At 36.1% G+C, this 57,671-nt stretch carries 62 protein-coding genes and 2 pseudogenes (1 of these 64 running past the window's edge); 48 read left to right on the forward strand and 16 right to left on the reverse strand.

The genetic code is table 11. The annotated features are described in order from the left end of the window. Positions 1–94: 94 nt before the first annotated feature. Positions 95–1,270 carry a tyrosine-type recombinase/integrase gene (locus BAMA_RS12730; RefSeq protein ID WP_034639891.1) on the reverse strand — a complete coding sequence of 392 codons (1,176 nt, stop codon included), beginning with the start codon at positions 1,268–1,270 and terminating at the stop codon, positions 95–97. Positions 1,271–1,361: 91 nt separating this feature from the next. Next, positions 1,362–1,919: a helix-turn-helix domain-containing protein gene (locus BAMA_RS23510; RefSeq protein WP_051758944.1), complete on the reverse strand. Its 558-nt coding sequence runs from the start codon at positions 1,917–1,919 to the stop codon at positions 1,362–1,364. A gap of 183 nt (positions 1,920–2,102) precedes the next feature. Here BAMA_RS23510 and BAMA_RS12740 point away from each other — a divergent pair, with 183 nt between their 5' ends. The 18 genes from BAMA_RS12740 to BAMA_RS12810 all read left to right on the forward strand — a co-directional run bounded on the left by BAMA_RS12740 (position 2,103) and on the right by BAMA_RS12810 (position 13,988). Continuing rightward, entirely contained in the window at positions 2,103–2,309 is a 207-nt protein-coding gene (locus BAMA_RS12740; RefSeq protein WP_034639593.1) for a helix-turn-helix transcriptional regulator, read from the forward strand. Between the two features lie 39 nt (positions 2,310–2,348). Continuing rightward, entirely contained in the window at positions 2,349–2,621 is a 273-nt protein-coding gene (locus tag BAMA_RS12745) for a hypothetical protein (protein ID WP_034639596.1), read from the forward strand. Between the two features lie 159 nt (positions 2,622–2,780). Beyond that, positions 2,781–2,930, forward strand: a complete 150-nt coding sequence (locus BAMA_RS24905) for a hypothetical protein (protein ID WP_200874682.1) — start codon at positions 2,781–2,783, stop codon at positions 2,928–2,930. A 17-nt stretch (positions 2,931–2,947) separates the two neighbouring features. After that, entirely contained in the window at positions 2,948–3,253 is a 306-nt protein-coding gene (locus BAMA_RS12750) for a hypothetical protein (RefSeq protein WP_034639598.1), read from the forward strand. Between the two features lie 100 nt (positions 3,254–3,353). Next, the gene (locus tag BAMA_RS12755; protein WP_034639599.1) at positions 3,354–5,906 is read left to right on the forward strand and encodes a phage NrS-1 polymerase family protein; all 2,553 of its coding nucleotides are present in this window, start codon (positions 3,354–3,356) and stop codon (positions 5,904–5,906) included. Between the two features lie 314 nt (positions 5,907–6,220). Further along, on the forward strand, positions 6,221–6,448 hold the full coding sequence (locus tag BAMA_RS12760; protein WP_034639601.1) for a hypothetical protein: 228 nt from the start codon (positions 6,221–6,223) through the stop codon (positions 6,446–6,448). A 21-nt stretch (positions 6,449–6,469) separates the two neighbouring features. Then, the gene (locus BAMA_RS12765) at positions 6,470–6,856 is read left to right on the forward strand and encodes a hypothetical protein (protein ID WP_034639603.1); all 387 of its coding nucleotides are present in this window, start codon (positions 6,470–6,472) and stop codon (positions 6,854–6,856) included. A 6-nt stretch (positions 6,857–6,862) separates the two neighbouring features. Beyond that, a complete protein-coding gene (locus BAMA_RS12770) occupies positions 6,863–7,156 on the forward strand; it encodes a hypothetical protein (RefSeq protein WP_034639605.1) in 294 nt (97 codons plus the stop codon). Between the two features lie 277 nt (positions 7,157–7,433). Next, entirely contained in the window at positions 7,434–7,565 is a 132-nt protein-coding gene (locus BAMA_RS25405) for a hypothetical protein (RefSeq protein ID WP_265182728.1), read from the forward strand. A gap of 39 nt (positions 7,566–7,604) precedes the next feature. Continuing rightward, positions 7,605–8,231, forward strand: coding sequence for a hypothetical protein (locus BAMA_RS12775; RefSeq protein WP_034639606.1), 627 nt, complete (start codon positions 7,605–7,607; stop codon positions 8,229–8,231). 29 nt (positions 8,232–8,260) lie between these two features. Further along, positions 8,261–8,863 carry an HK97 family phage prohead protease gene (locus BAMA_RS12780; protein ID WP_034639609.1) on the forward strand — a complete coding sequence of 201 codons (603 nt, stop codon included), beginning with the start codon at positions 8,261–8,263 and terminating at the stop codon, positions 8,861–8,863. 218 nt (positions 8,864–9,081) lie between these two features. After that, positions 9,082–9,798, forward strand: a complete 717-nt coding sequence (locus BAMA_RS12785) for a DUF5986 family protein (protein WP_235184455.1) — start codon at positions 9,082–9,084, stop codon at positions 9,796–9,798. 35 nt (positions 9,799–9,833) lie between these two features. Continuing rightward, on the forward strand, positions 9,834–11,018 hold the full coding sequence (locus BAMA_RS12790) for an XRE family transcriptional regulator (protein ID WP_034639613.1): 1,185 nt from the start codon (positions 9,834–9,836) through the stop codon (positions 11,016–11,018). A 411-nt stretch (positions 11,019–11,429) separates the two neighbouring features. Further along, positions 11,430–12,455, forward strand: coding sequence for a Kiwa anti-phage protein KwaB-like domain-containing protein (locus tag BAMA_RS12795; protein ID WP_034639615.1), 1,026 nt, complete (start codon positions 11,430–11,432; stop codon positions 12,453–12,455). Positions 12,456–12,477: 22 nt separating this feature from the next. Further along, positions 12,478–13,092, forward strand: coding sequence for a hypothetical protein (locus tag BAMA_RS12800; protein WP_034639617.1), 615 nt, complete (start codon positions 12,478–12,480; stop codon positions 13,090–13,092). Between the two features lie 200 nt (positions 13,093–13,292). Continuing rightward, on the forward strand, positions 13,293–13,520 hold the full coding sequence (locus BAMA_RS12805) for a hypothetical protein (protein ID WP_034639619.1): 228 nt from the start codon (positions 13,293–13,295) through the stop codon (positions 13,518–13,520). 41 nt (positions 13,521–13,561) lie between these two features. After that, a complete protein-coding gene (locus tag BAMA_RS24910) occupies positions 13,562–13,726 on the forward strand; it encodes a hypothetical protein (protein WP_200874683.1) in 165 nt (54 codons plus the stop codon). A gap of 1 nt (position 13,727) precedes the next feature. Continuing rightward, complete coding sequence (locus BAMA_RS12810; protein WP_034639621.1) at positions 13,728–13,988, forward strand: MerR family transcriptional regulator; 261 nt, start codon at positions 13,728–13,730, stop codon at positions 13,986–13,988. A gap of 233 nt (positions 13,989–14,221) precedes the next feature. Here the strand turns inward: BAMA_RS12810 and rpsD are convergent, their stop codons facing one another. After that, complete coding sequence (gene rpsD / locus BAMA_RS12815) at positions 14,222–14,824, reverse strand: 30S ribosomal protein S4 (RefSeq protein ID WP_034639622.1); 603 nt, start codon at positions 14,822–14,824, stop codon at positions 14,222–14,224. Between the two features lie 468 nt (positions 14,825–15,292). After that, positions 15,293–15,772, reverse strand: coding sequence for a GAF domain-containing protein (locus BAMA_RS12820; RefSeq protein ID WP_034639623.1), 480 nt, complete (start codon positions 15,770–15,772; stop codon positions 15,293–15,295). 148 nt (positions 15,773–15,920) lie between these two features. On the opposite strand from BAMA_RS12820, the gene refZ reads away from it, so the two are divergent. The 8 genes from refZ to BAMA_RS12860 all read left to right on the forward strand — a co-directional run bounded on the left by refZ (position 15,921) and on the right by BAMA_RS12860 (position 25,302). After that, positions 15,921–16,559 (forward strand): forespore capture DNA-binding protein RefZ, encoded by a 639-nt coding sequence (gene refZ, locus BAMA_RS12825; protein WP_034639625.1) that lies wholly within the window; start codon positions 15,921–15,923, stop codon positions 16,557–16,559. Between the two features lie 246 nt (positions 16,560–16,805). Beyond that, positions 16,806–18,515: a septation ring formation regulator EzrA gene (ezrA, locus tag BAMA_RS12830; protein ID WP_034639627.1), complete on the forward strand. Its 1,710-nt coding sequence runs from the start codon at positions 16,806–16,808 to the stop codon at positions 18,513–18,515. A gap of 143 nt (positions 18,516–18,658) precedes the next feature. Then, entirely contained in the window at positions 18,659–19,801 is a 1,143-nt protein-coding gene (locus tag BAMA_RS12835) for a cysteine desulfurase family protein (protein WP_034639629.1), read from the forward strand. Between the two features lie 6 nt (positions 19,802–19,807). Then, positions 19,808–21,019: a tRNA uracil 4-sulfurtransferase ThiI gene (thiI, locus tag BAMA_RS12840; protein WP_034639630.1), complete on the forward strand. Its 1,212-nt coding sequence runs from the start codon at positions 19,808–19,810 to the stop codon at positions 21,017–21,019. Positions 21,020–21,099: 80 nt separating this feature from the next. Then, complete coding sequence (locus tag BAMA_RS12845; protein WP_034639632.1) at positions 21,100–21,294, forward strand: alpha/beta-type small acid-soluble spore protein; 195 nt, start codon at positions 21,100–21,102, stop codon at positions 21,292–21,294. 197 nt (positions 21,295–21,491) lie between these two features. After that, entirely contained in the window at positions 21,492–23,075 is a 1,584-nt protein-coding gene (gene mbcS / locus BAMA_RS12850; protein ID WP_034639635.1) for an acyl-CoA synthetase MbcS, read from the forward strand. Between the two features lie 95 nt (positions 23,076–23,170). After that, positions 23,171–23,734: a 2'-5' RNA ligase family protein gene (locus BAMA_RS12855; protein ID WP_034639638.1), complete on the forward strand. Its 564-nt coding sequence runs from the start codon at positions 23,171–23,173 to the stop codon at positions 23,732–23,734. Further along, a complete protein-coding gene (locus BAMA_RS12860) occupies positions 23,734–25,302 on the forward strand; it encodes an amidohydrolase (RefSeq protein ID WP_034639640.1) in 1,569 nt (522 codons plus the stop codon). The genes BAMA_RS12855 and BAMA_RS12860 overlap by 1 nt, the downstream gene beginning before the upstream one ends. 210 nt (positions 25,303–25,512) lie before the next feature. Here the strand turns inward: BAMA_RS12860 and BAMA_RS12865 are convergent, their stop codons facing one another. After that, the gene (locus BAMA_RS12865; RefSeq protein WP_034639642.1) at positions 25,513–26,316 is read right to left on the reverse strand and encodes an NAD kinase; all 804 of its coding nucleotides are present in this window, start codon (positions 26,314–26,316) and stop codon (positions 25,513–25,515) included. A gap of 152 nt (positions 26,317–26,468) precedes the next feature. Here BAMA_RS12865 and BAMA_RS12870 point away from each other — a divergent pair, with 152 nt between their 5' ends. The 6 genes from BAMA_RS12870 (at position 26,469) to BAMA_RS12895 (ending at position 31,726) form a co-directional block, all read left to right on the forward strand. Next, positions 26,469–27,107, forward strand: coding sequence for a DUF2953 domain-containing protein (locus BAMA_RS12870; RefSeq protein ID WP_034639644.1), 639 nt, complete (start codon positions 26,469–26,471; stop codon positions 27,105–27,107). Between the two features lie 14 nt (positions 27,108–27,121). After that, positions 27,122–27,514 (forward strand): GerW family sporulation protein, encoded by a 393-nt coding sequence (gene ytfJ, locus BAMA_RS12875; protein WP_034639645.1) that lies wholly within the window; start codon positions 27,122–27,124, stop codon positions 27,512–27,514. Positions 27,515–27,645: 131 nt separating this feature from the next. Further along, positions 27,646–28,146, forward strand: a complete 501-nt coding sequence (gene tpx / locus BAMA_RS12880) for a thiol peroxidase (protein ID WP_034639647.1) — start codon at positions 27,646–27,648, stop codon at positions 28,144–28,146. A 113-nt stretch (positions 28,147–28,259) separates the two neighbouring features. Further along, a complete protein-coding gene (locus tag BAMA_RS12885) occupies positions 28,260–29,246 on the forward strand; it encodes a class I SAM-dependent methyltransferase (RefSeq protein ID WP_034639649.1) in 987 nt (328 codons plus the stop codon). A gap of 301 nt (positions 29,247–29,547) precedes the next feature. Further along, on the forward strand, positions 29,548–30,744 hold the full coding sequence (locus BAMA_RS12890) for an acetate kinase (protein ID WP_034639651.1): 1,197 nt from the start codon (positions 29,548–29,550) through the stop codon (positions 30,742–30,744). A 148-nt stretch (positions 30,745–30,892) separates the two neighbouring features. Beyond that, positions 30,893–31,726, forward strand: a complete 834-nt coding sequence (locus BAMA_RS12895) for an EcsC family protein (RefSeq protein WP_034639652.1) — start codon at positions 30,893–30,895, stop codon at positions 31,724–31,726. A 26-nt stretch (positions 31,727–31,752) separates the two neighbouring features. On the opposite strand, the gene BAMA_RS12900 is transcribed toward BAMA_RS12895, so the two are convergent. Both BAMA_RS12900 and BAMA_RS12905 read right to left on the reverse strand, forming a co-directional pair. After that, positions 31,753–32,403 carry a YitT family protein gene (locus tag BAMA_RS12900; RefSeq protein WP_034639653.1) on the reverse strand — a complete coding sequence of 217 codons (651 nt, stop codon included), beginning with the start codon at positions 32,401–32,403 and terminating at the stop codon, positions 31,753–31,755. Between the two features lie 655 nt (positions 32,404–33,058). Beyond that, entirely contained in the window at positions 33,059–33,376 is a 318-nt protein-coding gene (locus BAMA_RS12905) for a hypothetical protein (RefSeq protein ID WP_034639655.1), read from the reverse strand. 157 nt (positions 33,377–33,533) lie between these two features. Between BAMA_RS12905 and BAMA_RS12910 the strand changes: the two genes are divergently transcribed. Next, the gene (locus tag BAMA_RS12910; RefSeq protein WP_034639657.1) at positions 33,534–34,739 is read left to right on the forward strand and encodes an argininosuccinate synthase; all 1,206 of its coding nucleotides are present in this window, start codon (positions 33,534–33,536) and stop codon (positions 34,737–34,739) included. Continuing rightward, on the forward strand, positions 34,736–36,124 hold the full coding sequence (argH, locus tag BAMA_RS12915; RefSeq protein ID WP_034639658.1) for an argininosuccinate lyase: 1,389 nt from the start codon (positions 34,736–34,738) through the stop codon (positions 36,122–36,124). The genes BAMA_RS12910 and argH overlap by 4 nt, the downstream gene beginning before the upstream one ends. Positions 36,125–36,128: 4 nt before the next feature. On the opposite strand, the gene BAMA_RS12920 is transcribed toward argH, so the two are convergent. Continuing rightward, entirely contained in the window at positions 36,129–36,320 is a 192-nt protein-coding gene (locus tag BAMA_RS12920) for a hypothetical protein (RefSeq protein ID WP_034639660.1), read from the reverse strand. 85 nt (positions 36,321–36,405) lie between these two features. Here BAMA_RS12920 and BAMA_RS12925 point away from each other — a divergent pair, with 85 nt between their 5' ends. Next, on the forward strand, positions 36,406–37,080 hold the full coding sequence (locus tag BAMA_RS12925) for a hypothetical protein (RefSeq protein ID WP_235184454.1): 675 nt from the start codon (positions 36,406–36,408) through the stop codon (positions 37,078–37,080). Positions 37,081–37,175: 95 nt separating this feature from the next. Continuing rightward, a complete protein-coding gene (locus BAMA_RS12930; RefSeq protein WP_034639663.1) occupies positions 37,176–37,385 on the forward strand; it encodes a helix-turn-helix domain-containing protein in 210 nt (69 codons plus the stop codon). A gap of 63 nt (positions 37,386–37,448) precedes the next feature. Here BAMA_RS12930 and BAMA_RS12935 read toward each other — a convergent pair whose 3' ends face one another. Beyond that, complete coding sequence (locus BAMA_RS12935; protein WP_034639665.1) at positions 37,449–37,907, reverse strand: universal stress protein; 459 nt, start codon at positions 37,905–37,907, stop codon at positions 37,449–37,451. 176 nt (positions 37,908–38,083) lie between these two features. On the opposite strand from BAMA_RS12935, the gene BAMA_RS12940 reads away from it, so the two are divergent. Both BAMA_RS12940 and ald read left to right on the forward strand, forming a co-directional pair. Further along, the gene (locus tag BAMA_RS12940; RefSeq protein ID WP_034639667.1) at positions 38,084–38,854 is read left to right on the forward strand and encodes an SDR family oxidoreductase; all 771 of its coding nucleotides are present in this window, start codon (positions 38,084–38,086) and stop codon (positions 38,852–38,854) included. A gap of 167 nt (positions 38,855–39,021) precedes the next feature. Next, the gene (gene ald, locus BAMA_RS12945) at positions 39,022–40,140 is read left to right on the forward strand and encodes an alanine dehydrogenase (RefSeq protein WP_034639669.1); all 1,119 of its coding nucleotides are present in this window, start codon (positions 39,022–39,024) and stop codon (positions 40,138–40,140) included. A gap of 62 nt (positions 40,141–40,202) precedes the next feature. On the opposite strand, the gene BAMA_RS12950 is transcribed toward ald, so the two are convergent. Continuing rightward, positions 40,203–40,676 (reverse strand): DUF4188 domain-containing protein, encoded by a 474-nt coding sequence (locus tag BAMA_RS12950; RefSeq protein WP_034639671.1) that lies wholly within the window; start codon positions 40,674–40,676, stop codon positions 40,203–40,205. 16 nt (positions 40,677–40,692) lie between these two features. Further along, on the reverse strand, positions 40,693–41,322 hold the full coding sequence (locus tag BAMA_RS12955; protein WP_034639672.1) for a TetR/AcrR family transcriptional regulator: 630 nt from the start codon (positions 41,320–41,322) through the stop codon (positions 40,693–40,695). Between the two features lie 687 nt (positions 41,323–42,009). On the opposite strand from BAMA_RS12955, the gene BAMA_RS12960 reads away from it, so the two are divergent. From BAMA_RS12960 to BAMA_RS24045, 4 genes and pseudogenes are all read left to right on the forward strand, one after another. Further along, positions 42,010–42,396: a hypothetical protein gene (locus BAMA_RS12960; RefSeq protein ID WP_051758945.1), complete on the forward strand. Its 387-nt coding sequence runs from the start codon at positions 42,010–42,012 to the stop codon at positions 42,394–42,396. A gap of 187 nt (positions 42,397–42,583) precedes the next feature. Continuing rightward, complete coding sequence (locus BAMA_RS12965) at positions 42,584–44,995, forward strand: bifunctional diguanylate cyclase/phosphodiesterase (protein WP_034639676.1); 2,412 nt, start codon at positions 42,584–42,586, stop codon at positions 44,993–44,995. A gap of 14 nt (positions 44,996–45,009) precedes the next feature. Continuing rightward, positions 45,010–45,180, forward strand: a pseudogene (locus tag BAMA_RS12970) (DUF6176 family protein); the annotation flags it as partial. A 148-nt stretch (positions 45,181–45,328) separates the two neighbouring features. Beyond that, positions 45,329–45,508: pseudogene (locus BAMA_RS24045) on the forward strand (DUF6176 family protein); the annotation flags it as partial. Positions 45,509–45,586: 78 nt separating this feature from the next. Here BAMA_RS24045 and pepQ read toward each other — a convergent pair. Next, positions 45,587–46,684, reverse strand: coding sequence for a Xaa-Pro dipeptidase (gene pepQ / locus BAMA_RS12975; protein WP_034639681.1), 1,098 nt, complete (start codon positions 46,682–46,684; stop codon positions 45,587–45,589). A 141-nt stretch (positions 46,685–46,825) separates the two neighbouring features. On the opposite strand from pepQ, the gene BAMA_RS12980 reads away from it, so the two are divergent. Next, positions 46,826–47,509 (forward strand): metal-dependent hydrolase, encoded by a 684-nt coding sequence (locus BAMA_RS12980; protein ID WP_034639682.1) that lies wholly within the window; start codon positions 46,826–46,828, stop codon positions 47,507–47,509. 42 nt (positions 47,510–47,551) lie between these two features. Here BAMA_RS12980 and BAMA_RS24915 read toward each other — a convergent pair whose 3' ends face one another. Beyond that, complete coding sequence (locus BAMA_RS24915) at positions 47,552–47,707, reverse strand: hypothetical protein (RefSeq protein ID WP_200874684.1); 156 nt, start codon at positions 47,705–47,707, stop codon at positions 47,552–47,554. 226 nt (positions 47,708–47,933) lie between these two features. Between BAMA_RS24915 and BAMA_RS12985 the strand changes: the two genes are divergently transcribed. Together BAMA_RS12985 and BAMA_RS12990 are read left to right on the forward strand one after the other, a co-directional pair. After that, positions 47,934–49,247 (forward strand): DRTGG domain-containing protein, encoded by a 1,314-nt coding sequence (locus BAMA_RS12985; protein ID WP_034639685.1) that lies wholly within the window; start codon positions 47,934–47,936, stop codon positions 49,245–49,247. Positions 49,248–49,359: 112 nt separating this feature from the next. Continuing rightward, positions 49,360–49,599: a DUF3949 domain-containing protein gene (locus BAMA_RS12990; protein ID WP_034639892.1), complete on the forward strand. Its 240-nt coding sequence runs from the start codon at positions 49,360–49,362 to the stop codon at positions 49,597–49,599. Positions 49,600–49,842: 243 nt separating this feature from the next. Here the strand turns inward: BAMA_RS12990 and BAMA_RS13000 are convergent, their stop codons facing one another. Next, positions 49,843–50,148: a YtpI family protein gene (locus BAMA_RS13000; RefSeq protein ID WP_034639690.1), complete on the reverse strand. Its 306-nt coding sequence runs from the start codon at positions 50,146–50,148 to the stop codon at positions 49,843–49,845. Between the two features lie 303 nt (positions 50,149–50,451). Here BAMA_RS13000 and BAMA_RS13005 point away from each other — a divergent pair, with 303 nt between their 5' ends. Further along, entirely contained in the window at positions 50,452–51,384 is a 933-nt protein-coding gene (locus tag BAMA_RS13005; RefSeq protein ID WP_034639692.1) for a DHH family phosphoesterase, read from the forward strand. Positions 51,385–51,542: 158 nt separating this feature from the next. Here BAMA_RS13005 and ytrI read toward each other — a convergent pair whose 3' ends face one another. Both ytrI and ytrH read right to left on the reverse strand, forming a co-directional pair. After that, positions 51,543–52,052, reverse strand: coding sequence for a sporulation membrane protein YtrI (gene ytrI, locus BAMA_RS13010; protein ID WP_034639893.1), 510 nt, complete (start codon positions 52,050–52,052; stop codon positions 51,543–51,545). Beyond that, on the reverse strand, positions 52,049–52,384 hold the full coding sequence (ytrH, locus tag BAMA_RS13015) for a sporulation membrane protein YtrH (RefSeq protein ID WP_034639695.1): 336 nt from the start codon (positions 52,382–52,384) through the stop codon (positions 52,049–52,051). The genes ytrI and ytrH overlap by 4 nt, the downstream gene beginning before the upstream one ends. Positions 52,385–52,848: 464 nt before the next feature. Here ytrH and dnaE point away from each other — a divergent pair, with 464 nt between their 5' ends. Both dnaE and ystJ read left to right on the forward strand, forming a co-directional pair. After that, a complete protein-coding gene (gene dnaE, locus BAMA_RS13020; RefSeq protein WP_034639698.1) occupies positions 52,849–56,205 on the forward strand; it encodes a DNA polymerase III subunit alpha in 3,357 nt (1,118 codons plus the stop codon). A gap of 372 nt (positions 56,206–56,577) precedes the next feature. After that, positions 56,578–57,671 carry the 5' portion of an NADP-dependent malic enzyme gene (gene ystJ / locus BAMA_RS13025; protein ID WP_162176064.1) on the forward strand. It continues 115 nt past the right edge of the window, so only the first 1,094 of its 1,209 coding nucleotides appear in the window; its start codon is at positions 56,578–56,580; its stop codon lies off the right edge, out of view.

Genomic DNA, 57,671 nt, shown 5'->3' on the forward strand with positions numbered 1-57,671 from the left:
AAAAGCCAATCAAAAGATTGGCTTTTCTCATTAACGAGAGTAGAACTCCTTAGTATTAAAAACCCTTTTATTATAAAGGTTCTCAAGCATGATTTTAAAAATCTCCCCCAAAAGTTCCCCCAGCTGCAAGTAAACTTGTACTAAATGCAGCTACGGATTCCTCCTCTAATTCTTTAAATGAATGACCGTATATATCAAAAATCATTTGTGGGGTATTGCCTAAACGATCAGCAATAACTTTTACAGGTATCCGCTGGCTAATTAATAATGTTGCATGTGTATGTCTTAAACCATGCGGGGTGATTTTTTTCAAAGTTGTATGTTTTAAGATGCGTTGAAAACTATACATCAAAGGGTTATCTGTTATAGGTGTCCCGGATTGGTAAGATATGAAAATAAAATCATCATCTTGTAAATGAAGACCGAAAGAGAGCTTTGTTTTTTTACACCATGTTTTATATGCCCTCAATTGATTAATAAGAGTATCATCAATTAAAATCGTACGGAAGCTATTTTTAGTTTTTGGTGTGCGTGTTCCCTTATTATCACGAGTACGCTCTACAGTTAGAGTTTTTTCTTCAAAATTAATATTTTCCCACTGTAAACCTAGTGCCTCACCTTTTCTTAATCCTGTGAACGCAAGTAACAAAATTATGCTGTAGTTTGTGATGTTTTCATACTTTTTAGCAGCTACTATGAATTCATTTAACTCTTCAGCTGTGAAGAAGTTTTCTACTGTTTTTTCTTCATTTGGTATTGTGATTTTATTAAATCTATTACGAGGGATAAGTTCATCATCCACAGCTGCATTGATTGCAATTTTAAATAACCTGTGGAAAAGTTGGACGGTACTGGGTTTATATTTCTTTAGTAGTTCATTAATATAAACACGTTTATAAGTTGATTTATCTAATTCACCTAATTTATATTTACCAAGCAATGGTTTCATTTGATACTTAATAGCATTTTCCCGTTGGGAACGTGAAGAAATTTTCCATTCATTTTTATGGGTTTCATACCATATATCTAACCACTCTGAAATAGTTAAATTAGAATTCTTCACTTGTTTAACTTCACCGTTTAAGATACTGGTTTTAACTTCAAGTAACCCTCGATAAGCTTCACTTTCAGATTTGTATCCTTGTTTATATTTTTCTCGCCTTTTCCCTAACGAATCATAGTATCTATGCCTAAAACACCACAGTTTTACACCTTTGGTATTGAAATAATAGTATAGTTCAGGATCCTTTTTTGTTTTATATAGTTTCATCATGTATCTTCCCTTTCATGCGTGGGCAAACGCTATTGGGGATAGATCCTCTATGTTTGGCAACACCTTCTTAAACATGTAGTTAACTATGTTATTTCATCTCAGCATCAAATCTATCTGATCCCCACTCAAAAAAGAAGTCACTCAAATTAGATCTAAAATATTCCTCAACGTAGTGAGGTAATTTTAATTTATCAAAATGTGATTGAAGCGAATCCGGAATAATAGTTGCATCAGAAAATTTTCGTACGCGTTTGTTTGCACTTAATAAAACATTCAGCGACACAAAGAAGTCGAAACTCCCATGTTGTCCGTCATAGGTTACGTCGCACAATATATGCATATTTATATTTACCTTTTGTTTATAAATATCTTTTTCATCTATTTGTGTAAACTCCAATTTAGTATCAATTTCTGGATTCAATTCGGTAAATTTTAATGAAATATTAACATATGTAAAGATATCTCCAGGTTGACAATTTAGTAACGTACATAGTTGAACCATTGTATCAAATTGAACTCCAGCACTGTTATTGTTATATAAATTTGAGATTGTGGTTCTTGATAATGTAGTCTGTTCTTTTACTTTTTGTATATTTAATCCCTTTTCGGCCATTAAAACTCTCAAATTACTATGGATAAACCCCATTTTCTACACCTTCCAATTCTTAATTATTAATTTTATGATAGCACAACTAATCAAAATAACCAATAATCTAATCAAAATGACTTGACAATCAATTAAAATCGAATTATGATTGGTTCGTAAGTTGATTTAACCAATAAGCTGGTTATTTTGATTTATTTATTGTTCATCAAGGGGGTGTTGGTAATGATTATTCTGAAGTCAAAAGAAGGGTTGAAAATGAAAATAATTAAAAAAGGATTTTCAAAACGTTCTTTTGCAAGAAAAAATAATATTGCAGAATCTACTTTTATTCAAATCTCAAATGGAAAACAATCTCCGAGACCATTAACAGCAAAAAAAATATGTGAAGGATTAGAAGTTGATTTTGATGATATTTTTACCGTTCAGTAAGAAAGTATTTCTAAGTATAAAAGATGAGGTGAAAGAAATATGTCTTTAGCCACAGTTGATATTTCACTCAATCAAAATGAAATTCGTAAGTATATTTATGAACAAATTAATCAAGAGTTACGTCAGTCTTTAGTTTTCTGGGACATTAATCGAATGAGCGAAATGACATGTCTTTCAAAATCTTTTTTGGAGAATGAATTTCTAAATGATCCAAGGATGAAGTTATTGGAAAGACGTAAAGAAAAAGGCAAGCGGATCTGGCCATTTAACGAAAGTGTAAAAGTCTTACAAGAAATAATGGATGAATGGTGATAATCTAGCAATCTAAAAAAATAGGCGTGGGCAAACGTAGATTAGTATTTTGTATTAGTCAGATGGTCTAGTTGCAGACCGAAAATAAATGCAATGTTGGAAATGATAGCTTGTAAGACGGTGGCAACGTCAATAAGAGAAAAAGTGAGGTGGATGTATATGAGTAAAGTTTTATCTGCAAGCAGGCTAATGACAGCGGCTCAAGTTAAAGAAGAATGTAAAAGGATGCGTAACAATCCAACATTATTACTAGTTGTTGAAGCAAGAGCAAAGTCAAAGTTAAAGGAACTGAATGTAATAGTAAATTAAATAAGGAGCGTGTAGATATGAAAACATTAAGAGAACTTGCTTATGAACTTGATGATGAGGTAAGTAAAATCGGTGCAAAAGTATCCACTTTAGAGGATGTAGAAACTCTTTTATGTTATTTGGTCGAAAGTATGGATGAAGCAGTTCGTAAAGAAGAAGAAATGCTCTATTATCGGGAGCATCACACACAACTGAGAGTTTACTGGAATCTTATCAACTACATGATTAGTGATCTTAGCAAAGAATATGAGAAAGCTAGTGACATTAAAGATGAATTGTTTAAACAAGTAGTGAAAAATGGCGTGCATGAAAAATCGGCATAAAAAAAGATATATGAATTAGCGGTTCATATATCTCACACAGTATCTATTAACTATTTATATTTTAACATTAAGTTGTGTTGACATCAAGGAGGTGACGCATATGTCAAACCAATTTACAAATATACCAACAGAGTTGAAAAACTGTTCTCAATGGGTGCTTTGGCGTAAAGAGAAACGAGATGGTAAACCAACAAAGGTTCCATACCAAGTCAACAACGAAATGGCGAAGGCAAATAATCGTAACACTTGGTCTAATTTTAAAACGGTTGTGGAAAAGTATAAGCAAGGTGGATACGACGGCATTGGATTTGTTTTTAGTAAACAAGATGATTACATTGGAATTGACTTGGATAAATGCGTTGTAGACGGAGATTTATCTGAATTAGCCCAGGAAATTATGAATATTGTTCCAAGTTACACAGAATACTCTCCAAGTGGTGAAGGCATTCACATCATTGCAAAAGGAAAATTACCATTAAGGGGTCCAGGTACAGGGAAGAAAAATCCTAATCTTGGTCTTGAGATATATCGGCATGGTCGTTATTTTACCTTTACTGGAAACAGCGTTAATAATCATCCCGTGGAAGAATCAACTGAAAAATTAAAAGTTATATTTCAAAAATATATAGAAAAGAAGGAAGCGCCTGTAGCATCAAAAACACCTTATGTTTCAAACGAAAGTAACATAAGCAATCTCTCTAATTCAGAACTATGGGAGAGAATGTTTAATAGTAAGAATGGTGGAGCTATTAAGGATTTATTTTGTGGAATGCTTATAAATGGTGATCATTCTTCCACAGATATGGCCCTAGCCAATCACTTAGCATTCTGGACGGATAAGGATGCTGCAAAGATGGATTCTATGTTTAGAGAATCTGCATTAGTGCGTGATAAGTGGGATAAGCAGCACTCAAGTGATGGATTCACGTATGGAGAAATGACCATTGAGAGAGCTATTTCTAGTACCCACAATTCCATTTCTAATTACGATGCTGATAAGAATAAAGAAGGTGGGAAAGAGATTCTCCCATCACCGTATAAAAGCATAAACGGAGCTTTATATAAGGTGGAAATCAAAGTTAAAAAGGATGAAATAGAGGAACAAAATATCTCTGTTGCTCGTCATGTTCCTTATTTAAAACGAGAGCTTTGTAATATTGAAAAGCCTCAAGTTTATTATGAATTAACTTGGAATAACAGAGGAAAAAACGTTACTGAATTAGTAACAGCTGGATCATTAGCAACTAAGAGGGAAATGATGCCATTAGCTGAAAAATCTTTCCCAGTTAATGATAACAACGTTAAGCAATTAATCGATTACTTTGACAAAGTCCTTGCATCAAATGAGATAGAAACTGGTTGGATGGTAGAACGTCTAGGGCATATAAAAAATGACTGTATTCATCCATTGATTGAAAAAGGGTACGATATTCTCCCAGCAGATCTAGGAGATCGTCAATTACTCGAAGCTTTCCAATCAAAAGGGACAGTTCAAGGGTGGATAGATGGAGTATTTAATAGAATAAAAAGTCATCCAAGAGCGTTATTCTTTGTTTTATCCTCATTTGCTAGTATTTTTCTTCATGATTTGAAGATAGATCCATTCATTGTGGAACTAGCGGGTTCGACCTCGACTGGTAAAACAACAGCAATGAAGGTAGCGGCCAGTGTTTGGGGAACGAATCAACTTATTAATGAGTTCAATTCTACAAAAACAAGCGTTGAACGTAAATCTGCCTTCCTAAATAGTTTTCCGTTATATCTAGACGATAGTAGGAAAGCAGATGAGAGATTACTTCAATCTTTTGTTTATCATTTCAGTGGAGGAAGATCTAAAGGACGAGGGACTTTAAATGGTTCACAGCTTGAGTATACATGGAAGAATATCTGTCTGGCAACGGGGGAGATAAGTTTAAATGACTACTCTGCTAAAGCTGGTGGTGTGGCTGCAAGGATTATTAGCTTAACTGATTCCCCTTTCATTGAAGTAGGTCATTCGTTTTTCGAGGATTTATATAAATCTATGGAAAATAACTATGGATTAGTGGGAGTAGAGTTTTTTAAGCAATATCAAGAGAATAAGGAAAGATGGTTACCGCAATTCTATAAATTTAAAGATTTGTACATGAAAAAATCTCAGGGTAATGAGGTATTAACTAGATTGGCCTTGTATTATTCAGTAGTTCATTTTACTGGGAGTATAGTTAAAGAAATATTTAATTTAGATCTTGACCTTAATAAGATTTATTCATTATTTGACGAAATGGCAGATAATAACAAGGCTATTGATAAACCAAAACAGTTTTTAGAAGAAATATTAAATGATTTGGACAGTAATAGACAAACAATTTTTTATGATAATCATTTTACGCCTAATTCAATACATGCAGTATATAAAAATAAAGCAAACTGCTTATATTTGACTCCGTCGTATTTATCAAAGTTTTTGGGATCAGAAGAAAAAACAATTCGCAAAGAATGGTTAAAGAGAGGGATAACAATAGCAAGTGGTAATAAAGGAGCACATGTAGATTATAAAGCAATAAAGCATGAAGGAAAAACATATCGAGTTATACCATTGAATATGGATTTCGTAGATTCACTTGGATTTGATTTCAAGTATATCAGTGAGAATAGGTATAAAGGTATTTAAAGTGAGTCACATGGGGATACAAGTTGTTTTTGTTCTATGTAACCTTATAAAACCAATAACTATAAGGGTTTAATTATTAATAGTTACATAATTACATAGTTACAAAGAATTATAGTGTATATATATGTTTTATCTATTAGAGAAATTAATTAATAAATAAAAACACATATATATACTATATTTTCAAATGAACTTGTGAAACTTTGCAACTGAAAGATGTGCAAACCCTTGGGACAGTAAGTGTTGGTGGGGTTACAGAATATTTATATTGATCGTAACTCTTACGTAACCTTGAGAGAAATGGAGTTAAGAAAATGACAACTAAAAATAGAAAAGTTCCAATCGTATTAGCAATTGAACGTGATGTAGCAAGAAATCTTAGTACATGGTGTCAATACTGTGGGAAGTTTCATCATCACGGAACAGGTGAAGGACACAGGGATGCACATTGTTTTGAGGAAGATAGTCCGTATACTCGTACAGGATATGTTCTAAAGAAGATGAAGCTGGGTGGTAAAGAGATTATTAGAAAAGGGAAGTAAATCTAAGTAGGTGATATGTAATTGAATTGGTTGAAAGACTATCAGAAATTAGAACAGGATATTGCTTATTTGGAATACAACCTAGACAAAACAAAAGCTGAATTAAAACGCTGGATCAGTGGCGACTTACAGAATGTTCGTCTAACTGCTGAGTCAGATGGCGCAAAAGTAGAAGTGTATATTGAAGCAATTGAATATGAACTGGCTCATAAGCTGAATGATATGTACAAACTGAAAAAGTTAGTGAGTACATTCAAAGGATTAGAAAATAGAATACTTAAGCTGAAATATATTGATGGTATGACGTTAGAACGGGTAGCAGAGGAGTTGAATTATAGTACAGGCTATATTAACAAGAAACATGCTGAGATTATGAGGAGGTTTAAGTTTACTGAAGAGGAGGGATAGAGAACTGTGGAGGCTATTGAGAGAAAGAGAAACATAGATTTGTTTGGTCGTGTAGAAAAGATTTTATTTAAGGATCACAATGTAATTCTGTTCTCATTCATTGATGATATACATGGAGAATTAATTTGTACAGCAAGAAAGAACGAATGTATTCTTTATTATCAAATTGAAACGGATAAACGATACCATTTAGAAGTTAAATTGAAGGGATTTATTAAGGAAACAGAATGTGGTGAGAGGTTCTTAAACAACGGTTTATACGTTAAAAAGGTTTACGTTGAAATAAGTCATTCAGCATAGCCCCCCTATCAAAAATAAAAATTTTTTGGTTTTCGTAAGACCGTATCCCCCCACGATTCCTTTCGCTGGACGACATTTTTAAAAAATAAAGGGGGGTGTTTGATGAAAAATGCCAATAGAGATATTAAAAACCTTAATATATCAACAATTTAGAGCGTGAAATCTTCAGTTTTTAAGGTGAAAAATAGGGTGTTTGTATGGGATTAATACGTGGGAAAGTGGGGATGTTTTATCTTTTATTTGTCGATAATTGTCGAAATTAAAGGGGGTGAGGCAAATGACTAGACGTTATGAAACTGCATCTATGATTGGTAGAGAAGAAAGGGCCAAAGCAGAACTTGGAAAAGAAGTACAACTAAGAATGAAGCTTCTTAAGCAGATAAAGGATACTTTGAAAAAAATTAAGTAATTTGCAATGAAACTATAAAAAAGAAAAGGAGATATATAAATGAAATATGAAGAAATGATTAAAAAAGCGAATTTGTACAATGAAATGTTAGAGGTATTAGCTAGACCGTCACAATTAATTGCGGAAAGTCAGAAAAAAATTGATTCTTTAAAAAAAGAAATTGAAGAACTTGAATCAGGTGATGCACAACAAGTGTTAAACAAGTTGAATCCTAAGAAATTCTTCTTTAAAAAATCAGAGTCAGTTGATGTCGGTGAACTCATTTTAAAAAAGGAAATTGAAATACGTAAAGAGGAAAAAACAATTGAGAAATTACAAGATACAAAATTAACCGAAATTGTGGATCTTGACGGTGTCGTAGATGAAGCACAAAAGATTTTGGATAAAAAGTATAAGAGTGTGGAGGAGTTAAAATCTCAAGCGTTAAAAGCTAGGGAAGAATATCATAAGTTAGTAGATGAATATGAAAAAGAACATGATGAATATAGAAAGTTTGGTGAGACTGTTCAGTCTAAGGTCTATTCAGTTAGGAAAGCAGATTATGTTCCTCAATATAGAGGGGATAATGGTTATGTAGTACATGGAAAACGATTGGATGTTCATTTAGTTGATAGTGAACTTATGCGTGAGCGTAGACAAAGCGCTAATAATAGAATAACGTATTAATAATTTGTATGGTATCGGATGTGATGTAAATGGAAATACGTTGTTCAGTTGGAGAACTCAAATTAACGACACGTAGTGAGAACAAAGAAAAAATAATTAGTGGTTATGCAGTTAAATGGGATAAATGGTCCATTAAGATATATTCAAACAGAAAGCAATTTTATGAGCGAGTGAAAAAAGGAGCTTTTCAAGAGTCCTTGAAAGAAAAAGACCAAATTGCATTATTTAATCACAATAAAAATAAATTTTTAGGGAAAATTCAAGATGGTAGTTTAACTTTGGAGGAAGATAGCGTGGGCTTAAGTTTCAAGCTAATACTACCTGATAATGATCTAGGACAAAAAGTATACCAGGAAGTGACTAGCGGTAAATTATCGCAAGTATCTTTTACCTTTGTAGATGAAGATTCAATTTGGGAAGCCAAATACGAAGAAGAGTATAGAACTATTTTAAAGGCTCGTTTACGTGAGATTAGTCCGGTCTACAATCCAGCATATCCAGATACTACAGTTGTGGAAGGAGATAAACGACAGCATTTGTTCTTGAAAGGACAAATCGATCAGACGCTGTTAGATATAAAAAGACAAGAGTTACTTATGCAAATCGATAGTGCTTTGAAGAAAGGGAATTAATCTATTCAGAGGTAGAACCAACTGTGTATCGTTTGGAGATTAAATAGTTTGACTATATTTGCAAGTATGATGTGATTTTTAGGGATATTGATGTGAAATTGATATCTCTTTTAATTGGAAAAAGAATGTTATTGACTATTTTCAAAAATATAAGTTTATAGGTTGACGTTTTTTGAATAAAATGTAAAGATAAGAGGACGAAATATTAAAGAATGGGAGTGTCGTCTTTGCCTTTTAAACTGAATGTTGATGAAGATAGTATCAGACAAATCATTCGAAGGGTTCAAGCGTCGTTGTATAAGGCTGATGATAGATTAGCAACTGATTATGGATTTAATAATGGTCACGGGATGGCAAAATGGAGTTTTATATATTCCGATCAACTTGGGAATGACGCAGAAGAGCTTGTTTCGTTCAAAACAAAGAGGAATGGCTGGAAAGTTACAGGGCTTGTTGATACAACAAGTAAGACTTTATTTTTTCTGTTGTCTCAAGACAATCTTGATGCTAGGCAGACAGGAAAAATAAAGTCTAAAGTAATGCATTATATTTCTGCCATTTCAGGGGTATGTAATGCCGATTTTGAGGGAAAATTAGATTTGAGTCAGAGAAGAGCGATACAGATATCATTTGGCTTGGATTTTGATGAAGAGGAAGCTCATCAAATATATAAGGAGATGCTTCAAGCGTGTCCTTGTGAGATTGAACAGTTCTGTGTGATAAGTCTTGATATGAAAGGCTATGAATTAAAATCCGTTAAAGCTAATATATTAAATGAAAATTTAGATACGCTTTATGAAGAGGATTGGAGTGACTTTATTCCTGTTGCTTCTAATGATGATAGTGATACGGATAATAAAGAACAAGAACAAGAACAAGAACAACATGACATGGACGTTCCACTGAAAACAAAGCGCAAGAAAACATCTGAATAAAATCGCGCTCTTCTCATAGAAAGGGATTTTTTAAGATGATTACATCTAAATTTAATGGTGAAAGATTGAAATTAGCTAGACGCTTTAATGCAATGAGTTTATTGGATTTAGCGGAAAAGCTTTCAATATCTAAACAAATGATTTCTAAGTATGAAAAAAATATTAGTCCACCTGGTGGAGAAATCATGCTTCAGTTGGAGGGGATTCTAGGCTTCCCAAGAAAGTTCTATTTTGAAGATGATACTGTTACAGATAAAGTAGGTAATGCTTATTTTAGAGCACTTGCTAAAACTTTGAAGAAAGATCTTGAGGCTCAGAAATTAAGATTAGACTTTCTTTCAATTATTTATCAGCTTATTAATGAGTATATTGATTTGCCTAAAGAAAACTTACCTACTTTAGATGTAGATAATGTGAGCATAGAAGAAATGGCTGTACAAGCTAGGAAGTTTTGGGGACTAGGAGATAAGCCAATTAAAAATATGGTGGAGCTATTAGAGATAAATGGAATAATTGTTTCTACCTCAAGAATAAATGTTTCTGAAATTGATGCATATACACAGACAAGGAAAATAAATGGTTCAGATGTTTATTTTGTAGTATTAGGTAATGATAAAGGGAGTAGATATAGAAGGCAGTTTGATGCAGCTCATGAGCTTGCTCATATATTGATTCATGAACCATACCTTGACTTATCTACATTGTCCAAGGATGAGGAAAGAGAAATGGAACAGCAGGCCAATGATTTTGCTAGTGCATTTCTACTCCCAAAAGAACCTTTTATTAGAGATGTTAGTATGTTTCCAATTGATCTAGACCATTATGTCTTTATGAAAAAGAAGTGGCATGTTTCTGTGGGAGTAATGGTTAGAAGAGCATACAACTTAGGGGTAATCACTTTCAATCAATATTCGTATTTGCAAAGACAAATGAGTAAAAATGGTTGGAGAAAAAAAGAACCATTAGATGGACAATCTAAGCCCACAAGCCCAGTTTTGATTAAAAAGTCAATTCTTGCATTGCTTGAAAATAATGTTTTTGATGGCAATAGCATTTTAGAAGAACTTTCAAGTGAGTATCAATTAAGTCTACGTGAAGATATGTTCGAAGCATTAACTGGTTTAGAAGAAGGGACACTTTCTAAATTCAGAAATGATAGTTCTAATGTTGTACTAGCATTGAAGAGAAATACTAGCATTAAATCGGATAGAACGGTATAGATAATTGAGACATAATTAACGCTCTAAAGAACACTGAAGATGTGCTTATGATCTTCGGTGTTCTTTGTTTTTGTATTGTGTTTAAAACAATTAGGTGAGATAACAAAAGATGTATAAAATATATATGGTAAATAATCGTTGACTAATTGATATTGAGTTGTATAGGGGAAAGTTACGTGAAAAAGAGTTCGAGTATCTATTTATAATTATAGGAAATAGCAGAAGTCAGAACAGGAGTATGCTAGGGTTTGTTTTGAGATAATAATTATCTAGGTGGTTGTAGCAAAAGAGTTAAAAGATAATGATACATAGTTGCTATTTTATTGTCGGAAAATGACGAAATGTTGCTGTAGGTAAATGCGCTCCCTTTATTAGATAATAGAATTAAGTATATTAAAAAGGAGCAGAATGATGACTATAAATAGTAAACAACATATGATTAGTAAGATACTTAATTTGAAAGAAGAGGAATATTCTAATATAGAGATTAATGTATGTTTGGTAAAAAAAGATAAACAAAAAGATGAATATTATTTTTCTAAATCTGTTGAAGTGGATAGTAAAATAAAAGAGTTTTTAAGAAAACATATAATTGAGCAATTAAAGTCTCTTAAAACGGAAGAGGAGCAAGTTTTTCCGGTACAAAAATATAATCAAGAATTTCAGTTGAATGATTATTTAGGAAAGTTTAACCTTGCTGAGTTAGGAAATGAGAACAAAACGGTTAGCAAAATTCATCTTTTAAAAAAGGCTATTGTAACAGATAGTCTTGAAAATATAAAAAAAGCAAAATTTCAAATGATAAAATTAAGTTATGAAAATGAGAAAGTTTATTTTTGTTTCTATACAGGAATAAAGAAAAGTGCAAAAACTAAAAAGTTAGCGTTTTTTTCATCTAATGAGTTTAGATTCATTAGTGAAGAGATTATAGAGTTTGGTGGGAAATTATCATTTTTTATGGATGAAAAGGATATTTATATAATAGATCCAAGGTATTTTGAATATGCATTTGATTATACAGACCACATTGCTGAAATTAGTCAAAATAATATTGAAGAAATCGCTTCTATGAGCTTTTTCCCAGATGATAATACGCGTGAAAGCTTCAAAAAAGCGTCAAGTCATCAGCTGTTCGCAAGAAGTTTAGCAAGAATTGAACCTGAGACTTTAAGGAATGTGGAGAAATATTATCATGATAGAATAGATGAATTAAAAGAAATTAAAAATAAAAGAGATGAAATCAAAGATGCTTCTGAAAAAGAAAAATTTGATGGGGCAATTGGTGAATTAAAGGATTTAATTAAGTTTATTGATTTTAGTAATGATACAATTAAGTTCAATGAAGGAGAAAATCCTAAGCCTTTATTACATTTCTTTCAAGATAAAATCGTAACTTCCTTCTTAACTAAGGAAATTAAAGTTATGATGGCAGTTTAAAATAGCCAGAAGAGGAGGAAATATGTGGGGGAAACTTGAACAAGCTGTACTTTGGATAATCTCATATATCCCGGTTTTGCTGATAGCTCTTTATAGACATGTATTTGAAAAAAAAGTATCTGAAGCGGGATACATACGCTTTTGTGGATACCAAATATCTGATTATTTCATTCATATAATCGTAGTAATTTCACTTATGTGCCTATCAGTTTGTTTATATTTATGGGCTCCAAAAATAATGTTCAAAAAGTTAGAAAGAAAATTAATGTTAAAAGAAAAAGGTCAAAATGTTACTGTCAAAAAGTTTGAAAGGCCTAGTTTGAATGACTATACGTTTTTTTTACTAACTTTGATTTTACCTCTTATAACTGTAGACTTTTCATCTATTGTTAGCTTTTTAGTTTGTTTTTCAGTAATTACATTTATTATTGTTTTGCTAATTCAAATTGATTATCTCATCGCTTGTCCGTTATTTTTTGTATCGAGTTACAAGGTTTGGAAAGTTGCTCTTTTAGAAAAAAGTGAAAGAGATGAAGAGTATATAATTGAGGGTTATGTAATAACAAAAGAAAATGATTTTTTTGATAAAGAGCATAGGATAGTAAAGCTAATTAGAAATGTATATTTTTTAATATGATTTTTTATTTTAAAAGGATCATATTAAAATTTTAGAATTACAAATTAACAGTAATGGAAGCATTCCCTGTGGGAGTGCTTTTTATTATGCAATAAAGGGGGAGAGTATAAACAACATTTTTTATACTAAGCTGCAGGTTTTAAAGGTATTAACATGCCTCAAAGCGAATTTATCCATATTCAAAATGAAAGGGTGATTCAATGATAATTAGAGAAGGTATTGAAGTAACTAGAATAACCTTAGATGGTTATGAATTACCGATTCCAGAAGGATATTCTGAATTTTTACTTCGTTCCGGATATTGGAGGTATGGCGAAGAAGTAGAGAAAATCAATCGTGATGAAATTTTGTCGAATTATGAAAGAGAAGTAGTAATGGAAGATGGTAAGTTATGTACCAACTTGATTTATAAGGGGAAAGTTAAATAAACGCTATATTTCTATATCAAAAGTGAAAGGGAGTAAAGGGAATGGGGAAGGGCCGGATTATTAGGGATGAAAACGGATATGTCGTAGAGTTAGTCCCAACAAAGAAACAGTTGGAAAACTTTCTAAAACCACTAATACCAGCTGTTAGGGAGTTAATTTTAAAAAGAAGGTTGGAACAGAAAAAGCTTCAAAAAGAAGGTGAATAATATGCTCAATATTCAGCTAGATGAACAAATGATTGAACAGCGTTTCTTAGAAGAATTAAGGAAGCGTCTGGATCAAATTGAACATAAAAAAGTCTTTTGGGATATGAAAGAATTATGTAGGCAAACAAGCATGAGCAGAAATACCATAAGCGAGAATTTCTTTTATGATGAACGTTTTCCGAAATATAAAATAGGTGGGAAATGGTACTTTCCAGCACAAGAGACAGAAAAATTTCTACTTATGTGGATACAAGAACAATAAAATGAATGGTACTGTCAAATATGCATGACTGAAAGTAGTTTTTACATTTAAAAGTCTATCCCCAATAGCGTTTGCCCACGCTTATTTTATCCAAAAAGTCCCCCAAAAACCTCCCCAGATTATTAATTTTATTTAAGTTATTCTACAAACCATGAGAATACAAAAAACCCTAGAAAAAGCGTTATAATAACGTTTCTAGGGTTTTTAATACCGTTATCTACTAAGCGATTGAATTAACGAGAGTAGAACTCTACGATTAATGCTTCGTTGATTTCAGCAGCTAACTCAGCGCGCTCTGGTAAGCGGTTGAAAGTAGCTTCTAACTTGTCAGCATCGAAAGCTAAGTACTCAGGTACGAAGTTGTTAACTTCGATAGCTTCTTTAACTGCAGTTAAGTTGCGAGATTTTTCGCGAAGACCGATAGTTTGGCCTGGCTTAACGCGGAATGATGGGATATCAACGCGAGCGCCATCAACAGTGATGTGGCCATGGTTTACTAATTGACGAGCAGCGCGACGAGTGCGAGCTAAGCCCATGCGGTAAACTAAGTTGTCAAGACGAGTTTCAAGAAGAATCATGAAGTTCTCACCGTGTTTACCAGCAATTTTACCAGCTTGGTCAAATGTGCGACGGAATTGACGCTCATTTACACCGTACATGTGACGAAGCTTTTGCTTCTCTTGTAATTGTAAACCGTATTCTGAAAGTTTCTTACGTTGGTTAGGACCGTGTGGACCTGGAGCGTAAGGGCGTTTTTCTAATTCTTTACCTGTGCCGCTTAGAGAGATACCAAGACGACGAGAAAGTTTCCAAGATGGACCTGTATAACGAGCCATAATTGACTCCTCCTTTAAATGTTTTTATTTTTGTAAAATAAAAACAGACGTAAGTGACATTTATGCGTATTTTGTTTTCATGTACCATCGCTCCAGCAGCAGGGAGTTACACGATACACCTCGATGAGGAACAAAATACAAACGATAAATTCGTCTTACAAGGCTGCCTTTTTATTTTACACAAACGCTATTATATATCTTTTACATAATGTAGTCAACAACATGAAATTTCATTTTATACATATAAATTTTGGAAATGCATGAAAATCCCTTCTTTGACTGTGCGTAGCTAGGAGCATTCTCCATCAAAAAGGAGAAATTGTGTTTATATCGATTTTCGATTTCTTTACACTCAAATGAATGCTATCTTTTGTTTTAAAACTGAGCATAGCAGTCGAAGGACCTGACCGTTACTATGCGCAGTCAGGAGCACTCCCCACTCAAAAAAAGAAGGTTTTTTAAATTCTTTTAAACATGTTTCAAAAGTACTTCCACAAACTTTGTTAAGTATAATTCATCGATTTCATCAAAACGATTTTTAATCGGGCTATCAATATCTAATACGCCAATTACTCCATCATTTTTAATCATTGGGATAACGATTTCAGAGTTGGATGCAGCATCGCAGGCGATATGGCCTGGGAACTGATGAACGTCAGCGATGCGCTGCGTTGTTTTCGTTTCAGCAGCAACGCCACACACGCCGCGTCCAAATGGAATGCGGACGCATGCAGGTAGCCCTTGGAAAGGTCCTAGTACTAGCTCGTTTCCATCGGTTACATAAAAACCAACCCAGTTAATATCGTGCAAGAATACGTTTAAAAGGGCAGAAGCATTTGCGAAGTTTGCGGTTACATTCGTTTCTCCAACTAACAACGCATCAAGTTGTTTAATCGCTGTTTCATATTGTTCTTCACGTGATCCATTGTATTGCTTTGCAGTAAACATAAAAACGCCACCTTTTTTTTCGATAAATGTAAAAGTATCGCGAAATACATGAAATTTCAAACGACTTTGTCGATAGAAAATTAAAGGAAATTGTCTTAAAAGTCAAGAAATTTATATTATGAGTTGTTCGCTGAAAGGGAGTGAGTACATGAAACAAACGAGAGAAAAAATTATCGAGGCGGCGGTTTCGTTGTTTTATACAAAAGGGTATGATGGTACTTCGGTGCGTGATATCGCTAAGAAAGCCAATGTCAACGTTGCGAATATCTCGTATTACTTTGATGGAAAACAAGGATTATTAGAACAGCTTGTAACGAGCTTTTTAGAAGGATATATAAAAGTGATTGAAGATAAATTTCAAAAGTATGAATTTTTATCAGCGAAAGAGGTTTTATTTGAAATGGTAAGCGATCTATTACAATATCAGTTTCAACATCGACAATTAACACGTTTCTTTTATCGTGAATTGTCTCTTGATAGTACGCTTATTCGTGAAGTAATGACAATTTATTTTTCAAAGGAAAAGTACTATGTTGAACAAGTGTTAAAGCGTGGAGAACAGACAGGGGAGTTCAATAAAGTATCCTTTACAATGTTTATGACAAAATTAAAAGGTATGATGAACATGCCATTTTTATATCCACAGTATATATCAGAAGTGCTACATGCATTTCCATCAGAAGAATTCTTTATGAAGATGTATATAAAAGATGTGGAGGAATGGCTTCAACATACACTTTGTGGAATGAATATGAACTCTACGTTACCGCGAGCGATATATGTATAATGTTATAATATAGTTAAGGACGCTGAGCATATTGCTGAGCGTTTTTATATTTTTGGAGTTACATCATTCTTTTTAGAGTGACAAGAAACCTAATTTTTTTCGAAAAATTTAGGTCAAAAACCTGTCATTACATGGTATGATGAATACATTGAATGTTGTTACATATAGGGTATTCCCTTTTCTACATAATGGCCTTCCATTTCAAAACGGAACGGACAAAAAATGAGATATAGGAGGCTTTTTTTGATGAATTCTATCTTGACGATTGCGATTGCTATCGTGAGTGTACTGTTAGTGTTTCTTATGGTACAGCTTGTGAGAAGGAATCGTTTGTATAAAGATATTGAAGCTTTGCAGCAATGGAAAAGAGAGCTTGTCGATAAACCTGTAGCAGATGAATTAAAGCGAGTGAAAGACTTAAATATGACAGGGCAAACGGAAGAGCTCTTTGGTAAGTGGCGAAATGAGTGGGATGAAATTGTGGATACTATTATTCCGAAAGCTGATAAACAGCTAGTTAGTGCGAATAAGCATACTTCACAATTTTCTTTCCGTAAAGCAAAAAATGAGATGAATGAAGCATTAAGTGGCTTAGATGAAGCTGAGCACCGCATTACGGATGTTTTAAATGAATTACAAAATCTGTTAGAGAGCTATGAGAAAAATAGCTCGGAAATTGACGGTTTACGTGATACATATCGTAATTTAAAGAAAAATGTATTAGCACATCGACATATGTTTGGAGATTCTGAAGAGAAGATAGAAAAGCTGTTAGATGAGGAGTCATTGAAGTTTGTAACGTTTGAAGAAGCGACGCAAAATGGAGACTATTTAAAGGCACGTGACATTTTGATAAGTTTAGAAGAAGGTCTAGCAAATTTGGAATTTATTGTACATGAGATTCCTGATTTGTTAGTAGAGTGCCAAACAACTTTGACTGTTCAACTAGATGATTTATCTCAAGGTCACGACGAGATGAAAAAACAAGGCTATATATTAAACCATTTAGAAATTCCAAAAGAAGTGCGTGAGATGTATAAACAACTCGAAATCTGTTTAGCGGACTTGCATCACTTGCAAATTACAGAAGCAAAAGAAAAATTAGAAGTGTTGAAATCTCGATTAGATGAACTATATGATCAATTAGAAGATGAAGTAAGAGCGAAGCATTATGTAGAACAAACAACAATGACAGTGTACGAAGATTTAGAAGTGATGCGTGAGCAAACGCTTGAGACGAAATCGGAAACGCAACTTGTAAAGCAAAGTTATCAACTGCAAGATAAAGATGTTGAATCACAGAAGGTAATTGAAAAGCAAATGCATATTTTAATGAAGCGCTTTGATGTATTGCAGCTTCGTATTGCAGAGCAAGATATTGCTTTCTCAGTTATTCGTGAAGAACTAGAAGAAATTTATGAACAGTGTGAAACGTTAAAAGTGTTGCACGCAGAATATAAAGATATGTTGCAGTCAATGCGTAAAGATGAATTTGAAGCGCGTGAAACGTTAAAAGAAATGCGTGACATGATTATGGAATCAAAGCGTCTTATGCAAAAATCAAACTTACCAGGTCTTCCTACGAGTGTAATAGAAGATTTACAAAAGGGACAACATGCAATGCAAAGTGTATATGCACAGCTTGAAGTGAAACCATTAAATATGAACATGGTGAATGATATGTTAGAAGAAACACGTTTAACCGTCACTCATGTTTATGAGTTAACGCAAGAATTAATTGAACAAGCATATTTAGTGGAAAAACTAATTCAGTATGGTAATCGTTATCGTAGTGATGATCAAGAACTAGCACATAGTTTAGACAAAGCAGAAAAATTGTTCCGTGAATATGAATATGATACAGCATTAGAACAAGCAGCTTCGGTATTAGAGCAAATTGAGCCAGGTGTTGTTCAAAAGATTGCTGAGTTTGTTGATGTGGAAAACCCTTCATAATATGAAGGGTTTTTCTTGTTACTTTTGTATAAATTGAGAGACAATATTGCTATAATGGATAGCGGACTATAGCATATGTAACGAAAATAAAGAAATGTATGATATGATAGTGTGATGCAATTGCCGCTGAAAGGGGAAGAACGATGATCTATTTTGACAATAGTGCGACGACGAAACCATATCCGGATGTCCTTCAGTCCTATGTAACGGTTGCAGGAAAATATTTTGGGAACCCTTCTTCTATTCATTCGCTTGGTGGAGAAGCAGAGCGTTTATTAACGCAATCTCGCACGATTGCTGCGCAGCTTCTTCGTGTTAAACCATCAGAAATTATTTTTACATCTGGAGGAACAGAGGGAAATAATCTTGCTATTAAAGGGATTGCGATGAAAAATCGTTCCCGTGGTAAGCATATTATTACAACGAATATTGAACACGCATCCGTGTTTGAAGCATATAAACAGTTAGAGGAACTTGGTTTTTCCGTTACATATTTGCCCGTAAATGAGCATGGAGTTGTACGTATAGAGGATGTGAAGCGTGCGCTGCGTGATGATACGATTCTCGTTTCGATGATTCATGTAAACAATGAAACGGGAGCGATTCAACCTGTAAAAGAAGTAGGAGAATTGTTAAAGAACTATCCGAAAATTCGCTTCCATGTCGATTATGTGCAAGGGATTGGGAAAGTACCACTTGATTTACATGCGTCGCATATTGACCTTTGTACATTATCTGGACATAAATTCCATAGCGTAAAAGGGACAGGATTACTTTATGTACGTGACGGTGTAAGACTAGATCCAATTTTTTCAGGTGGGCAACAAGAAAATCATTACCGCTCTGGAACAGAAAATTTACCGGGCATTGTAGCGATGATAAAAGCACTTCGCATGACGCTTGAAAATGAGCAAAGTAATATTGCGCATTTAAGAAGCTTGCAAGGAGAGCTTGTTCAGTTCTTTACAGAAAAAGATCAAGCAGTTGTAAATACATCCGTAGAATATGCAGCACCGCACATTTTAAATGTATCGTTCGTTGGATTAAAGCCAGAAGTTGTTGTGCACGCGCTTGAAGAACAAGGTGTGTATGTATCAACAAAATCTGCTTGTTCTTCAAAAGCAAATGAAGTAAGCCGTGTATTATTAGCGATGGGATTATCTCATGAAGTCGCAGCAAGTGCGATTCGCATTAGCTTTACGCAAGATAATACGATGGAAGAAGTGAAGCAATTCGAGGGAATTGTGACTGAAACATTGCCAAAATTATATGAAGTGATGAGGTAACGAAAGATGATGAATTATGAATATATTTTAGTTCGCTATGGCGAAATGACAACTAAAGGAAAAAACCGTTCGAAGTTTGTAAGTACGTTAAAAGATAACGTAAAACATAAATTAAAGAAATTTAAAAATATAAAAGTAGAAGCAACACATGATCGTATGTACATTCAGTTAAATGGTGAAGATCATGAGGCAATAGCGGAACATTTGCAAGATGTGTTTGGTATTCACAAGTTTAACTTAGCGATGAAAGTGCCAACAGATCTTGAAGAAATTAAAAAAGGTGCATTAGCAGCTTTTCTACAATTAAAGCATGAAGTGAAAACTTTCAAAATTACAGTTCATCGTTCTTATAAGCATTTCCCAATGCAGACGATGGAGATCTTACCAGAAATTGGTGGTTATGTCTTGCAAAATACAGAGGATATTACAGTAGATGTGCATAATCCAGATGTAAATATTCGCGTTGAAATTCGTAGTGGTTATAGTTACATTATGTGTGATGAGCGTATGGGTGCAGGTGGACTGCCAGTTGGTGTTGGTGGAAAAGTTATGCTACTATTATCTGGTGGCATCGATAGCCCAGTTGCTGCTTACTTAACGATGAAGCGCGGCGTATCAGTGGAAGCAGTTCATTTCCATAGTCCACCATTTACAAGTGAACGTGCAAAACAAAAGGTAATCGATCTAGCACAGGAGTTAACGAAGTATTGTAAACGTGTAACGTTACACCTTGTGCCATTTACAGAAGTACAAAAAACAATTCATAAAGAAGTACCGTCTAGTTATTCAATGACAGTAATGCGCCGCATGATGATGCGCATTGCAGAGCGTATTGCGGAAGAGCGTAATGCTCTTGCATTAACGACTGGTGAAAGTCTTGGGCAAGTAGCAAGTCAAACGTTAGATAGTATGCATACAATTAACGAAGTAACAAATTATCCAGTAATCCGTCCGCTTATTGCGATGGATAAGTTGGAAATCATTAAAATTGCCCACGAAATTGGTACGTATGAAACATCAATTCGTCCATACGAAGATTGCTGTACAGTGTTTACACCAGCAAGTCCAGCAACGAAGCCAAAACGTGAGAAAGCAAATAAATTTGAGTCTTATTATGATTTCACACCGCTTATTGAAGAAGCGGTAGCGAATACAGAGAAAATGGTTCTTCAAACAGTGGAAGTTGCAGAGGAAGAACAGTTTGAAGATTTATTTTAAAAACCATAAATTACCATCATAAGATATGCATGAAGCCATGTTGTTTATCACATTCTATACTCACAAGGAGGTGAAACAACATGGCGAGCACAAACAAATTAGCAGTTCAAGGAGCACAAGCTGCTCTAGATCAAATGAAATATGAAATTGCACAAGAGTTTGGTGTACAACTTGGTGCAGATTCAACATCTCGTGCTAACGGATCAGTTGGTGGTGAGATTACAAAACGTCTTGTAGCAATGGCTGAACAACAATTAGGCGGTTACCAAAAATAACGCCCCTATATAATGGCTAAAAAGAGCGGGTCTTCCCGCTCTTTTTTTGTTTGTTGTCGTATTTTAGGAGAAAAACTCTATTCTTGTACAGCTCCGTCAAAATATAAACCAATTTGTCAAAAAAGCATGGTTTAAAATTGACGGAAAATTCTTTATTATGAAAAGGAGGGATATATCCAATAAAGGAGGAGAAGTCTGTGAATCAAAACGAATTGATTGCCCCGCAAACATATAATTTGGTTGAGGAAATGGAGCGTTATGCGAAACAGACGGACAAGCTTGCGTTAATTTGGTGTGATGATAAAGGGAACGAGCGCCGTGTTACATATGCTGAGCTTATGAAAGGTGCAAATAAAATCGGAAACGATTTCATAAAGAGCGGTCTTGAAAAGGGTGACAAAATTTTAATTATGATGCCCCGCCTTGTTGAAGCGTATATGACGTATATTGCGGCGATGAAAGCAGGGTTTGCTGTTATTCCTAGCTCTGAAATGCTTAGGAAAAAAGATATTGAGTACCGCATTGAGCACGGTGATGTAAAAGCAATCGTAAGCTATGAACCTTATATTGGACAGTTTGATGGAATTGAAGCAATGAAATCTCTTCGGAAATTTGTATTAAGTGACAAGCCTGTTGATGGATGGGTGAATTTAAAAGACTCACTTTTACATGAAAGTGACGAACTTGAAATGGCAAAAACAAACCGTGATGACATGGTCTTCTTGCCGTATACATCAGGGACGACTGGTAATCCAAAGGGAGTTGTACATACGCATGCATGGGCGTACGCGCATTTACGCACGAGTGCAAAAAATTGGCTTGCGATTGAAGAAAATGATGTCGTATGGGCGACAGCAAGCCCTGGTTGGCAAAAATGGATTTGGAGTCCATTTCTTGCAACGCTTGGCTCAGGTGCGACAGGATTTGTGTATCATGGAAAATTTGAACCGAAAACATATTTGCAATTATTAAGTGATTATAAAGTGAATGTACTTTGTTGTACGCCAACAGAATATCGATTAATGGCGAAAGTAGAGACGTTGCATGAGTATAATTTAGCAGCTCTTCATAGCGCTGTATCAGCAGGAGAGCCGTTAAACCGGAAAGTAATTGATACATTCCGCAGACATTTTGATATTACAGTGCGGGATGGTTATGGACAAACGGAAAATACATTACTTGTTGGTGTAATGAAAGGAATGGAAGTAAAGTCTGGGTCCATGGGAAAACCAACGCCGGGTAATAAAGTTGAGATTGTCGATGAAAATGGAATTCCAGTGCCTGTTGGTGTTGTTGGTGATATCGCAGTTCATGTTACAACACCTGCTTTATTTAAGAGCTATTATAAAGATTCAGAGCGAACTGCGATGCAATTTCGCGGTGATTACTATATTACAGGCGATAAAGCGAAGAAAGATGAAGATGGCTACTTCTGGTTTGAAGGACGCGGTGATGACATTATTATTAGCTCTGGTTATACAATTGGACCATTTGAAGTAGAAGATGCACTTGTGAAACATCCGTACGTAAGAGAGTGCGCTGTTGTCGCAAGTCCAGATGAAATGCGAGGCAATGTCGTAAAAGCATTTGTTGTTTTAAATGAAGGTGTTGAACAAAATGAGGAGTTAATTAAGTTATTACAAGAACACGTTAAAGAATTAACAGCACCATATAAATACCCACGTAAAATTGAGTTTGTAGCAGAATTACCAAAAACAATTTCAGGGAAAATTCGCCGCGTGGAGCTAAGGAAAAAAGAAATGGAAATGACTTCGAAATAATAATGGAAATGTATAAAAAGCCCAGTTCTTTTAGGAAGAGCTGGGCTTTTTATGTTAGAATTATTTTAATATTAAAAACAAAAAGGGGTGAGCAGATGTATGGTGTAATCGCTTTATTTGAAGAAGGAGCAGAGAGAGCAATAGAGTCAATATGGAACGAGCTTTATGAGCGAAATATTTCTTGTTATGCAAAAGAGATACCAAGTAGAAAACCTCATATGACAATTGCAAGTTATGAAAGTATAGAAATAGAATCATTTATAGAAGATATGAATCGATTTTTACATAGTCAAAACGGTATCCCATTAATGTTAAATACAATTGGAACCTTTTTAGGGTCAAGTACGTTATTTTTGTCACCTGTACCGACGAAGAAATTACTAGCTTTTCATCGAAGTTATCACGAGTATTTTAAACGATATAGTGATAACCCAGATTCGTTATATCTTCCTGGAAAGTGGGTTCCGCATTGTACAATTGCTAATCACCTTAAAGAAGAAAAATTTTATGAAGCATTTCAGTGTTGCACAAGCATGGTGAAGCCAATGGAAACTTCTATTGAGAAATTAGCGCTCATTAAGCTTGAATATGAAAATAACAAGTGCATCGATGCACCAATTCTTTTTTCTAAAACAATGACAAAAAGGATGATGAACTAATGGGACAACTTTGGCATAATGGAAACATTTATACAATGGCAAAAGAAAATGAAATGGTAGAAGCGGCTTACGTGGAACATGGAAAGATTGTCGATATTGGAAGTAAAGAAGAGCTACGCACGCGTTATAAAATTCAAGAGGAATTTAATCTAGAAGGGAAGACGATGCTTCCAGGGCTTGTCGATAGCCATATGCATCTTATTGGTCATGGTGAACGGTTGTTGCGCTTAGATTTATCGTCGTGTACTTCATATGAAGAGGTACTTCATCTCGTTAACGAGCGTGTCAAAAGTACAGCTTTAGGAGAGTGGATTATCGGTGAAGGTTGGAATGAAAACCAGTTCACTGATTCAAAAGCTGTACATGTACAAGATTTAGATGCAATCTCAGACAAGCATCCTATTTTATTAAAACGTGTTTGTCGTCATGTACAGTGGGTGAATAGTTATGTGCTAGGGCAAGCAGGAATCACAGCGGAAAAGAAAGATCCAAAGGGCGGTAAAATTGGCCGTGATGAGCATGGCCAATTAACAGGGTTATTGTACGAACAGGCGCAAGGTTTAATTGCGCATATGCAACCTGTAATTGATGAAGTATATTTACAAACGGCCCTGCAAACGGCAATTCAAGACTGCTGGAAATATGGATTAGTTGGAGGTCATACAGAAGACTTAAACTATTATGGTGGATTTAAGAAGACGCATAACGCTTTTAAACATACAATTGAGAAAATGCCTTTTAAAGCACACCTTCTTGTTCATCACGAAGTTGCGAAGGAAAGGTCACAATATGAAAATACACATTACATTGAATTCGGAGCGATGAAAATTTTCTCTGACGGTTCGTTTGGTGGGCGTACAGCACTTCTTAGTGAACCGTATGAGGACGCAAAAGAAACGAACGGTGTTGCCATTTTTACACGCGAAGAACTCGCAGAACTTGTGAAACAAGCAAGGAGACTTGGGATGCCAGTTGCGATTCATACAATAGGTGATTTGTCACTTGAATATGTCATTAATGCATTAGAACTTCATCCACCAGCAGAAGGGTTGCGGGACCGGATTATTCATTGCCAGCTTGCTCGTGAGGAGTTAATTGAACGCATGAAGAAGTTACCTATCATTTTAGACCTTCAGCCCGTCTTTTTATCTTCTGACTTCCCGTCCGTTATTGAAAAGCTAGGAGAGCACCGCCTCCGTTACGCGTATGCGTGGAGAACGCTCCTTAAGGAAGGGTTGCACTGCGCAGGTGGATCGGATGCACCAATTGAAGAGGTGAACCCGTTTTTAGGTATATATAGCGCTGTAACAAGAAGAAGCTTTATTGATGGTAAGTGCTATATGCCAGAGGAGAAATTAACAGTATTTGAAGCAGTCTCGTTATTTACGACAGGAAGTGCGTATACGATTGGAAGAGAAAACGAACGTGGGAAAATTGTAAAAGGATATGATGCTGATTTTACAGTGATTGACCGCGATATATTTGAGGTAGAGGAAGAGGAGATTCGGGATGTAGAGGTAGCGATGACGGTAGTTGATGGTGAGGTTATGTACGAGAAATTCAGTTAATGTGCATAACTTAAAGTTTTCAACAGATAAAGAAATCGAGAAGTGAGATTTTTTATTTTGAGTTTGTTCTTCTGAAGGGAGTTGTATTTTTTCACTTGTAAAGGAATGGATAATCCTTCTTTGTTATTAATAATTGGTAATTCATCTTGTCTATTCAGTTCGTTCATATTTTTAATAGTTTAGGCGGCATAAAGCCGCCTTTTCTTATTCCTATAAAAACGTTCTTTGTACTTTTTCCCAGAACGAATTGTTTTTTAGTTTAACTGTTTTAATCTGTTTATCGCTAAGGCGAACAACTGCTTTTTCCACTTGTTTAATGCTCAGTGCTTCGTTATCCATCCCCATAACTGGATAGTCATTTCCGCCTGGTGCAAGGCGTAGTGTTAATGTACGATTTGCGTTTAAAAGAAATGGAGAGCCAAGTGTACGATATGTGTTGTTATTTAAAGATGCAAGCTCACTAATTTGGAAACATGGAATTAACGGATCCACAACGGCGCCTCGTAAAGATTTATTATACGCAGTGCTGCCAGTTGGTGTGGACACGACTAAGCCGTCTCCACGGAACGTTTCAAAATGTAAGTCATCAACAAAGACATCAATTACAAAGGTTTTGATTAAGCTAGAACGAAATGCAAATTCGTTTAAGCAATAAAATGAAGTGTCGTTATCGACAGTCACATGGATTGTTGGATATTTGCGCACTTCAATTTCATTTTTTGTAATTTCTTGAAGGGCACTGTCTACGTGGTCGATGTGGAAATCACAGTAAAAAGAAATTTCATCTGTTGTTGCAATGCCTGCATATAGACAATCATCACGGAAGCCTGTCTTGCGAACGGCTTGTAAAAATGTACTATCGTCACCAACGCTTACAATAGCGTTTGCATGCTTTGGATGATTGAGTATTGTAAATCCATTATCACGTAAAATATCGTAAATTGGTTTCATTTTTTCAGTAAGTGCTGTTTTATCATCACCATAGAAGAAAAATAAATTGCGACGATTTGACATTTTCTATCCCTCCGGTTGAAGTAAAATTTTATGCTCGAATATTATATTTCAATATAAACTTTCAAAAACCCTTTTATTTTTTTGAAAACTTTTTATTTTCCGTTTTGTTTAACCTTTTCATAACGTGTCCATAATGGAGATGGTATGAAAGGATGATTCGGATGAAGTGGCTCTTAATCGGAGTTGTAATTGTTGTTATATTTCTTTTTGTAATTTTACTTTCGAAGTTGTCAATAAAAGTAAGTTTGTTATATACGGAAAGTGAACAGCAATGTTTATTTGAAGTGAAAATATGGATGGTTCATTTTACATTTGACGTACTTGAACGGATGGAGAAACAGCAAAGAAAGACAGAGCAAAAGATTGAAAAAGCAGAAGAGAAGGGTGGTGCGCACGAGAAATTCGTCGCGCAGCTGGATAGTATCGAGGAGATTATAAAAAAACTGCAACATATCCATACTATGAGTAAGGATTTTCTGCAAAAAGTGAAAATCAATCAATTTAGATGGCATTCACAAATTGGGACAGGGGATGCAGCGAGTACGGGTATTGTGACAGGATATGTATGGTCAGTAAAAGGGATTATTATCGGGTTGCTTGGTCAATATACAGAACTTGTTCATGAACCGAAGCTGGAGATTACTCCTATCTTTCAAGGGAAAACAGTTGCATCTAAATGTGAATTTACTGCTTCATTTCGTATTTACCGAGCAGTGAAAACTGCTGTAGGGTTATTAATGTTTATGCGGAGACAAAGCTCTTCTGCAAAAGATAAAACAGTTCAAATTTAGGGGGATATAAGGAAATGGAACATCCAATTCAAGGGTTAATGACGACTGCCATGCAGCATTTGAAGCAAATGACAGATGTAAACATCGTTGTTGGTGACCCTATTCATTCGGCTGATGGTAGTGTTATTTTAACGGTGTCAAAAGTAAGTTTCGGATTTGCAGCAGGTGGTAGCGAATTTGGTAGAAAGCATGACGGACAACACCCATTTGGCGGCGGAAGTGGGGGCGGGGTTTCAATTAATCCAGTCGCATTTCTTGTTGTTAACAGTGCAGGTGTGAAAGTGCTTCATTTAGACAAACAAACACATATTGTCGATAAAGTTATAGAACTTGCACCGCAAGCTGTTGAGAAGATAAAAGAAGTAATGGATAAGAAGAAAGGCGATGAGCCTGAGTTTCAAATATAGTTGATGGAGAAGCTAATCAGTTGGTTAGCTTCTTTATTTGAAAAAATGAAGTGATTTTATTTGCATTATAGAGGTGGAAAAACTATTATTTACAGTATACATATCTTGTTTAAAAAAGGGAGGATTTTCAAATGGCAAACGTAACATTTAAAGGAAATGCAGTTACTTTACTTGGAACAGAAGTAAAAGTTGGTGAGCAAGCACCTAATTTCCAACTATTAGCGAACGATCTATCTCCAGTAACGTTAGAAACATACAAAGGCGCAGTAAAATTAATTAGTGTGGTACCTTCTATCGATACAGGTGTATGTGATGCACAAACACGTCGTTTTAATGAAGAAGCATCAGGTCTTGAGAATACGAAAGTATTAACAGTGAGCGTAGATTTACCATTCGCACAGAAACGCTGGTGTGCTACAAACGGTTTAGAAAATGCGGTAACACTTTCTGATCACCGCGATCTTTCTTTCGGTGAAGCATACGGCGTTGCCATTAAAGAACTTCGCTTATTAACTCGTGCTGTATTTGTAGTAGACAGCAATGACAAACTTATTCACGTAGAGTATGTAAGTGAAGCGACAAACCACCCGAACTATGAAGCGGCATTAGAAGCAGCAAAAGCTGCGAAGTAATGTATAACAGCGGAGCGATCTCTTCTATGAGGAGATCGCTTTTTCTTTTAGAAAGAATTTAGAGTATGGTATGATATAAGTTATGTGTATTTTAGTTAACAGGAGGAATGTTCGTGAGCTCGACAGTAGAAAATTTATTCTCAATTTTTGATTCTTCTGCCGTAATTTTACGCAAAGAATTAGATATAACGTACTTAGAAGCACTTGTGGAGACAGGTGATAATTTATTTGAAGGAACAATTTTACAAGAAGGTTTATATGATTCAGCAAAAGAAAGATTAGAGCGTGAATATAGCAAGTTTAATGAAGAAGAATATAAAGGCGAAGATATTCGCAAAGCATTTCAGCTTGCTTTATTAAAAGGGATGAAAGATGGTGTACAAGCAAACCATGAGATGACGCCAGATGCGGTTGGTATGTTTGTGAGCTATTTATTCCATAAATTCATGAAAGATAGCTCTGAAATTACTGTACTAGACCCAGCAGTTGGAACAGGGAACCTACTGACAACAATCTTCAACGCTTGCCCAGACGGAAAGAAAATGAGCGGTTATGGCGTTGAAGTGGACGAACTACTTGTAAAGTTAGCATTTGTAAATGCAAACTTACAAAAACAACCAATTGAATTATTTAACCAAGATGGGCTTGGGCCACTATACATTGATCCAGTTGATGCAGTCGTTTGTGACTTACCAATTGGATATTATCCAAACGAAGTGCGTGCAAAAGAATATAAGTTAGAAGCAGATGAAGGGCTTTCTTATGCACATCATTTATTTATTGAACAAGGTGTAAAACACGTGAAAGAAGGCGGTTATGTATTCTTCTTAGTACCAAACTTCATTTTTGAAAGTGACCAAGCACCAAAGCTTCACGCGTTTATTAAAGAAACGTGTCACATACAAGGATTATTACAGTTACCAGTTTCCATGTTTAAAAACGAGAAAAATGCAAAAAGTATATTTGTTCTCCAAAAGAAAGGCGAGCATACAGAAATGCCAAAACAAGCGCTATTAGCTGAATTACCAAAATTCTCTAATATGCAAGCGATGGAGAATATTATGTCGCAAATTAACGGTTGGTTTGAAAAAGAGAAGTAAACATCAGTCCTGTGTAACAGATTAGCGTGATTATATAGTACAGTTTTTGTATTATCTACAAAATTCAGTAATATTAAAAGGATAGAATTTTAAAAATATGGAATCTGTAATATAAAAAAAACTTTCGTGTTACAATTTTTTCACTTGAAATATATGTCGTACGGTGTTTAAATTAAAATCGTGAGTATTCAATAAAAAAATGAAAATGTAACGTTTTCATTTTTTATTGAACGATATAAAAATGAGCGGTTCGTGGACTTAATCCACACAGCTAACAAGAGAAAAAGGGGCGAAAGACTAGATGTCAAAAATCATCGCGATTAATGCAGGAAGCTCTTCCTTAAAGTTCCAATTGTTTGAAATGCCAAGTGAAACAGTATTAACAAAAGGTTTAGTAGAGCGTATCGGTTTAAACGATAGCGTATTTACAATCTCTGTTAACGGCGAGAAACAAAAAGAAGTAACAGATATTCCAGACCATGCAGTAGCGGTAAACATGCTTCTAAAAAAAATAACGGAAACAGGTATCATTAAATCTCTTGATGAGATCAGTGGTATCGGTCACCGCGTAGTACACGGTGGTGAAAAGTTCCCAGATTCTGTTTTAATTACTGATGAAGTATTAGCAGATATCGAAGAATTAAGCGAATTAGCACCGCTTCATAACCCAGCGAACATCGTTGGTATTAAAGCATTCCAAGAAGTTCTTCCAAACGTACCTGCAGTAGCAGTATTCGATACAGCATTCCATCAAACAATGCCGGAAGAATCTTTCTTATACAGCTTACCTTATGAGTACTATGAGAAATTCGGTATCCGTAAATACGGTTTCCACGGTACGTCTCATAAATACGTAACGCAGCGTGCAGCTGAGTTATTAGATCGTCCAATCGAAAGCTTACGTTTACTTTCTTGTCACTTAGGTAACGGTGCAAGTATCGCAGCTGTTGAAGGCGGAAAATCAATTGATACATCTATGGGCTTCACGCCACTTGCGGGTGTAACAATGGGTACTCGTTCTGGTAACCTTGATCCTGCTTTAATTCCATACATCATGGAAAAAACAGGTCAAACAGTAGACGAAGTATTAAATGTATTAAACAAAAAGAGTGGTATGTTAGGTCTTTCTGGATTCTCTAGCGACTTACGTGACATCGAAGACGCAGAAGAAAAAGGAGACCACCGTGCAGAAGTCGCGCTAGACGTATTCGTAAGCCGCATTCACAAATACATCGGTTCTTACGCAGCTCGTATGAAGGGCTTAGATGCAATCATCTTCACAGCTGGTATCGGTGAGAACAGTTCAGTTATTCGTGAGCGTGTATTAGAAGGCCTTGAGTTCATGGGCGTATACTTCGATTCAAAACGAAATAACATTCGTGGTGAAGAAGCATTTATCAGCTTCCCTCACTCTCCAGTAAAAATTATCGTAATTCCAACAGACGAAGAAGTTATGATTGCTCGTGACGTTCTACGTTTCGGAAACATCGGTGAGTAATTGAATTGATATGAAAAGACGGGAATATTCCCGTCTTTTTTTGTTGTGGTAATGAGGATTCAGTCAAAATGGAGAAGAAATCAGTCACTTTCTATCTCCTTGCACAAATGTGGTACAATATAGAAAAATCGTGTGAGGAGTTGTTTATATGCTGTCAAAGCGCGAAGAACGAGTATTGCAAGATATAAAAAATTGGGAACAGCAATTCGTACAGCATGAATCAACGGATTTTCAGCGAATGTTTGATAAGTGGTTAAATACTGCATTTTCTAAGCTACCGGCCAAAAAGCGAGAAGAGTTTTTTGCTAAAGGAGATAAATCACTATTTTATTTACATGCACTTATTCAAAGCTCTCAATCACAGCTTGAAGCACGAAATCGTATTTTAGGGACGGCACGTTTGTTTCATGACTCGATAGAACAGCTTGAAGATATGAAACAATTATCAATTGATCAATTAACATACATAGCAGAGCAACAAACAGCGCGCCATAGGTTATATTCGTTTATGCAAGGCGGTGTAACAGGAATTGGTGGTTTCCTACTGCTTACGGCAGATTTACCAGCGATGGCAGCGTTAAATGTGAAAGCCGTCCAGCTTATTGCGATGTCATTTGGACATGATGTAAACAAGCCTTATGAGATGATGTTAGCATTAAAAGTGTTTCATGCAGCAATATTGCCAGTACATCTTCAGCAATATGCATGGCAAAATTTACTTGAAGAGTTAAATCATGAAGAGCAGTCTCCATTCTTTTACGAAGGAGAAGAAGAAGTGCTTAACCCAGCATCGATTCAAGTATTACTTGTACAAATTATGAAGACATTTCTCATTTATTCGCTGCGCCGTAAAGTATTTCAAGGAGTACCGATTCTCGGAATTGCAATTGGTTCCACGATGAATTACAGATTTACAAGAAGTGTAACAGAATTTGCAAACCGTTTTTATCAAACGAGGTACTTAATTGAGAAAGAAAAGTAAAAAAGCGAAAGGCAAATGCCTTTCGCTTAATTTGTTGCATGTTGTTTTGGTAATGGAATTGCCACTGTTTTCTTTTCCGCAGCAGGGTAGTAAATCATATCTAATACTTTTGCCTGCACTGCTATGGAAAGAATCGTAAAGGCAATTTCAGTCCAAGTTAAATAATATAGTGAAAGTGCAATGACAACCGCGTCAAACACGAAGAACATTTGTCCAACCGTAAAGCGTGTTTTTTTACTTAATACGATTGTTAAAATGTCATCTCCGCCTGTTGCACCACCAAATCGTAAAATAAATCCAAGTCCAATACCAGCTAACGCTCCGCCAAGTACTGCAGCTACAAATAAATAATTCGATAAATCAATTACAAATGGAGAGTAGTTCTCCATAACTGAATAAAAGATTCCGAATGAAATCGAACCGATAAATGAATAAATAACCATTTTTCTACCAAGTAATGTTGCACATAGTAAAATGACTGGAATATCCATTAAAACAGTTGAAATAGACGGTGAAATATCAAAAAAGTTTTGTAAAAACAGTGCGATTCCAACAAATCCACCTTCTGTTAAGTGGTTTTGAAAATGAATGTGGTAAAGCGTTGTTGCTAAAATAAATGAACCTAGTAAAACCATAAAAATTTCTTTAATAATTTGTCGACTTTGGATGTTCTCCATCGTTATTCCTTCTCTCCGTAGTTAGTAGTTTTTGTTTTCCATAAACTAACTACGCCGATATAGCAGCAGTTAGTTTATTTGTCCCTAACTACGCTATATATCACTGAAGAAATAACGAATAATCCTCTCGTCCATCAATTCTCCCTACTTTCGTTTTCGTTTAGGCTTAAAACAGGCTAAACAAAACTTAGAGCAGGACTTTATTTAGCATCCTATACTCTCATTCGTTTCGTTTAGACAGTAACAAACAACCTAAACAAAACGCTACGTGTAAGAAGAGTCTTTTCGTTGCCAAATTATCCTTCGGGCAATCATAGTTTCCCCACTTTCGTATGTTTTTTGCTAGAAAAAGTGTCTATGCAAAAACATACGCTACGTGTAAGATTCGTCTTCTCGATGCCACATGCTCCTTCGAGCGATCATGATATCAAAATCCTTTCTTTAAAAGATTCTATACCATTATACCATATTTTTTGGAGTATATGTCTGGGGGGAACTGGGAATGGGGAAAAGAAAAAGCTACATCATTCGCGCTGATGTAGCTTTTTGACTAATGGTCTTTCTGTTCTTTTTCTTTAAAAACAGCTTCCCAACTAATGACACTAAGAAAAGTGAGTACGATAATGAATAGTGCTTTCATATCACACAGCTCCTTTTATTGATGTGCCTTTCCTTCAGATACATTTTGTGTCAGCCTGTACCAAAGCCAAAGGTCGTTAATGATAGAAGCAAGATCTGCGATTTCGGTGTTCAGCCTGCAAGATGTCTCGAAATTTTCTTCATGATTGAGTTTATGCTGTTTACTATTAATTGTATGCTCGAGTTCCTTTATTCGATCTGGTATGTGGCCGCGAATACTTTCCCATTTTAATAAAATTGCTTGCTGCATCTCTGGTGGAATCGTTTCCCATTCATCTTGTAAGTGTGGAAGTTCAATACCGAGACGTTCGTTATATATGAAGTATTGACGCATAAACACATCACCATCCTCTCTTTTTTATTGTACCGAAAAAAAGAATGAAATTGTTAGAAAAAAATGATTATATGTATTGATTTTGAATATGAAAGGTGTTAAATTATGAATTAATATAAAAACTAATGAATATTTATTCTTTCAAGGGGGATGTAAAATGAATAAGAAAAAGGTTGTTCTAGCATATTCCGGAGGTTTAGACACTTCCGTTGCAATTAAATGGTTACAAGAACAAAACTATGATGTTATTGCACTTTGTTTAAATGTAGGTGAAGGAAAAGACTTGGAGTTTGTAAAACAAAAAGCATTGGCTGTTGGTGCAATTAAGTCATATATGCTGGATGTTCAAGAAGAGTTTGCGAATGAATATGCATTGATTGCAATGCAAGCTCACACATTATATGAAGGGAAATATCCACTTGTATCGGCCTTATCTCGCCCGCTTATTGCGAAAAAGCTAGTAGAAATTGCCCAGCAAGAAGGGGCACATGCAGTTGCACATGGTTGTACAGGAAAAGGGAATGATCAAGTTCGCTTTGAAGTTTCAATTCAAGCGTTGAATCCATATTTAGAAGTAATTGCACCAGTACGTGAGTGGAAATGGTCGCGTGAAGAAGAAATTGAGTATGCAAAGCAGCATGATGTACCTATTCCGATTGGGCTAGATAGTCCGTTTTCTATCGATCAAAATTTATGGGGAAGAAGTAATGAATGCGGTATATTAGAAGACCCATGGGCGGCGCCACCAGAAGAAGCGTATGAAATGACGCTGGCACTAGAAGATACACCAAACAAGCCGGAGTATATTGAAATTGGCTTTGAAGCGGGAGTACCAAAAACGTTAAATGGAATGTCATATTCTGTAGCGGAACTCATTCATACGTTGAATACAATCGCTGGAAAGCATGGCGTTGGACGTATTGATCACGTTGAAAATCGTCTTGTTGGGATTAAGTCACGTGAAGTGTATGAGTGTCCAGCAGCGATGACATTAATTACAGCGCATAAAGAATTGGAAGATTTAACACTCGTGAAAGAGGTTGCTCATTTTAAACCGATGATTGAACAAAAGTTAACAGAATTAATTTATAACGGTTTATGGTTCTCACCATTAAAAAATGCACTTGTTGCGTTTTTACAAGAAACACAAAAACATGTAACCGGAACAGTGCGTGTGAAACTATTTAAAGGACATGCGATTGTTGAAGGGCGTAAATCTGAATACTCACTATACAATGAAAAGCTTGCAACATATACGAAAGATGATGAGTTTAATCACGATGCAGCTGTTGGATTTATTTCATTATTTGGTTTACCAACAAAAGTGTATAGTCAAGTGAACGACAAGAAGGTGAAAGCGTGAGTAAGCTTTGGGGCGGTCGTTTTACAGAAGAAGTAGAGCAGTGGGTTGAAGAATTTGGTGCATCGATTTCTTTTGATAAGCAGCTGGCCTTAGAAGATATTGAAGGAAGTATCGCTCATGTGACAATGCTTATAAAATGTGGAATTGTCACAAAAGAAGAAGGAGCAAAAATTCAAAGTGGTTTGTATGATTTGCTGGAGAAGGCAAAGAAAGATGAACTTATGTATAAAGTAGAAGCGGAAGATATCCATTTAAATATTGAAAACATGTTGATCCAGCAAATTGGAGAAGTTGGGGGTAAGCTTCATACTGGAAGAAGTCGTAATGATCAAGTGGCAACGGATATGCATTTGTATTTGCGAAATAAAGTACAAAGTATAATAAGTGCGACTAAGGAGCTGCAAGTCGTTTTAATTAAACAAGCAGAAAAACATGTTGAAACTATTATGCCAGGATATACACATTTGCAGCGAGCGCAGCCAATTTCTTTTGCACACCATTTACTTGCTTACTTTTGGATGCTTGAGCGTGATGTGAATCGTTATGAAGACTCACTGAAACGAATTAACATTTCTCCTCTTGGTGCTGGTGCGCTTGCTGGTACGACTTTTCCGATAGACCGTATGTATAGTGCAGAGCTTCTTGGATTTGACGATATATATGAAAATAGTTTAGATGCAGTGAGTGATCGAGATTTTATTATTGAGTTTTTAAGTAATAGCTCACTTGTTATGATGCATTTGTCACGCTTTTGCGAGGAGCTTATTTTATGGAGCAGCCAAGAGTTTCAGTTTATTGAAATGAGCGATTGTTATGCGACAGGAAGCAGTATTATGCCGCAAAAGAAAAATCCAGATATGGCGGAGCTCATTCGCGGAAAAACAGGAAGAGTATATGGTAACTTATTTGGCTTATTAACAGTAATGAAAGGATTACCGCTCGCTTATAATAAAGATTTGCAAGAAGATAAAGAGGGAATGTTTGATACAGCAAAAACAGTAGAAGGCTGTCTTCGTATTATGGCTGGCATGATTGAAACGATGACAGTTCATACAGAAAAAATGGGGCAAGCTGTAAAACAAGACTTCTCGAATGCAACAGAAGTAGCGGATTATTTAGCAAACAAAGGATTACCGTTTAGACAGGCGCATGAAATTGTTGGAAAGCTTGTACTGTATTGTATTGAACAAGGAATATATTTAGCGGATGTACCGTTAGAAACATACCAACAAATGAGTGATCTCTTTGAAGAAGATGTGTATGAAGTTCTGTCTCCGTATGCAGCAGTAGAGCGCCGAAACAGCGCAGGTGGAACAGGATTTGTACAAATTCAAATGGCATTGCAAAAAGCGAAATTAAAATTAGAAAACCCCGTAAAGAGCTGATGCTTTACGGGGTTTCTTCGTCATATTTGTCTTTTCCTTCTGTAATACGAATGTATTGAATATCCATTAAATCACGCAGTAAAGCACCGTTGCTTAGTTCAACTCCATGTTTCTCTTTAAAGTGTGAGCGGATTGTATTTAACATCTCGATTTCTTGTTCGCTCATATCTACAACAACTCGTTCATGTTTGTCCATATACCACACCTCGCTTTTTCTTAGTGTAACCAGGTGAAGGAAATTCATGTTATGATTTTGTAGAGAATGGAAGAGGTGTATTCTATTGTTTTATAGAGCATTAGTTATTGTATATACAGCAATTATATTGAAATATGCATTTCCAGAAACGTTTTCGGCAGAGAAGATACAACTTAGTTATATTGCGGCTTGTTTGTTCATTATATTTGTAGTCGATGTTGCTATTTCATTATGGCTACAGCGAAGATGGGAAAAGGTAACAGGGAAAGAGAAGAAACGAAAAAAACGAAAGATATCATTTTGGATGATGACATATGTATTTGTGTTCCCACTTCTTTTACGATTTGTGAGTGAACCGATTGCAGAAAGAGGGATTAGTATTAAGTACGTTGCCCTTATGGTCTTTTATTATTTCTTTGTTCATTTTATTCCATATATGAATGAAAAGATAGGTGAAGATGATGAAGAGAGTAACGAAGAAGATAAGATGATAGAAAAAGACATACAAGAGCTAAGTAAGAAGAAATGGTATGTCAGTGAAAAGTTTATTTTAATTCTTTGTTTTGTGACACCTCCAATTGGATATGTATATGTACTGCTCATGAGAAAAGAGATGACAGAGAAAGCAAAGTTGGTGTATGTAACATTAGCGACTATCGTGATGGGGATATGGACGTTGAAATTTCTACCTCCTTATTTATATGTGTTAACGGTATTTGCGATGATTTGTTTTGTGTTTTTAGGAAGGTACGTGCGGTAAAAACCTCCTGTGTTTCATGAAAGGTATTCAAAGAAACTTTTAAAATGGTAATATAATAGAAGCAAAGAAGGATTTGGCAGTTTGAGGTGATATAAGTGGCAATTATAATCAATATTGATGTGATGTTAGCCAAAAGAAAAATGAGTGTGACGGAGCTTTCAGAGAGGGTGGGGATTACGATGGCTAACCTTTCTATATTGAAAAATGGAAAAGCAAAAGCGATTCGGTTCTCCACATTAGAAGCGATATGTAAAGCGTTGGACTGTCAGCCAGGTGATATTTTAGAGTATAAAGATGAAGTGTAAATAATTATGTATTGTGAGAATAAAAAAGACTATAGTGTGGTACTATAGTCTTTTTTATTCTATTTATAGTTCGCCTTGTTCTTCATTACCACGTACAACAAGGACATCGCATTTCGCGTAGCGAATAATATGTTCAGAGACACTACCAATTAAGAAACGTTCTACGGCGTTTAGCCCTGTTGCCCCGCATATAATTAAATCTACTTTATGATTTGGGGCAATGTCTTTTGAGATTTTTGATTTCGGATTACCAAATTCTAATACTGTTTCAACATTTGTAAGGCCCGCTTCTTCAGCTGTCTTTTTATATTCATCTAGTAAATCTTCGGCAAAAAAGTTTGCACGTTCTGCAATGGCACGGCTATATGCTTCAACAGCAGAATATGCTTTAACATCAACAATATGAGCAATTGTTAATTTTGCATTGTTACGCTCTGCGACATGGATTGCTTTTTTAAATGCTTTTTCAGCTTCTTTGGAACCATCAACTGCAACTAAGATATTTGTATATGTAGTATTCATACTTGATTCCTCCTAAATGTGTTTGTTATAACTATTTACACTTTCAGTATAAAGTAAATAATGGAAAAATGTTTGACAAAACAGTTACGAAATTTTGAAAATTTTGTTTCAATCCGTTTTAGTTGTAATTAAGGAGAGAACTTGTTACATATGAAATATAGCAAGGAAAAGGGGGCATGTTTGTGAGACACGCACTCATTACAGCCGGTACGAAAGGTTTAGGAAAACAAGTAACTGAAAAAATGTTGAGTAAAGGATATTCAGTAACAGTAACATATCGTAGTGACAGAGAAGCGATGGAAGATTTGCAGGAAAAATATAAACACATAGAAGAACGCATCCACTTCGTAAGAGCGGATGTAACGAAACGAGAAGATTTACATAGAGTGGTAGAAGAAGCGATGGAGCGCTTTGGAAGAATTGATTTTCTTATTAATAATGCTGGTCCATATGTATTTGAAAGAAAAAAACTTGTCGATTATGAAGAGTATGAATGGAACGAGATGATACAAGGGAACTTAACAGCTGTGTTTCATTTATTAAAGCTTGTTGTTCCAATTATGCGAAAACAACAATTTGGGCGTATTATTAACTATGGATTTCAAAATGCCGAAAGTGCCCCAGGGTGGATGTATCGATCGGCATTTGCGGCAGCGAAAGTTGGACTTGTTTCATTAACAAAGACTGTTGCTTATGAAGAAGCGGAATATGGCATTACATCTAACATGGTATGTCCTGGAGATATTATTGGTGAGATGAAAGAGGCGACAATTGAAGTAGCGCGTCGCATGCCAGATTCACGTACACCAATTGGTAGGTCTGGAACAGGAGAAGATATCGCCCGTACCGTTGTGTTTTTATGTGAAGAAGACTCAGATATGATCACCGGGACAGTTATTGAAATCTCAGGTGCGGTTGATGTGATTCATCGTTATCGCCAAAAATAAAATTGTGTACCGAAGGGTATGGTAAGGGAGTACTGAATGTTAGCCCGACCAATCGGGCATTTACAGGCTGTTAATCACCCGCTAAAACTTTTTTGTTTCTCTCAAATTTGGAGGTGTGATTTTACAGCTTGTTAATGCGGGATAAATACAATTTAGGAGGACCTCGTATGCGTATCGGTGTACCGACAGAAGTGAAAAATAATGAGAATCGTGTAGCGATGACACCGGCTAGTGTCGTTCATTTTGTTCATAACAGTCATGAAGTGTTTGTGCAAAAAGGTGCTGGTCTAGGATCAGGATTTTCTGATGAAGAATATGTACAAGCGGGCGCAAAGCTTGTTGAAACAGCGGAAGAGGCATGGAATCAAGAAATGGTTATGAAGGTGAAGGAGCCGATTGAGAGTGAATACGGATATTTTCGTGAAGGTCTCATCTTATTCACATATTTACATTTGGCACCGGAACCAGAATTGACGAAAGCGTTGATTGATAAAAAAGTTGTTGGAATTGCGTATGAAACAGTACAACTAGAAAATCGTTCTCTTCCGTTATTGGCACCAATGAGTGAAGTGGCTGGAAGAATGGCTTCGCAAGTTGGGGCTCAATTTCTTGAGAAGACAAAAGGTGGAAAAGGGATTTTGCTAGCTGGTGTTCCGGGAGTCAAGCGCGGTAAAGTAACAATTATTGGCGGTGGTCAAGCTGGTACAAATGCTGCGAAAATTGCGATTGGTTTAGGAGCGGATGTAACAATTATTGATTTAAGTGCAGACCGTCTTCGCCAGTTAGATGACATATTTGGAAATCAAATTAAAACATTGATGTCTAATCCGTTTAACATCGCGGAAGCTGTAAAAGAATCTGATCTTGTCATTGGTGCGGTACTTATTACAGGTGCAAAAGCACCAAAACTCGTAACAGAAGAAATGGTAAAATCGATGGAACAAGGATCGGTTATTGTTGATATTGCAATTGACCAAGGTGGTATTTTTGAAACAACTGACCGTATTACAACACATGATAATCCAACGTATGAAAAACACGGTGTGTTGCATTATGCAGTTGCCAATATGCCAGGAGCTGTTCCACGTACTGCGACATTTGCGTTAACAAATGTAACGGTTCCATACGGCGTGCAAATCGCAAACAAAGGTTATAAAAAAGCTTGTTTAGATAATAGTGCGTTGTTAAAAGGAATTAATACGTTAGATGGATATGTGACATTCGAGGCTGTTGCTGAGGCACATGGATTACAGTATGCTGATGCGAAGGAATTGCTGCAAAAATGAAAGAGAGCGACTATGTAGGTAGTCGCTCTCTTTCATTTTTATATCCCGTAAAAGCCCGATTGTTAGTTGAACCTTATTCGTTCCCGGGCGGTCACGTTTCCTTTTCCAATCGGCACTAGATTACCAGCTTTTGCTAAACCGAATAAGGGCATGTTGGCATATATAGTTTCGTATTGCCCCTTTTGGATGACGTATGTTTCGTGGAAAATGCCGACCGCTTCTGTTTGAAACGCTTTTTTGTTAAATTTTCGCCATGCTTCTACATGTAAAGGAGCATGGCGGGCGTACTGTTCAAGTGCTTTGAATGACTGCCAGTACTGAATTTGAACAATCGTACGACCGTTGAAGAATGATTCCGTACTAAGAAAGCCAAGTTCTTTGTTTTGATACAACTCCTTCATCATGCCACCCATGGCACGGGCGACAGGTAACCACTTTGAAATTGCAAATAGTTTGTTAATACGCATTCCAATAACAAAAACAGCAAAAGAATCGTCCATATGAGCGGTATAACGTCCTTGCTTTATTTCATTCATACGTGTCACCTTCCTACTACGGATTTAAAAAGTGTAAGTGAAGTTCATACATTTTCATTACATCAGAATGATATAAGTGCGCTGTTAAATAAGCGCCGTAAAAGATTGTATGCAATAACTTGACGATGTCAGGGGTAGCTAGATTACTCGTAATGTCTCCAGTCTGCTTGCCTTCTTCCACACATGTTGTAAATAGTTGGGCTAAGTCGGGAATGAGAATTTGGACACGTTCTTCGTTATTTGGATATAGAAGATGAATTTCTGCGTCTGTTAAATGAGGCATACAAGGGTGCATTTTTTCCTCAGAAAGAAAAGCAACTAAACTAAGCATAAGACCAGGGTGCTTTTTCGCTTGGTTGGAAACTTTTTCAAATATATGACGGAGCGCTATGGTACCTTTTTTGTTTGTTTCTTCAATTTCAAGCATGCATTCTGTTAACCAAGTTCTCATGAAGTAAATCAGAATGTCCTCTTTATGAGGAAACATTTTAAAAAAGGTCACTTTTGAAATCTCAACGCGTTCACATAATTCTTCGACACGTACAAACCGGAATGATTTTTCCTCAATGATGTCTAATGTCGTATGAAGTAGCTTGATTTTTGTTCGTGCTTTTTTTAATTCTCTTAATGATAGTCTCTCTTTCATTTATATGCACCTCGCGCTAAAGAAAGTTAACCGTTGTTAATAAAATAACATGAGTTAACTTTAAAGTCTATATTTTCAGAAAAATAAGAGTTAGTACCATTTGTTGAAGAAACGGATGAATTAACAGAAGACATTGCGATTCAAAATATATTAGAAGTTAGAAGAGAAGAGGTTGTTGATATTCAATTAGGAGACTCATCACCTCATTTGTTTATTTACTTTTAATCTTGGAAAGTACTAGCTGTAAACGGATATGATGAACATTATACGGGTGAGGAGTGGTTAATTGTTGCTATGCCTAGAAATGAAATTGCAGTATGAACGCCAGAAGATTGAGAGTAAAGAGGGCGCTATGCAGAACTCTATATAGGCCTTATGAAGTTTTTTGTAAGTAGACATTTCTATGTTATTATTTACATTATATTGAAAAAATGGTTTTTAGGGCTTATCACTGTAACCTGGGGTTGATTTTTTTGAGAAAGGATCATTTTTCATACACGGAACGGAGAGTGGCGACTCCTGCGGGAATAGCGAGGATAGTGAGACCCCGCAGGCTTGCCGAGGAGGCTCGCTCTCGCCCGCGGAAAGCGCCCACTCGGAGTGGAGTATGCTCCTCTATATTTGTCACCCCCGACTTATGGTGATGAACTTTTTTAGTTGTAGAACATATAACAAAGGATGAAAGACGTGCGAGAAACAAAGATATTAAAATTGTTCGTTACTGCATTATGCATTTTATTGTTAAGTGCTTGTGAAAAAGAAGGCATTGAAGGAGCTTGGGAATTATCTCAAAGTGAGCAAAATGAATGTCCAACATATTATAAATTTGAAATTGTTGTAAAAGAGGAAGACGAGAACCAAGTTGTCTATCAAGTAGTTAATATGTATACAAATGAAAAGAAAAAAGAAAACAAGTATGTTGGGACTTATACACAGGTAAATAAGGAAGGTTTGTATCTCTTTAATTACGGTAATGATTTTACCTCTGAACAATGGTTAGAGAGGGAGGGGGAATCACTTCGAGTGTTCTTTCCTGATGTGAATAAGCAATGTACATATAAGTTATCTTCTTAGAGGAAAAGTGAATGGAACAGGAATATCTGTTCCATTCACTTTTTTGTTTTTAAAATAACTTGATAAATAAATATTTTACATCCAACCACTCTATCTTAATATATAATGATAATGTAATTTTATTTTAACTTGTATAGGTGTTCATGCCCGCGCGAAGAAAACAATATAAAAGAAAGGGTAGAAGAAGATGCAACAATTAGTTGGCTTTTATAATTATTGGTTTGTTGCTTTGTCTGTTGTGGTTGCTGTATTTGCATCGTATACAGCATTAGATCTTGCTGGACGTGTTGCATATGTAAATAGAAAACGAAAAAAGTTATGGTGGTTCTGTGGATCCATTACGATGGGAATTGGTATTTGGTCTATGCATTTTATCGGTATGTTAGCTTTTCATCTACCTGTAACAGTTGAATATGATCATAATTTAGTATTTCTGTCTGTTGTTGCTGCGTGGATTGGTGCATTTATTGCTCTATATACAGTGAGTTTTAAAGCGCTGAAAAATATTCATTTCTTAATAGGTGGTTGTTCAATGGGACTAGCTATTGGGGCGATGCACTATATTGGTATGGCTGCGATGAAGTTTGTAGATATTACGTATGATCCGTTTCTTTTTGCACTTTCTATCTTTATCGCTATTATTGCGTCTATCGCAGCTTTGAAGATTTCATTTGAATTAGCAAAGTATGAAAGTTCTATTAGGTTGTTTATATATAAGATACTAAGTGCGATAGCGATGGGAATTGCGATATCCGGTATGCATTATACAGGAATGGCTGCAGCTGAATTTTGTTTGCCAGTTGAAATGATGAATAAATCTGGAATTAGTAATGATACGATTGTTATTATGACGGGAGTTACAACGATTATTATTCAATCGTTTTTAATTTTTGGTACAGTGACCGATCGTCGTTTTCATTTTAAGGCTTTAGAATCTCTTGAGAATGAAAAGCGATATCGTTCGCTTGTGCATCATAATTTAGATGCGATTTTCTCTGTATCTGGAGATGGTCAGTTGCTTAGCATGAATCCTGTAGGAGAAAAGATGTTTCGTTGTTCTACAAGTAAATTAAAAGAGAAAAAAATATCTCATTTTTTAACAAAGCAAGAAAAACAAAAAGTAAAATTATATTTTTATCAAACGATTGAAATGAAGAGAGGACATAACTTTAATACGAGAATTCGATTAGATGATAATGCGGTGTTAGATGTAAATGTGACGTTTGTACCGATATATATTGAAGACAGATTAGATTGTGTATATGGTATTATGCGAGATATTACAGAGCAACTTGAAAACGAAAATCATATTTATCGTCTAGCATATTATGACTCGTTAACTAGTTTACCAAATCGTCGTAATGTAGTAGAGCGTATAGAAGGCGCATTAAAAGAAAGCGGCACGATGTGTGCTGTATATACTTTGAATTTGAATCGTTTTAAAGTTATTAACGACGCGCTAGGACAAAAGATAGGTGATTTGTTATTACAACATATTGCTGGGAAATTAACGATGCAAATTGGCGGAAGAGGCGTGGTTGGCCGAATGAGTGGTGATACATTCATCATACTTCTTCCAAATATAAAATGTAACGAAGAAGTAAGTGGTGTTGCAGAACATGTTATGCAGCTCTTTGAAAAGCCATTTGTAATAAGAGGAAATGAGTTATATTGTTCTGTACGCATTGGAATCGCTATTGCGCCGCAAGATGGAGTCGATGCAGAAACGTTAGTCGGTCATGCAGATATCGCGATGTACGCAGCACAAGAGAGCCGAAAAAGCGGCTATCGCTTCTATTCTCCTAGGATTGGAGAATGGTCTCAAAATCAATTAATTGAAGAACAGCAACTACGTCAAGCTCTTGAGAAAGATGAATTTGTGTTGCATTATCAGCCACAAGTTCACTCGAAAACGGGTAAGGTGGTTGGAGTAGAGGCGCTTGTACGTTGGCAACTACCTGATGGAACGATGCGCTCACCACTGAAATTTATTACTCTTGCAGAAGAAACAGGTTTAATTATTCCACTTGGAAAGCTTGTCTTGCAAAAAGCATGTCAATATGCGAAGGAATGGCATGATAAAGGAATCCCAATTCGTGTGTCTGTCAACTTATCTCCAAGGCAGTTCCAAACCGAAGATATTGTTGAAACAGTAGCAGCATTACTTGAAACATACAAATTACCTCCGCATTTGCTCGAATTGGAGGTAACGGAAAGTATGACGATGACAAATGTTGAGCGTTCAAAACGATTATTACAAGCATTTCGAAAATTAGGTGTAACAATTAGTATTGATGATTTCGGAACGGGACATAGTTCACTTAGTTATTTGAAAGATTATCCAATTCATAAGTTGAAAATTGATCGCTCCTTTATTAAAGATATTCATGAAGATGTTCGGACGAAGCAAATTACGGCTGCTATTATTGCGTTAGGTCAACATATTGGATTGGAAATTGTAGCAGAAGGAGTAGAAAAAGAAGAGCAGCTTGCATTTTTACGAGAACATAACTGCTCATACATACAAGGATATTATTTTAGTAAGCCGTTACCACCTTCTGAATTTGAACGATGGCTTGAAAATAAAATAGTTGTTTGATAGGGGAAATGAGGGTGAAAGTAGAATTAACGAGATTTAAAGTGAAAAAAGGGAAAGGTCAACGTGTTGATGAATGGATGAAGTTGCTAAATAATCATATGAAGGACGTACTCCTTACATTAAACGACGAAAAAATGTACGTAGAGACAATTTTCCGGGAAATACGGGATGGAGATGAATATTTATCCCGCATTAACGGGCTGTAAGACTCCCACCTCAAAACTTAGAGGGTTCAGAGAGGTTTAGGTGGGAGATTAACAGTCCGTAAAAGCCCGATTGGTTCAACTAACACGCAGTGGGGGATGAAGACCCCCCACTGCGTGAAGTTTCACTTTATATTGGTACTCTGTTCAAGGAGAGGGGGGCGGGATTCAAGTTGAACAGTCGCAGCACGATATTGATAAACAGCATGTCGCATTTTGGTATGAATGTATTGATGAAGAAGTACCCCCTATCGATATGAAAACAGAAGTTGTCATGATTCAAGATGTGGTGAAGGAAGCGATGAAGTAGTAGATTAGTAGTTTGAAAAATAAAGTTATACAAAAAAGAAGACAGCGTAGTTACTGTCTTCTTTTTTTACAGTACAATTTATTTCACAAACTGCAATTCTTTCGGGAATTTTGTTAAAATTTCCACGCCGTTTTCAGTTACGTAAATGTCATCTTCAATACGAACGCCACCTATGTTTGGTACATAAATACCTGGTTCGATTGTGAACACCATGCCTTCACGTAATGGTGTATTGTTACCTTCTTTTACATCTGGATATTCATGGACACTAATGCCAAGGCCATGACCAAGACGATGTGGGAAGAAGTCACCGTAACCAGCATCTTCAATAACAGAGCGAGCTGCACGGTCAATTTCGCCAAGTGTCACACCTGGTTTACATGCTTCAATTGCTTGTAATTGTCCAGCTAGTACTGTGTTATAGATGTGTTTTTGTTTCTCTGAAATGTCACCAAACGCAACAGTACGTGTAATATCAGAGCAATAACCGTCAATGATTACACCTAAATCAAATAGAACGAAGTCACCGCGCTGCATTTTATTTGCGCCTGGAATGCCGTGTGGCAGGGCAGAGTTTGCGCCTGTTAATACCATCGTATCAAACGACATTTTATGTATGCCTTTTTTCTTTAATTCATGCTCAATTGTTGCCAGTACTTCAAGCTCGCTACGGTTTTCTTGAATTGCACTTACACCAACTTCAATTGCGTAGTCAGCCATTGCAGCAGCTTCACGTAAAATAGAAAGTTCTTTTGCGTCTTTAATAAGGCGAAGCTCACGTACTTTTTCTTCAGCTGCTCTAAATGTAGCGTTTGCAAATAGCTTTGTTAATTCTTCATAGCGCTCGACATTTAAATGTTCTTTTTCGATAGCAACTGTTTTAGCATCGATACCGCGTTTTTCAATCGCTTTTGCAATCATGTCCCATGGGCGGTCTGTATCTGTAAACCCGATAATTTCATGAGTCCAACCAGCTGTTCTTGCTTGTCCTTCTTCCATTTTTGGACAAATTAACATTGGCTCTTTTTCTGGAAAGACGAATAGACCAAGAAGTCGTTCGTGTGGTTCACAATGGAAGTTTGTCATGTAAAAAACATTTTCTGTGGAAGTGATGAATGCCGCTTCCATATTTTGTTCGCGTAACCATTGCATTAATTTTTCTAATCTACTGTTCATTTTTATGCACCTCCGAATTTCCGTTACTCTATCACTTTACATTGTATGGAAGCGTTATGACAAGTAAATCGATATGTGAAAAGACAGGAAATTGTGAACTTATGTAGAATAGAACTGAGGAACAAAAGGAGGATGATCCAAATGAAAATATCTTATCACGGGCATTCAGTAGTAAAAATCGAAACGAATGGCAAAATCGTTTTAATTGATCCGTTTATTACGGGAAATCCTAGCACAGACTTAAAGGCTGACGACATAAAAGTAGATGCAATTGTATTATCACATGGTCATGGAGATCACGTTGGAGATACAGTTGCGCTTGCAAAGAAAAATAATGCGCTTGTTATCGCTCCATTTGAATTAGCAACATTTTTAAGTTGGAAAGGTGTAAAGGTACATCCGATGCATATTGGTGGATCACATGCATTTCCATTTGGAACGGTGAAGTTTACACAAGCATTTCATGGCTCAAGTTATATTGACGAAGAAAATCAAACCATTACATATACAGGTATGCCAGCTGGTATTTTATTTATGGCTGAGGATAAAACGGTATACCATGCAGGAGATACAGCGTTATTTTCTGATATGAAATTAATTGGTGAGCGTCATAATATTGATGTTGCTTTCTTGCCAATTGGTGATAACTTTACAATGGGACCAGAAGATGCGTTACTTGCAGCGGAATGGATTGGTGCAAAAGTTGTTGTACCGATGCATTACAATACGTTCCCTGTTATTGAACAAAATCCGCATGAGTTCATAGAGAAGTTAGAAGGATCTGTAGGAAAGGTCATGGTAGCTGGAGATGTAATAGAACTATAAAAAGAAACCCTTCAGTTTGAAAAAATCAAATTGAAGGGTTCTTTATGTGTGTGAAGGCTGTAATAGTGGTAAAAGTATATCTGTTTCTTTTTGTGGCGTATTTGTTTGTTCCTCTGCTGCGTTTAATTCCGCTGCTACTCGTTTTCCATCAACAAAAGCTAAAAATACCGCACCAACTACTTCTAAAAATTTCTTCATATTGTATCTCTCCTTCTTGTTATTTGATGTCTTTATTGTATATGTTGTAGGGGCAAGTAACCATTGAATGAAGTGACAGTAGTCTTACATTGTTGTAAGTATTTTGTTTTGTTATAAAAAAATTAGTACAGATGTTGAAATATGGAGTGTAACAGTTTTGGAATTATAGTATACTGTAGATAAAGAAGATGAAGAACTACGGAAAAAGAAAGTATGGTGAAACCATTTGGCTACCAAACATAATCAAATTTTAGAATATATAAACACTTTACCAATTGGACATAAAATTTCTGTCCGCCAAATTGCGAAAGAACTAGGCGTGAGTGAAGGGACGGCATATCGAGCGATTAAAGATGCGGAAAATAAAGGGTATGTAAGTACAATTGAGCGCGTTGGAACAATTCGTATTGAACAGAAGAAAAAAGAGAATATTGAGAAGCTAACATTTGCAGAAGTCGTTAATATTGTTGATGGGCAAGTACTTGGCGGAAGAGAAGGACTACATAAAACATTAAATAAGTTTGTAATTGGTGCGATGAAGCTAGAAGCAATGATGCGTTATACAGAAGCTGGGAATTTGCTTATCATCGGTAACAGAATACAAGCTCATCAACTAGCGCTAGAAGAAGGAGCAGCTGTACTTATTACAGGTGGATTCGATACGGAAGAGCACGTGAAAAAGTTAGCAGATGAATTAAAGCTTCCTATTATCTCAAGTAGTTACGATACGTTTACGGTTGCCACGCTTATCAACCGTGCTATTTATGATCAGCTTATTAAAAAGGAAATTGTGCTCGTTGAAGATATATTGACGCCAATTGAGGAGACAATTTGTTTACACCAAAATGATACGGTTGCAAAGTGGCATGAAAGTAATGAAACATCTATGCATGGCCGTTATCCAATTGTAGATGAAAAAAATAAAGTGCTTGGTATTGTAACATCAAAAGATATTATTGGGATTCCAAAAGAGACGTTAATTGAAAAAGTTATGACAAAAGGGCCGATTACTGTAAATGGTAAGATGTCAGTTGCAGCCGCAGCTCGTATGATGGTATGGGAAGGGATTGAAATGCTTCCTGTTGTAGATAATAACGGTTCTCTTCAAGGGATTATCAGTCGTCAAGATGTACTGCAGGCATTGCAAATGATTCAGCGTCAACCACAAGTGGGTGAGACAATTGATGATCTTATTTCTAATCAATTTGTAAATCAAAAAGAGGCGAAGCAAGATCATGTATATCATTTCTCTGTCACACCACAAATGACCAATGCAATTGGGACATTATCTTATGGTGTTTTTACAACAATCGTAACAGAGGCGGCAAACCGTGTGCTACGTACGCAGAAAAAAGGAGATTCAATTGTTGAAAACTTAACGATTTATTTCGTAAAGCCAGTTCAAATTGATCATGTTATTTCTGTGCATCCAAAAGTGTTAGAGATTGGACGGAAATTTGGTAAGGTGGATGTAGAAGTACATCACGATGGAAATGTCGTTGGAAAAGCGCTTCTTATGGTGCAATTAATTGATAGATAAGATGGAAAAGCTACTATGAAAAAAGTAGCTTTTTTATTTTGGAATAATTGTTTGGTTTTTACAAAAATGTTACAATAAAAGAAAAAGGTGGTAATTTAGAGTGGGCGAACGGATGTTTTTGGTTGGTGTAGCACTGTTTTACTTTTTAGTAATGATTCCAATTCAGTATATGTATATATCAGAAATGAATAAGAAAAAGAATAAAATTGGTCTTTCACAAAATGAAATGTATGAAAAGATGTCATTTGAAGAAGAACAGCTACATTTTCATGTGCAAGGAAATCCTTTTAACATTCCGTCAGCGCTAGTTGCATATACTATTTTAAGAATAAGAACGGCGAGTGCAAAATAACGTTGTTCATATAGGGGGAACACCATGATAATGTATACGTACTTAACAGCATTTTTGAGTGTTTTTCTTCCCTTTTTTGAAAATGGTGTATGGGTTCTTGCTTTCTTTTATTTGTTAACTAGGATATTTAGAAATGAAAAATTAATAAAGATAGCAAGAGCAATCACGATTGTAATGTTAATATTGTTACTTATCGACTTAATAGTAAGACTCTTTACAATGTAAAAGCTTGAGGGCTGAGCCTCAAGCTTTTTTGTATGTTTCTGCTTCTTCAATTGCAAGCGGCAAAAAATGTTTATATTGGCGTACGCCGTTATATATGCTTGCCCCGCCAATTAGGACAAACAAACCACCAACGATAATGCGAACGGTCGATATGTCCATAAAAAATTGATTCAATCCAAATAGTGCGACAAATAGTCCGAGTGCAATTGCTGATTTACTAGCAAGCCACCCTTTCTCCATCGGACGGTGTGTACGAAAAAATTTCGTTTTGTAAAAGAGATAAAACATAAATGTGACGATAATACAAAAGACTAAAACTGGCATGACCCCTATCTCCCATCTATTTGTATTGTATCTTTATCCCGCATTAACGTGCTGTACGCCTCCCGCTTCAAAACTTGAGAGAAGCTAAGAAGGTTAGGTGGGAGACAAACAGTACATAAATGCCCGATTGGTTCAACTAACAATCAGTGGGGGATGGAGCCCCCATTGATTGAAGTTTCACTTTATATTGTAAAGCAATTATTCCCATCGATGAAGTGTTTTGAGCTATAATGAATATAAAATAAAATCTGATTGGAATAGAAGGGACGCTCTTTCCAAAAACGGAGAAAAGGAGATATACATATGCATGAACAAATTTTAACGGCAATTCAGCAATTTGATACGGTTATTATTCACCGTCACGTTCGTCCGGACCCAGATGCGTTAGGTTCTCAGTGTGGTCTTGGCACGATGCTTCTAGAATCGTTTCCAGAGAAGAATATTTATATGGTAGGTTACAATGAACCATCTCTATCTTATTTACGTGTCATGGATGAAATTTCTGATGAAACGTATGAGAATGCGCTTGTTATCGTTTGCGATACAGCAAACCAAGAGCGTGTTTGTGATCAGCGTTACACAAAAGGAAAGATGATAATTAAAATTGATCATCATCCAAATGAAGATCCGTACGGGGATATTGTTTGGGTAGATACAACATCAAGTTCGACAAGTGAGCTCATTTATGAATTTTACTTATACGGAAAAGATAAAGGGTTGAAGCTTCCACAAGAAGGAGCTCGTCTTATTTTAGCTGGGATTGTTGGTGATACAGGCCGATTCTTATTCCCAAGTACTTCTGGAAAAACACTTCGTTATGCTTCTGAGCTTGTAGAAATGGGTGTTGAGTTCCCGGAATTATATAATGAAATGTATAAAACAAATGAGCGCATTGCTCGTTTAAATGGTTACATTTTACAAAATTTCTCGATGACAGAAGAGGGAGCTGCTTACATTAAGTTAACAAAAAAAGTGTTAGAGCAATTTCATGTGAAGCCATCTGAAGCATCTGGTGTAGTTGGAGCACTGGGGAATATCGATGGATTAAAATCTTGGGTTTTATTTTTAGAGGAAGAGGATGTTATTCGCGTACGTCTTCGTTCAAAAGGACCTGTTATTAACAAGTTAGCAATGAAGTATGAAGGCGGAGGTCATCCAATGGCATCTGGTGCAAAGGTAAACTCTTGGGAAGAAGCGGATCGTTTATTTGCAGATTTACGTGAATTGTGCCGATAATAAAAAGGGAATTCTTTCGAAGAATTCCCTTTTTATCCTATATTAACGTACTGTTACCCTCTACCTCAAAACTCGAGGGGCATAAAGAAGTTTAAGCGGGAGAGTGATAGCACGTAAAGGCTCGATTGGTTCAACCCCCCACTGATTGAAGTTTCACTTTATTTATCTTTCTTTTGTTTAATTTTCACACTAATTTCGACCGTTGTATCAAAGTAAATGGTTTCGATGTCAAATTGATAGGCGCGGTCATATAGGTTGTACACTTTATGTTCAATTGTTTTTTTTAACAGTTCTTTATTTTGAGCGACGCTGTTTACATGTTTTGTAAGTAAATGCCTAAGGTCGTCTTCGATTGAAGTTGTAATACTTTCAACTGTGAAGCTATCGAGATCATATTTTTCTGGGTTTATAATTTCGACTTTAATTTCTTGAATAGTGAGAAGCCGTTTGTTATCTTCGTTTAATTTATTTCTGTCTTCTGTTAAGATGTGTAAATCTTCTTCTAGTTGTTCAATCTTGATTCGTTGTTTTTCAATTGTAACGGTTTGATTTTCTTGAAATACACCGTATATGTATAAGAAAATAACCCAGCCTAAAATGCTACCAACAGCAGTTCCTGCTAAAAATAAATACCAGCGTCGTGCAATGGAAGCTGTTGGAACTCTCATACGTGTTCCTGTGTAATCCATTTAATAATGACAAGCCCTGTTTGCATACCCCCTGTTGCAAATAAAATGAGTAAAATTTGTTTTACAATGTCTTTCATATCCCCACCAAAAAAGCTTCTTTCAAAACTATAAAAGGCATCGAAAGTACCACCAATTGCTGCAACAAGTGCCCAGATACGTAAGTTTTGAGCGAAATGGTGAATCATTGTAAGTGGTGGTTTACCAACTAAAAATGCGCCAAGTCCGCCAATTAATGACCCACCAAGTAATACGCCAAAAGCAATAAAATAACTCGTAATTAAAAGTGAAAAAAATGTTTCGCGCATTTCCATGACTATTTTCCTTTCTATACGAATTTATCCCGCCATTTGCGAGTTGTAAAACGCCCATCTCAAAACTTGAATGAAAATCATGTGAACAGTAAAAAATTGTACTCATTACTTGTTTGTGTTCTTTTGTATGAAGCAGTTAAAGGTCCTGACCGCTACTATGATAGAGTAATGCTCCCTTTAGAACTAAAAAAGAAAAGGTGTATGTTGTTTTTTAACAACAAAACCAAGGTTAAGCAGACGAAACTCATCATCTTTTTTGTTTTAAAATCGCGTAAGGTAGTCAAAGGTCCTGACTGTTACTATGCATAGAGCAACACACTCTCCAATCCTAAAAAAAGAAAGTCTTTTTCTCACTTTGTCCATATCCAATATATATGGACAAATCTCAAGAAGTATGTTTTGATTTCATCTTTCTTCATCACCTATAATGGAAGTAGTCACATAGTTAAAGAGAGGGTATAAAAGTGAAGTTTGTGCATTTACAATGTCAAACCGTTTATAGTTTGTTAAAAAGTGCTTGTAAAGTTGATGAGCTCGTGTCGCGTGCAAAAGAGCTTGGATTTACATCATTAGCCATTACCGATGAAAACGTGATGTATGGTGTTATTCCATTTTATAAAGCATGTAAAAAAGTAGGAGTTAAGCCGATTATCGGATTAACAGCATTTGTACAAGGGGAGGAAGAAGATTCATCTTATCCGCTCGTATTGCTTGCAGAAAATGAAGAAGGTTATCGCAACTTACTCAAAATTTCAAGTGCCATCATGACAAAATCAAAGGTTGGTATTCCAAAAAAGTGGCTTGCGCATTATGCAGCGGGACTCATTGCAATTTCACCGGGGAAAGATGGTGAAATTGAACAGTTGTTACTTGCAGGACAAGAAGAAACAGCTGCGATTGTAGCTTCTACATATCGCAATATGTTTACAAGCTTTTATGTGAGTGTGCAGCATCATGCTGTACAAGAGGAATTGGTGTTACAAGAGAAATTAGTATCGTTTGCGAGTGAGCTAAACGTACCCATTGTGGCGACAAATGATGTTCGTTATGTGAAACAGGACGATGCGCTTGTGCAGGAATGTTTGCTATCAGTTCATAGTGGTACGAAAATGACAGAAGCTAATCGTCCGAGATTACAAACCGATCAATATTACTTGAAATCAGCTTCAGAAATGGAAGCATTGTTTTCAGCTATGCCAGAGGCTGTGCGTAATACGCTACTCATTGCCGAGCGCTGCCAGGTGGAAATTCCGTTTCATGTAAACCAACTTCCAAAGTTTCCAGTTCCAACGAATGAGTCGTCTAATGCCTTTTTGAAGCGTCTTTGTGAAGAAAAGCTTCATGAGCGATATGAAACGGTAACAGATGTGCATAAGGCAAGGCTTCGACATGAATTAGAAATAATTTCTCGTATGGGGTTTAGTGATTACTTTTTAATTGTATGGGATTTCATGAAGTATGCACATGACCGTAACATTTTAACGGGACCAGGTCGTGGTTCAGCAGCGGGTTCTATCGTCTCGTACGTACTAGCAATTACAGATGTTGATCCGATTCAGTACGATTTACTATTTGAGCGTTTTTTAAATCCAGAGCGCGTAACGCTTCCAGATATTGATATCGATTTTCCAGATATTCGCCGTGATGAGATGATTCAATATGTAAAAGAGAAGTACGGTCAGCTTAGAGTAGCTCAAATTGTAACGTTTGGAACGCTTGCTGCAAAAGCGGCCATTCGTGATATTGCAAGGGTAATGGGGCTTTCTCCAGCAGAAGTGGATATTTTCTCTAAGCAAATTCCATCGCGTCTTGGTATTACGCTAGAAGAAGCGTATAACGAATCGGAGCGATTGCGTGATTATATAGGAAGCAACCCGTTGTTTCAGCGTATTTTTGAAGTTGCCAAACGGGTTGAAGGATTGCCGCGGCACACATCGATTCACGCAGCAGGTGTCATTATGAGTGAAGAGCCTCTTACAAATAGTATTGCCATCCAAGAAGGACATAACGATGTATATGTAACCCAGTACCCAGCAGAAGCGCTGGAAGAACTCGGCTTGCTGAAAATGGATTTCCTCGGTCTTCGTAATTTAACATTACTTGAAAATATTAGATATTCGATATTCGAAACGACAGGTCAAAAAATTGATATAAGACGTTTACCGCTTCGGGATGAAAAAACATTCCACTTACTCGGAAAAGGTGATACGACAGGTGTGTTCCAACTTGAATCGGCAGGGATGAGGAATGTACTTCGTACGCTGAAGCCAAATGAATTTGAAGATATTGTCGCGGTTAACGCATTGTATCGTCCGGGACCGATGGAGCAAATTCCTGCTTTTATTGAATCGAAACATGGGAAGCGTGATATCCATTATGTGCACCCAGATTTAAAACCAATTTTAGAAAGAACATATGGTGTAATTGTATATCAAGAACAGATTATGCAAATTGCTTCAAATTTAGCTAGTTTTTCTCTAGGGGAAGCAGATTTATTACGCCGTGCAGTGAGTAAGAAAAATCGTGATATTTTAGATGAGCAACGCGCCCACTTTGTAAATGGGTGTTTACGTAATGGGTATAATGAGAAAACAGCACAGCAAATTTATGATTTAATTGTTAGATTTGCAAATTATGGATTTAACAGAAGTCATGCAGTTGCTTACAGTATGATTGGCTATCAGCTTGCTTATTTAAAAGCGAATTATCCACTTCAGTTTATGGCAGCTTTATTATCGAGTGTGATTGGTAACGAAGAGAAAGTTATGCAGTATGTGCGGGAAGCGAAGCGCCGTGGTATTAAGATTTTATTACCATCTCTTCAAAAGAGTGGCTATCATTTCCGTGTAGAGGGAGATGGAATTCGTTATAGCTTACTAGCGATGCGAAACATTGGCGCGGCTACAGTAAAATCGATTATGGAAGAGCGCAAGGTAGCGCCGTTTACCGACTTGTTTCAGTTTTGTGTACGCATGCCAGCAAAATTCGTGACAGATCGTAATTTAGAAACATTTATCAATGCAGGATGCTTTGATTGTTTTGGTGTGAATCGAGCATCCCTACATGAAAGTGTAGAACGTGCTTTAAAATATGCTCGCCTTGTGCGCCCATCTAATGCAGCAGAAGCCGACATGTTCTTAGATGAAGATCTTGTACCAAAGCCGCAGTATGCGAGCGTAGAAGAATTTGAACTCACTGATTTATTGAACAAAGAAAAAGAAGCGTTAGGTTTTTATTTATCAAGTTATCCAACTGCGCAGTATAAAGAGTTGATTGAAACGCTTGAAATACCGACGTTATTACAGGCGATGAAAACGCAGAAGAAGGGGCAACGTACTATTGCTTATATAACAAGTGTGAAAGTAATTCGGACGAAAAAGTTGCAAAAGATGGCGTTTTTAACGGTATGTGACCAAGATGAAGAACTAGAAGCAGTTGTATTTCCGGAAACATATTTACACTTCTCCGAGCGTTTAGAAGAAGGAGCTGTCGTCCTTTTAGATGGAGTAATTGAAAAACGAAATGGGAGAGTGCAGTGGATTGTAAATGGTGTGTACCCACTTGAGTCAATGAGTGTGTATGAAGAAATGAAAGACACAACAATCTATGTGAAATTAGCATCTCAGTATGAAAAATCTCTATTTTATCAAGTTACAAAAAAATTATTTCATTATCCAGGGTATACAAAAGTATTAATTTATTATGAAAAAGAACATAAAATGGTACAATTGTCTAGTGGTTTGTCAATCTATCCGAGCCAAGCATGTCTACAGGCGCTTTATGAAATAGTCGGAGAGGAAAATGTCGTATTGAAAAAGTAAAAGAAAAAAGAAAACCCTTTCTTTTTAGCCAGAAGAGAAGTTTATGCTATGCAAAGTAATGCTCTTTTAGATTCCACCTGATGTTAAAAACACAAATAGAGAAAGTACAAGAATCTAATGGGGTGTATGACTTTCAAATTACTATTGTAAGCTGAAATATCTTCGTTCTTTTCATTTTTATTGATTCGGATTTTTTTCGGTAGTGATGTAGTAGTCTAAAAGGTGAAAATGGATTTATATAGACAATATCCTATCATTTCGATTATAGTAATAGTAGTGTTCGTGGTCAGACCACTTGGAGAGATGATATACAGCTAGAATAATTTGAGGAGAGTGGATCGTTTGTCAACACTTCGTGAACAAGCACTTCATATGCATAAAGTGCATCAGGGGAAATTAGAAACTGTATCAAAAGTAAAGGTAGAAAATGCGCAAGATTTAAGTTTAGCGTATTCTCCAGGGGTCGCAGAGCCTTGTAAAGAAATTTATGACGACAAAAGTAAGGTATATGAATATACGATGAAGGGAAACATGGTAGCAGTTGTAACAGACGGAACAGCTGTACTTGGTCTTGGAAATATTGGACCAGAAGCATCGTTACCAGTTATGGAAGGAAAAGCAGTATTATTTAAAAGCTTTGCTGGTGTAGATGCATTCCCAATCGCCTTAAATACAAATGACGTTGATAAGATTGTTGAAACTGTAAAATTAATGGAGCCGACATTTGGCGGCGTAAACTTAGAAGATATCGCAGCACCAAACTGCTTTATTATTGAAGAACGTTTGAAAAAAGAAACCAATATCCCAGTATTTCATGATGATCAGCACGGTACAGCGATTGTGACGGTAGCAGGTCTTGTAAATGCATTAAAATTAGTTGGCAAGAAAATGTCTGATATTAAAGTTGTTGCAAATGGCGCAGGAGCAGCTGGTATTGCAATTATTAAATTATTATATCGTTACGGTGTACGCGACATTATTATGTGTGATACGCGCGGCGCAATTTACGAGGGACGCCCTTCAGGTATGAACCCTGTAAAAGATGAAGTTGCGAAATATACAAATAAAAATCGTGTAGAAGGTTCGTTAGCTGAAGTGATTGAGGGAGCGGACGTATTTATCGGTGTATCGGCAGCAGGTGCATTAACAGAAGAGATGGTACGTACGATGAACAACGACGCAATCATCTTTGCGATGGCGAACCCAGTGCCGGAAATCATGCCAGAAGCAGCGAAAGCGGCAGGAGCGGCAGTGGTTGGAACAGGTCGTTCTGACTTCCCGAACCAAGTAAACAACGTATTAGCATTCCCAGGTATTTTCCGTGGTGCACTTGATGTTCATGCAACGCAAATTAATGAAGAGATGAAAGTTGCGGCTGTACAAGCTATTGCAGAGCTTGTGTCAGGTGAAGAATTAAGCGCGGATTATATTATCCCAGCTCCGTTTGATGCACGCGTAGCACCGCA

Origin of the sequence: Bacillus manliponensis (assembly GCF_000712595.1) — a bacterium.
Lineage (GTDB): Bacteria > Bacillota > Bacilli > Bacillales > Bacillaceae_G > Bacillus_A > Bacillus_A manliponensis.

Bases quoted from the DNA above. Each gene is read 5' to 3' on its own strand.
- BAMA_RS12730 (WP_034639891.1), bottom strand. From the start codon at position 1,270: ATGAAACTATATAAAACAAAAAAGGATCCTGAACTATACTATTATTTC.
- BAMA_RS23510 (WP_051758944.1), bottom strand. From the start codon at position 1,919: ATGGGGTTTATCCATAGTAATTTGAGAGTTTTAATGGCCGAAAAGGGA.
- BAMA_RS12740 (WP_034639593.1), top strand. From the start codon at position 2,103: ATGATTATTCTGAAGTCAAAAGAAGGGTTGAAAATGAAAATAATTAAA.
- BAMA_RS12745 (WP_034639596.1), top strand. From the start codon at position 2,349: ATGTCTTTAGCCACAGTTGATATTTCACTCAATCAAAATGAAATTCGT.
- BAMA_RS24905 (WP_200874682.1), top strand. From the start codon at position 2,781: ATGAGTAAAGTTTTATCTGCAAGCAGGCTAATGACAGCGGCTCAAGTT.
- BAMA_RS12750 (WP_034639598.1), top strand. From the start codon at position 2,948: ATGAAAACATTAAGAGAACTTGCTTATGAACTTGATGATGAGGTAAGT.
- BAMA_RS12755 (WP_034639599.1), top strand. From the start codon at position 3,354: ATGTCAAACCAATTTACAAATATACCAACAGAGTTGAAAAACTGTTCT.
- BAMA_RS12760 (WP_034639601.1), top strand. From the start codon at position 6,221: ATGACAACTAAAAATAGAAAAGTTCCAATCGTATTAGCAATTGAACGT.
- BAMA_RS25405 (WP_265182728.1), top strand. From the start codon at position 7,434: ATGACTAGACGTTATGAAACTGCATCTATGATTGGTAGAGAAGAAAGG.
- BAMA_RS12775 (WP_034639606.1), top strand. From the start codon at position 7,605: ATGAAATATGAAGAAATGATTAAAAAAGCGAATTTGTACAATGAAATG.
- BAMA_RS12780 (WP_034639609.1), top strand. From the start codon at position 8,261: ATGGAAATACGTTGTTCAGTTGGAGAACTCAAATTAACGACACGTAGT.
- BAMA_RS12790 (WP_034639613.1), top strand. From the start codon at position 9,834: ATGATTACATCTAAATTTAATGGTGAAAGATTGAAATTAGCTAGACGC.
- BAMA_RS12795 (WP_034639615.1), top strand. From the start codon at position 11,430: ATGACTATAAATAGTAAACAACATATGATTAGTAAGATACTTAATTTG.
- BAMA_RS12800 (WP_034639617.1), top strand. From the start codon at position 12,478: ATGTGGGGGAAACTTGAACAAGCTGTACTTTGGATAATCTCATATATC.
- BAMA_RS12805 (WP_034639619.1), top strand. From the start codon at position 13,293: ATGATAATTAGAGAAGGTATTGAAGTAACTAGAATAACCTTAGATGGT.
- BAMA_RS24910 (WP_200874683.1), top strand. From the start codon at position 13,562: ATGGGGAAGGGCCGGATTATTAGGGATGAAAACGGATATGTCGTAGAG.
- BAMA_RS12810 (WP_034639621.1), top strand. From the start codon at position 13,728: ATGCTCAATATTCAGCTAGATGAACAAATGATTGAACAGCGTTTCTTA.
- rpsD (WP_034639622.1), bottom strand. From the start codon at position 14,824: ATGGCTCGTTATACAGGTCCATCTTGGAAACTTTCTCGTCGTCTTGGT.
- BAMA_RS12820 (WP_034639623.1), bottom strand. From the start codon at position 15,772: ATGTTTACTGCAAAGCAATACAATGGATCACGTGAAGAACAATATGAA.
- refZ (WP_034639625.1), top strand. From the start codon at position 15,921: ATGAAACAAACGAGAGAAAAAATTATCGAGGCGGCGGTTTCGTTGTTT.
- ezrA (WP_034639627.1), top strand. From the start codon at position 16,806: ATGAATTCTATCTTGACGATTGCGATTGCTATCGTGAGTGTACTGTTA.
- BAMA_RS12835 (WP_034639629.1), top strand. From the start codon at position 18,659: ATGATCTATTTTGACAATAGTGCGACGACGAAACCATATCCGGATGTC.
- thiI (WP_034639630.1), top strand. From the start codon at position 19,808: ATGATGAATTATGAATATATTTTAGTTCGCTATGGCGAAATGACAACT.
- BAMA_RS12845 (WP_034639632.1), top strand. From the start codon at position 21,100: ATGGCGAGCACAAACAAATTAGCAGTTCAAGGAGCACAAGCTGCTCTA.
- BAMA_RS12855 (WP_034639638.1), top strand. From the start codon at position 23,171: ATGTATGGTGTAATCGCTTTATTTGAAGAAGGAGCAGAGAGAGCAATA.
- BAMA_RS12860 (WP_034639640.1), top strand. From the start codon at position 23,734: ATGGGACAACTTTGGCATAATGGAAACATTTATACAATGGCAAAAGAA.
- BAMA_RS12865 (WP_034639642.1), bottom strand. From the start codon at position 26,316: ATGTCAAATCGTCGCAATTTATTTTTCTTCTATGGTGATGATAAAACA.
- BAMA_RS12870 (WP_034639644.1), top strand. From the start codon at position 26,469: ATGATTCGGATGAAGTGGCTCTTAATCGGAGTTGTAATTGTTGTTATA.
- ytfJ (WP_034639645.1), top strand. From the start codon at position 27,122: ATGGAACATCCAATTCAAGGGTTAATGACGACTGCCATGCAGCATTTG.
- tpx (WP_034639647.1), top strand. From the start codon at position 27,646: ATGGCAAACGTAACATTTAAAGGAAATGCAGTTACTTTACTTGGAACA.
- BAMA_RS12890 (WP_034639651.1), top strand. From the start codon at position 29,548: ATGTCAAAAATCATCGCGATTAATGCAGGAAGCTCTTCCTTAAAGTTC.
- BAMA_RS12895 (WP_034639652.1), top strand. From the start codon at position 30,893: ATGCTGTCAAAGCGCGAAGAACGAGTATTGCAAGATATAAAAAATTGG.
- BAMA_RS12900 (WP_034639653.1), bottom strand. From the start codon at position 32,403: ATGGAGAACATCCAAAGTCGACAAATTATTAAAGAAATTTTTATGGTT.
- BAMA_RS12905 (WP_034639655.1), bottom strand. From the start codon at position 33,376: ATGCGTCAATACTTCATATATAACGAACGTCTCGGTATTGAACTTCCA.
- BAMA_RS12910 (WP_034639657.1), top strand. From the start codon at position 33,534: ATGAATAAGAAAAAGGTTGTTCTAGCATATTCCGGAGGTTTAGACACT.
- BAMA_RS12920 (WP_034639660.1), bottom strand. From the start codon at position 36,320: ATGGACAAACATGAACGAGTTGTTGTAGATATGAGCGAACAAGAAATC.
- BAMA_RS12935 (WP_034639665.1), bottom strand. From the start codon at position 37,907: ATGAATACTACATATACAAATATCTTAGTTGCAGTTGATGGTTCCAAA.
- BAMA_RS12940 (WP_034639667.1), top strand. From the start codon at position 38,084: ATGTTTGTGAGACACGCACTCATTACAGCCGGTACGAAAGGTTTAGGA.
- ald (WP_034639669.1), top strand. From the start codon at position 39,022: ATGCGTATCGGTGTACCGACAGAAGTGAAAAATAATGAGAATCGTGTA.
- BAMA_RS12950 (WP_034639671.1), bottom strand. From the start codon at position 40,676: ATGAATGAAATAAAGCAAGGACGTTATACCGCTCATATGGACGATTCT.
- BAMA_RS12955 (WP_034639672.1), bottom strand. From the start codon at position 41,322: ATGAAAGAGAGACTATCATTAAGAGAATTAAAAAAAGCACGAACAAAA.
- BAMA_RS12965 (WP_034639676.1), top strand. From the start codon at position 42,584: ATGCAACAATTAGTTGGCTTTTATAATTATTGGTTTGTTGCTTTGTCT.
- pepQ (WP_034639681.1), bottom strand. From the start codon at position 46,684: ATGAACAGTAGATTAGAAAAATTAATGCAATGGTTACGCGAACAAAAT.
- BAMA_RS12980 (WP_034639682.1), top strand. From the start codon at position 46,826: ATGAAAATATCTTATCACGGGCATTCAGTAGTAAAAATCGAAACGAAT.
- BAMA_RS24915 (WP_200874684.1), bottom strand. From the start codon at position 47,707: ATGAAGAAATTTTTAGAAGTAGTTGGTGCGGTATTTTTAGCTTTTGTT.
- BAMA_RS12990 (WP_034639892.1), top strand. From the start codon at position 49,360: ATGTTTTTGGTTGGTGTAGCACTGTTTTACTTTTTAGTAATGATTCCA.
- BAMA_RS13000 (WP_034639690.1), bottom strand. From the start codon at position 50,148: ATGCCAGTTTTAGTCTTTTGTATTATCGTCACATTTATGTTTTATCTC.
- BAMA_RS13005 (WP_034639692.1), top strand. From the start codon at position 50,452: ATGCATGAACAAATTTTAACGGCAATTCAGCAATTTGATACGGTTATT.
- ytrI (WP_034639893.1), bottom strand. From the start codon at position 52,052: ATGAGAGTTCCAACAGCTTCCATTGCACGACGCTGGTATTTATTTTTA.
- ytrH (WP_034639695.1), bottom strand. From the start codon at position 52,384: ATGGAAATGCGCGAAACATTTTTTTCACTTTTAATTACGAGTTATTTT.